Annotated in this window: 39 protein-coding genes (2 of these 39 running past the window's edge); 26 read left to right on the top strand and 13 right to left on the bottom strand. The window is 67.9% G+C overall.

Annotated elements, in window-relative coordinates; translation table 11 throughout:
* The 8 genes from RQP53_RS10810 to RQP53_RS10775 form a co-directional block, all read left to right on the top strand.
* Window positions 1–618 carry the 3' end of an autotransporter-associated beta strand repeat-containing protein gene (locus tag RQP53_RS10810; RefSeq protein WP_315650317.1) on the top strand. Its footprint begins 4,263 nt before the window's first position, so the window shows 618 of its 4,881 coding nt (coding positions 4,264–4,881); its start codon lies beyond the left edge, outside the window; it ends in the stop codon at window positions 616–618.
* A 55-nt stretch (window positions 619–673) separates the two neighbouring features.
* A complete protein-coding gene (locus tag RQP53_RS10805) occupies window positions 674–3,148 on the top strand; it encodes an ATP-binding SpoIIE family protein phosphatase (RefSeq protein ID WP_315650316.1) in 2,475 nt (824 codons plus the stop codon).
* 29 nt (window positions 3,149–3,177) lie between these two features.
* A complete protein-coding gene (locus RQP53_RS10800; RefSeq protein WP_315650315.1) occupies window positions 3,178–3,522 on the top strand; it encodes an STAS domain-containing protein in 345 nt (114 codons plus the stop codon).
* A gap of 13 nt (window positions 3,523–3,535) precedes the next feature.
* Window positions 3,536–5,155: a Na/Pi symporter gene (locus RQP53_RS10795; RefSeq protein ID WP_315650314.1), complete on the top strand. Its 1,620-nt coding sequence runs from the start codon at window positions 3,536–3,538 to the stop codon at window positions 5,153–5,155.
* Window positions 5,156–5,166: 11 nt separating this feature from the next.
* Complete coding sequence (locus tag RQP53_RS10790) at window positions 5,167–6,936, top strand: uracil-xanthine permease family protein (protein WP_315650313.1); 1,770 nt, start codon at window positions 5,167–5,169, stop codon at window positions 6,934–6,936.
* Window positions 6,937–7,336: 400 nt separating this feature from the next.
* Window positions 7,337–8,011 carry a choice-of-anchor E domain-containing protein gene (locus tag RQP53_RS10785; protein ID WP_315650312.1) on the top strand — a complete coding sequence of 225 codons (675 nt, stop codon included), beginning with the start codon at window positions 7,337–7,339 and terminating at the stop codon, window positions 8,009–8,011.
* Between the two features lie 176 nt (window positions 8,012–8,187).
* Window positions 8,188–11,844: an ATP-binding protein gene (locus RQP53_RS10780; RefSeq protein ID WP_315650311.1), complete on the top strand. Its 3,657-nt coding sequence runs from the start codon at window positions 8,188–8,190 to the stop codon at window positions 11,842–11,844.
* 249 nt (window positions 11,845–12,093) lie between these two features.
* On the top strand, window positions 12,094–12,804 hold the full coding sequence (locus RQP53_RS10775; RefSeq protein WP_315650310.1) for a choice-of-anchor E domain-containing protein: 711 nt from the start codon (window positions 12,094–12,096) through the stop codon (window positions 12,802–12,804).
* Window positions 12,805–12,994: 190 nt separating this feature from the next.
* Here RQP53_RS10775 and RQP53_RS10770 read toward each other — a convergent pair whose 3' ends face one another.
* The 6 genes from RQP53_RS10770 to RQP53_RS10745 all read right to left on the bottom strand — a co-directional run bounded on the left by RQP53_RS10770 (window position 12,995) and on the right by RQP53_RS10745 (window position 19,942).
* Window positions 12,995–14,173, bottom strand: a complete 1,179-nt coding sequence (locus RQP53_RS10770; RefSeq protein ID WP_315650309.1) for an acetyl-CoA C-acyltransferase — start codon at window positions 14,171–14,173, stop codon at window positions 12,995–12,997.
* A 29-nt stretch (window positions 14,174–14,202) separates the two neighbouring features.
* The gene (gene aceK / locus RQP53_RS10765; RefSeq protein ID WP_315650308.1) at window positions 14,203–16,008 is read right to left on the bottom strand and encodes a bifunctional isocitrate dehydrogenase kinase/phosphatase; all 1,806 of its coding nucleotides are present in this window, start codon (window positions 16,006–16,008) and stop codon (window positions 14,203–14,205) included.
* 21 nt (window positions 16,009–16,029) lie between these two features.
* A complete protein-coding gene (gene can / locus RQP53_RS10760) occupies window positions 16,030–16,710 on the bottom strand; it encodes a carbonate dehydratase (RefSeq protein ID WP_315650307.1) in 681 nt (226 codons plus the stop codon).
* Window positions 16,707–17,642: a pyridoxal-phosphate dependent enzyme gene (locus RQP53_RS10755; protein ID WP_315650306.1), complete on the bottom strand. Its 936-nt coding sequence runs from the start codon at window positions 17,640–17,642 to the stop codon at window positions 16,707–16,709. The genes can and RQP53_RS10755 overlap by 4 nt, the downstream gene beginning before the upstream one ends.
* Complete coding sequence (locus RQP53_RS10750) at window positions 17,643–18,821, bottom strand: isovaleryl-CoA dehydrogenase (RefSeq protein ID WP_315650305.1); 1,179 nt, start codon at window positions 18,819–18,821, stop codon at window positions 17,643–17,645.
* A 236-nt stretch (window positions 18,822–19,057) separates the two neighbouring features.
* Window positions 19,058–19,942, bottom strand: coding sequence for a LysR family transcriptional regulator (locus RQP53_RS10745; RefSeq protein ID WP_315650304.1), 885 nt, complete (start codon window positions 19,940–19,942; stop codon window positions 19,058–19,060).
* A 140-nt stretch (window positions 19,943–20,082) separates the two neighbouring features.
* Between RQP53_RS10745 and RQP53_RS10740 the strand changes: the two genes are divergently transcribed.
* The 8 genes from RQP53_RS10740 (at window position 20,083) to RQP53_RS10705 (ending at window position 25,865) form a co-directional block, all read left to right on the top strand.
* Complete coding sequence (locus RQP53_RS10740) at window positions 20,083–20,760, top strand: Bax inhibitor-1/YccA family protein (RefSeq protein WP_315650303.1); 678 nt, start codon at window positions 20,083–20,085, stop codon at window positions 20,758–20,760.
* Between the two features lie 11 nt (window positions 20,761–20,771).
* Window positions 20,772–21,185, top strand: a complete 414-nt coding sequence (locus tag RQP53_RS10735) for a TerB family tellurite resistance protein (protein ID WP_315650302.1) — start codon at window positions 20,772–20,774, stop codon at window positions 21,183–21,185.
* Window positions 21,178–21,360: a hypothetical protein gene (locus RQP53_RS10730; RefSeq protein WP_315650301.1), complete on the top strand. Its 183-nt coding sequence runs from the start codon at window positions 21,178–21,180 to the stop codon at window positions 21,358–21,360. Before RQP53_RS10735 ends, RQP53_RS10730 begins: the two co-directional genes overlap by 8 nt.
* A 29-nt stretch (window positions 21,361–21,389) precedes the next feature.
* The gene (locus RQP53_RS10725; protein WP_434064076.1) at window positions 21,390–22,400 is read left to right on the top strand and encodes a TerC family protein; all 1,011 of its coding nucleotides are present in this window, start codon (window positions 21,390–21,392) and stop codon (window positions 22,398–22,400) included.
* Window positions 22,397–23,011, top strand: coding sequence for an exopolysaccharide biosynthesis protein (locus RQP53_RS10720; RefSeq protein WP_315650300.1), 615 nt, complete (start codon window positions 22,397–22,399; stop codon window positions 23,009–23,011). Before RQP53_RS10725 ends, RQP53_RS10720 begins: the two co-directional genes overlap by 4 nt.
* Window positions 23,012–23,112: 101 nt before the next feature.
* Window positions 23,113–24,171 carry a sensor histidine kinase gene (locus RQP53_RS10715; RefSeq protein WP_315650299.1) on the top strand — a complete coding sequence of 353 codons (1,059 nt, stop codon included), beginning with the start codon at window positions 23,113–23,115 and terminating at the stop codon, window positions 24,169–24,171.
* A 7-nt stretch (window positions 24,172–24,178) separates the two neighbouring features.
* Window positions 24,179–25,009: a LytR/AlgR family response regulator transcription factor gene (locus RQP53_RS10710; RefSeq protein ID WP_315650298.1), complete on the top strand. Its 831-nt coding sequence runs from the start codon at window positions 24,179–24,181 to the stop codon at window positions 25,007–25,009.
* Window positions 25,010–25,145: 136 nt separating this feature from the next.
* Entirely contained in the window at window positions 25,146–25,865 is a 720-nt protein-coding gene (locus RQP53_RS10705) for a DUF4386 family protein (protein ID WP_315650297.1), read from the top strand.
* Between the two features lie 3 nt (window positions 25,866–25,868).
* Here RQP53_RS10705 and RQP53_RS10700 read toward each other — a convergent pair whose 3' ends face one another.
* Both RQP53_RS10700 and RQP53_RS10695 read right to left on the bottom strand, forming a co-directional pair.
* Window positions 25,869–26,336 (bottom strand): cyanophycin metabolism-associated DUF1854 family protein, encoded by a 468-nt coding sequence (locus tag RQP53_RS10700; protein WP_315650296.1) that lies wholly within the window; start codon window positions 26,334–26,336, stop codon window positions 25,869–25,871.
* Window positions 26,333–28,609 (bottom strand): cyanophycin metabolism-associated ABC transporter, encoded by a 2,277-nt coding sequence (locus RQP53_RS10695; RefSeq protein WP_315650295.1) that lies wholly within the window; start codon window positions 28,607–28,609, stop codon window positions 26,333–26,335. The genes RQP53_RS10700 and RQP53_RS10695 overlap by 4 nt, the downstream gene beginning before the upstream one ends.
* Before the next feature lie 200 nt (window positions 28,610–28,809).
* Here RQP53_RS10695 and RQP53_RS10690 point away from each other — a divergent pair, with 200 nt between their 5' ends.
* From RQP53_RS10690 to RQP53_RS10665, 6 genes are all read left to right on the top strand, one after another.
* The gene (locus RQP53_RS10690; RefSeq protein ID WP_315650294.1) at window positions 28,810–30,987 is read left to right on the top strand and encodes a cyanophycin synthetase; all 2,178 of its coding nucleotides are present in this window, start codon (window positions 28,810–28,812) and stop codon (window positions 30,985–30,987) included.
* Window positions 30,988–31,021: 34 nt separating this feature from the next.
* Window positions 31,022–33,601, top strand: coding sequence for a cyanophycin synthetase (gene cphA, locus RQP53_RS10685; protein WP_315650293.1), 2,580 nt, complete (start codon window positions 31,022–31,024; stop codon window positions 33,599–33,601).
* Window positions 33,602–33,681: 80 nt separating this feature from the next.
* Window positions 33,682–34,836, top strand: coding sequence for a tetratricopeptide repeat protein (locus tag RQP53_RS10680; RefSeq protein WP_315650292.1), 1,155 nt, complete (start codon window positions 33,682–33,684; stop codon window positions 34,834–34,836).
* A 207-nt stretch (window positions 34,837–35,043) separates the two neighbouring features.
* On the top strand, window positions 35,044–37,224 hold the full coding sequence (locus RQP53_RS10675; protein ID WP_315650291.1) for a prolyl oligopeptidase family serine peptidase: 2,181 nt from the start codon (window positions 35,044–35,046) through the stop codon (window positions 37,222–37,224).
* Window positions 37,225–37,304: 80 nt separating this feature from the next.
* On the top strand, window positions 37,305–39,185 hold the full coding sequence (gene pepF / locus RQP53_RS10670; RefSeq protein ID WP_315650290.1) for an oligoendopeptidase F: 1,881 nt from the start codon (window positions 37,305–37,307) through the stop codon (window positions 39,183–39,185).
* A gap of 69 nt (window positions 39,186–39,254) precedes the next feature.
* On the top strand, window positions 39,255–41,534 hold the full coding sequence (locus RQP53_RS10665; protein ID WP_315650289.1) for a helicase-related protein: 2,280 nt from the start codon (window positions 39,255–39,257) through the stop codon (window positions 41,532–41,534).
* 30 nt (window positions 41,535–41,564) lie between these two features.
* Here the strand turns inward: RQP53_RS10665 and RQP53_RS10660 are convergent, their stop codons facing one another.
* The 5 genes from RQP53_RS10660 to RQP53_RS10640 form a co-directional block, all read right to left on the bottom strand.
* Window positions 41,565–42,299, bottom strand: coding sequence for a glutathione S-transferase N-terminal domain-containing protein (locus RQP53_RS10660; protein ID WP_315650288.1), 735 nt, complete (start codon window positions 42,297–42,299; stop codon window positions 41,565–41,567).
* 125 nt (window positions 42,300–42,424) lie between these two features.
* Window positions 42,425–43,195, bottom strand: coding sequence for a general secretion pathway protein GspB (locus RQP53_RS10655; RefSeq protein ID WP_315650287.1), 771 nt, complete (start codon window positions 43,193–43,195; stop codon window positions 42,425–42,427).
* 9 nt (window positions 43,196–43,204) lie between these two features.
* Window positions 43,205–44,980 carry an ExeA family protein gene (locus tag RQP53_RS10650; protein WP_315650286.1) on the bottom strand — a complete coding sequence of 592 codons (1,776 nt, stop codon included), beginning with the start codon at window positions 44,978–44,980 and terminating at the stop codon, window positions 43,205–43,207.
* A gap of 142 nt (window positions 44,981–45,122) precedes the next feature.
* Window positions 45,123–45,713: a cohesin domain-containing protein gene (locus RQP53_RS10645; protein ID WP_315650285.1), complete on the bottom strand. Its 591-nt coding sequence runs from the start codon at window positions 45,711–45,713 to the stop codon at window positions 45,123–45,125.
* 198 nt (window positions 45,714–45,911) lie between these two features.
* Window positions 45,912–46,427, bottom strand: coding sequence for a hypothetical protein (locus RQP53_RS10640; RefSeq protein ID WP_315650284.1), 516 nt, complete (start codon window positions 46,425–46,427; stop codon window positions 45,912–45,914).
* A gap of 225 nt (window positions 46,428–46,652) precedes the next feature.
* Here RQP53_RS10640 and RQP53_RS10635 point away from each other — a divergent pair, with 225 nt between their 5' ends.
* The 4 genes from RQP53_RS10635 to RQP53_RS10620 all read left to right on the top strand — a co-directional run.
* Window positions 46,653–49,670, top strand: coding sequence for a reprolysin-like metallopeptidase (locus RQP53_RS10635; protein WP_315650283.1), 3,018 nt, complete (start codon window positions 46,653–46,655; stop codon window positions 49,668–49,670).
* Between the two features lie 138 nt (window positions 49,671–49,808).
* Window positions 49,809–53,468 (top strand): P-loop NTPase fold protein, encoded by a 3,660-nt coding sequence (locus tag RQP53_RS10630; protein WP_315650282.1) that lies wholly within the window; start codon window positions 49,809–49,811, stop codon window positions 53,466–53,468.
* A 113-nt stretch (window positions 53,469–53,581) separates the two neighbouring features.
* Entirely contained in the window at window positions 53,582–54,862 is a 1,281-nt protein-coding gene (locus RQP53_RS10625; RefSeq protein ID WP_315650281.1) for an MFS transporter, read from the top strand.
* A gap of 199 nt (window positions 54,863–55,061) precedes the next feature.
* A protein-coding gene (locus RQP53_RS10620) for an esterase/lipase family protein (protein ID WP_315650280.1) crosses the window boundary here: on the top strand, window positions 55,062–57,671 show its 5' portion. The gene runs 348 nt beyond the window's last position; 2,610 of the gene's 2,958 nt are visible here — the first part of the coding sequence; it begins with the start codon at window positions 55,062–55,064; the stop codon falls past the right edge of the window.

Raw genomic sequence — 57,671 nt, 5'->3', positions numbered from 1 at the left:
CGGCTGAGCAGCCTCAACGGCCTGGTCTTGGGCCAGACGGCCGAGCTGCATGCGAGCGGCGATGCCGTGGTCCAAGGCGATCTGCAGAACGAGGGCCACGTGCTCGCCGAGGCGGGCACGCTGAGCTTCCTGGGCGATGTCAGCGGCAGCGGCAGCTTTGCCGGCCAGCTGCTGTTCAAGGCCGGCTATCAACCGGGCCAGGGCCTGGCGTCAGTCGATTTCGGCGGCGGCCGCCTGAGCTTCGGTAAGGACTCCGTGCTGACGCTGGACCTGGACGGCAGCGGCCAGAGCAATGCCAGCGACCAGCTGCTGCACATCGGCCAGCTCGACTTCCACGGCACCCTGCGTTTGCAGTTCGGCGCGCAGTTCCAGCTGCACGCGGGGGATCGCTTCACGCTCTTGGATTTCCAGTCCTTCAGCGGCTCGCTGAGCCCGGAGCGCATCATCGTCAGCGGCCTGGATGCTGCGCAGCTCGATCTGAGCCAGCTGGCCACCAGCGGGCAGATCCAGGTCAGCGCCGTGCCCGAGGCGGCCACCAGCATCCAGCTGCTGCTGGGCTTGGGGCTGCTGGGTGGACTGGTCGGCGGCGCGCGGCGGCGCAAGCAGGCTGCGGCATGAGCGCCCCCCTCCCGCTGGCCCTTGGCGCGCCGGCCGGCCACACACGAGGCTGGCGATGAGCAGCATCTCGCCGCCCCTCCAGCAGGCCCCGCGCAGCCCGCTGCTGCTGCGCCTGCTCGGCCCGGCCAGCTGGCTGTCGGGCCGGCTGAGCTTTTCGCGCAAGTTCCTGCTGGTCGGCGGCGTGATGCTGCTGGCGCTGGCGCTGCTCAGCCTGCCGCTGTTGCGCCAGACGGCGGCGGCCGCGCAGCAGGCCGGCCAGGAACGGCGCGGTCTGCAAGCCTATGAGCAGCAAAGCAAACTGCTCGTCGAGCTGGTTCAGCTGCGCGGCGCCGCGTCGCTGCCGCCGGCCCAGGCCGAGTCGCTGCGCCAGCGCCTGCAGGCGCTGCAGCGTTGGGCGCATGAGGAGGCCCCGGCACCGTCGACGCTGCCCGATCTGGCGCTGCGCCTGCAGCAGCACTGGGCGCAGCTGCACAGCCTGCCGGCCGGCGAAGAGGCACAGCGCCGCTTTGCCGCGCACACCGCCGTCATCAACGGCCTGCTGGCGCTGCAGCGCGAGAGCGCCCGCGCGCACCGGCTCAATGTCGACCCGCAGCTCGACACCGCCTTCGACATGCTCAGCAACCGCCTGCCGCTGCTGATGGAGACGCTGGCCAAGCAGCAGGATGCGTTGAAGCTCTCCAGCGACGCGATGGCCTCCTATGCGCTGGGCGCCCAGGTGGTGCTGAGCGAATCGGCCCCGGCCCTGCGCGCCGGCATGACCCAGCTGCTCGCCCAGGCGGACGGCCAGACCGCCGCCGCGCTGCGCCAGCAGCTGGCAGCGCTCCTGCGCGGCATCGAGCTGCAGCAGGAGACGGTGGACAAAATCATCGACCGGCCCGAGGCGGTGGCCGAGCTGGGCCCGCTGGCCAGCCGCAACCAGCAGCTGGCGCGCGAGCTGATCGCCGCCAGCGCCACCGAGGCCGATGCGCAGCTGCAGACGCGGCTGGATGCCCTCCTGCGCAGCCAGTGGCAGGTGGCGGCGCTGCTGGTGATCGCGGTGGCGGCCATCGCCTATCTGTTCGCCGGCATCTACGTCTCGACGCTGCGCTCGCTGCGCCGGCTCTCGCAAGGCACCGAGGCCTTCTGCGCCGGCCAGCTGGGCACCCGCATCCGCATCGACACCGAGGACGAGCTGGTGCTGGTGGCGCGCAACTTCAACACCGTGGCAGCCGAGGTCTCGCGGCTGCTCGAGGTGATACGCGAGCAGAACGAATCGCGTCAGCGCGAGCTGGAACGCCTGGTGCAGCTGCGCACGCTGGAGCTGGCCGACAAGAACGAGCAGCTGCATCTGGCCGCCCGCCGCGTGCAGGAGGAGCTGGCCTCGGCGCGCGATATGCAGCAGGCCATCCTGCCCCAGCACTTTCCCAACACCGAGCGTTACAGCCTGCAGGCCTGCATGAACCCGGCCCGCGAGCTCGGCGGCGACTTCTACGACTGCTTCTCGCTGCCCGAGGGCCGGCTCGGCTTTCTGGTCGCCGATGTGGCCGGCAAGGGCGTCGGCGCGGCGTTTTTCATGGCGGTGTCGCGCACCGTGCTGCAGGACCTGGCGCTGGCCGATCTGTCGCCGGCCGAGGTCTTTGTGCGCGCCAATAACGTGCTGAGTGACCGCAACCCGATGGCGCTGTTCGTCACCGCCTGCTACTGCGTCTACGACCCGCGCGACGGCAGCCTGGTCTATGCCAGCGCCGGTCATCCGGCGCCGCTGGTGCGCGATGCCGACGGTCTGGTCGAAGCGCTGCATTGCCCCTGCGATATCGCGCTGGGCGTGATGCCGGGCATGGACTACAGCAACCAGCAGGCGCGGCTGGCGCCCGGCGACACCCTGCTGCTCTACACCGACGGCATCACCGAGGCCTTTGCCGCCGATGGCGAGGCCTATGGCGAGGCGCGGTTGCGCCACTGGCTGGCGGGCGCGGCCGGCGAATCGGCCGCCGCCAAGCTGGGCTCGCTGGTCGAGGACGTGGCTGACTTTGTCGGCGGCGCCGAGGCCTCCGACGATCTCACCGCCCTGGTGCTGTGCCGCAAACCACAAGGAGTGCTCAGCGTGAGCCCTGAACCGCCGATCGAACTGAAGAACAAACAGCTCTTGCTGGACTACCGCTTGGCCAGCCGGCTGGACGAGATCGCGCCGCTGGCGCTTGCCGTCGACGCGGCGCTGGCCGAGCGCAGCGACCTGGCCTTTGCCGTCAACGTCTGCCTGGAAGAGCTGATCACCAACATCATCCAGCACGGCCTGCTCGGCGCGCCGGATGGCCAGATCCATGTGCGGCTGTCGCGCTCGGAGGACTGGCTGGAAATCATCCTCAAGGACGACGCCCCGCCCTTCGATCCCTTCAGCGAGGCGCCCGCGCCCAGCCTGGACGCCGCGCTGGATGAACGCGCCATCGGCGGCCTGGGGGTACATATGGTCAAGACCATGATGGACGAGGTGCGCGCCTATTACGACGGCAGCGGCAACCTGATCGTGCTGCTGAAGACCCTGAAGCGCTGAGCCCAGCGCCTGTTGCAAGGAAAAAGATCATGAGTTTTGGACACAGCGCCACCACCGAGCAGGGCGTGCAGATTCTGGGCCTGTCGGGCCGCATCGACAGCGCCACCGCCGCTCAGTTCGAGGCCGCCGCGGCCGCGCTGTGCGGCGGCAGCGGCGATCGCGTCGTGCTCGATTTCGCGGCGCTGGACTACATCTCCAGCGCCGGCCTGCGTGTGGTGCTGCAGGCCGCCAAGCGCGCCAAGCAGAACCAGGCCCGGCTGCTGCTGTGCGGCATGTCGGCCAATGTGCGCGAGGTCTTCGAGATCAGCGGCTTTCTGAAGATCATCGACAGCGTGGCCGACCGCCCCAGCGCGCTGCAACTGCTGGCCAGCTGAAGCCGGGCCGCTCATGAGCATCTTCGTCAGCCTGTTTGCCGGGCTGGGCCTGTTCTTCATCGGCGTCCGCCTGATCAGCAACCATCTGCGCCAGCTGATGGGCCCGCGGCTGCGCCAGCTGATTGCCCGCGCCATCGCCGGGCGCGGCTCGCCGGCGCTGATGGGGCTGGCCGGCGGCGCGGTGATGCAAAGCGTGATCGGCGTGATCCATGTGCTGGTGGCCCTGGTGACCGCTGGCGCGATGGAGCGCCGCCAGGCCTTTCCCATCATCCGCTGGGCCAATATCGGCACCGCCATGCTGGTGCTGGTCGCGGCGCTGAACCTGCATGTGCTGGCGCTATGCCTGGTCGGCCTGACCGGGCTGGCCTACTACCACCAGCTCGACCAGTCGCCGCGCTTTCGCCAGGCCGTCGGCGCGTTGCTCGGCCTGGGCCTGCTGTTCCTGGGCACCGACTTCATCAAGGCCGGCGCGGCGCTGATGAAGACCGAGCCCTGGCTGCGCGATCAGATCGCGATGGCCAGCACCTGGCTGATTCCGAGCTTTGTGCTTGGCGCGCTGATCGCCTGGCTGGCGCAGTCGTCGACGACGCTGGCCGTGATCACCATGAGCATGGCCGCCAGCGGCCTGCTCGGTTACGACAGCGGCGCGATGATGGTGCTGGGCGCCGGGCTGGGCTCGGGGCTGTCGGCCTGGTCGCTGGCCGGCCGGCTGCAGGGCAGCGCGCGCCAGCTGGTGCTGTTCCAGGTGCAGCTGCGCGCCGCCGGCCTGCTGGCCATGCTGCTGCTGTATGCGCTGAACCGCTGGGCACTGGGCGACCCGGCCGGCGCACTGATGACGCAGGCCGGCTGGAGCGTCAGCACCCGGCTGGTGGCGCTCTACATGGCGGTGCAAGCGGTCAGCGATCTGGCCTCGCGGCTGCTGCAGCGCCCGCTGGAGCGACTGCTGGAACGCTGGTCGCCGCCCACCGCGCAGGAAGACATGAGCAAGCCGCGTTTCATCCACGACGAGGCCCTCGACGAACCCGAGACCGCGCTGCTGCTGGCCGAGCGCGAGCAGCAGGCGCTGCTGGCCGCCTTGCCGGCCTATCTGGACGCACTGCGCCAGCTGCCGCCGGGCCAGGCCTCGGCCGCCCTGCTCGATGCCGGCAAGCGCCAGAGTGCGCAGGCCCAGGTCTTGCGCCAGTGCGAGCAGTTCCTCACCGAGCTGGCCGACCGCCACCGCAGCCGCGGCGTGCTGGAACGCGCCATGGTGCTGCGCGATCGCAACCGGCTGCTGGCCTCGCTGCAGGAATCGCTGGTCGAGCTCGACCTCGCGGCCGCCGAGGCGCTCGATGCGCCGCAGGTGCAGCAGCTGCTGGACCAGCTGGTGGAAAGCCTGCACATGATGCTGGAGACGCTGGCCGAGGCCGCGGCACAGGCCGACCCCGAGGACCTGAGCCTTTTGCGTGCGCTGACCCACGACCGCTCCGAGCTGATGGACAGCATCCGCCGCCGCCTGCTCGGCGAAGCGATCAGCGCCTCGCTGCAGCAGGCCATGTTCACCGCCACCACGGTTTTCGAGCGCTGCACCTGGCTGCTGCGCCGCTATGTGCTGCTGCTCGATACCGGCCCGGCCGCTGAAGCCTCGTCCTGATCCCGCTCCTGATGCCGCTCCTGACCCTGCTGCAGCGCTGGCTGCCTCCCACCGTCGGCAAACGCCGGCCCTTCGAGCTGATCTACGCCGCCGATGAGTGCCCGCCACGCGGCGCGCTGGCGCTGCTGTCGCTGCAGCATGTGGCCACGGTGCTGGCGCTGATCACCCATGTGCTGGCCGCTGCGAAGCTGGCCGGGCTTTCGCTGGAGCAGACGCATTCCATCGTCGCCGTCACGCTCCTGGGCATGGCCCTGGGCACGGCGCTGCAAGCCTGGGGCGGGCGTATCGGCAGCGGCGCGCTGCTGGTCTTCCAGCCCGACCCGATGATGATCACCGTCGCCGGCACCGCCATTGCCAGTGCCGGCGTCGGTGCCCTGGTCGAGGTGACGCTGCTGACCGCCGTGGTCACACTCTGCATCGGCCCGCTGATGCGCCATCTGCGACCGCTGTTCCCGCCCACCGTGGTCGGCACGGTGATCTGCATGGGCGGCTTGGGCCTGGTCGAGCCTGCCGTGCGCAATGCGCTGGGCGTCAACGCGCAGATGCAGGTCGATCCGGTCTCGGCGCTGACCTCGGGCGCGGCGCTGGCCGCGGTGATCACCCTGTCGGTCTGGGGCGGACGCCGGCTGCGCCTGTTCGGCCTGATGGCCGGCGTCTTGATCGGCCTGCTGATCGCCGCACTCAACGGCCGCCTCGGCGGCCTGGACTGGCTGGCCGGCGCGCCCTTGCTGGCCCTGCCGCAGCCGATTGCGCCCAGCTTCACGCTGGGGCCGGAGATCATCGCCGCCATTGTGCTGATCGCCGCGCTGAACCAGCTCGACAACATCGGCTGCCTGATCGTCATGGACAAGACCAACGATGCCGATTGGCGCCGCGCCGATATGCGCATGGTCGGCCGCGGCATCCGTGCCAACGGCCTCGCCGACTTCCTGGCCGGCCTGTTCGGCAGTTTTCCGAGTGCCCCCTCCTCCGCCAATATCGCGCTGGTGCACGCCACCGGTTCGAGCTCGCGCTATATCGGTCTGGCCACCGGCGCGCTGCTGCTGCTGATCGCGCTGAGCCCGCGCCTGACCATGGCGCTGACGCTGATCCCGCAGGCGGTGCTGGGCGCGGTCGAGCTGTATGCGGCCGCCTATCTGATCGTTTCCGGCATCGAGATGATCGCCACCCGGGCGCTGGACAGCCGCGGCATCTTCATGGTCGGCCTGGCGCTGTGCGCCGGCCTCGCGACGATGCTGATGCCCGGGCTGGCCCGCGGTCTGCCGGACAGCCTGCACGTGCTCGCCGGCGACGGCTTCGTCGTTGCCGGCCTGGTCGTGGTGCTGCTGAACCTGCTGTTCAGGCTCGGCACACAGCGCCACGCACGGCTGCTGCTGGACCCGATGGCCGGACCCTTGAATCAGCAGATCACCGACTTCATCGAACGCCAGGGCCGCGCCTGGGCGGCCCGCGCCGATGTCGTGCGGCGCGCGGCCCAGGCCGCGCTGGAAGCCAGCGAGGCCATCGCCGCCGCCGGGCACGGCCGGCCCTTGAGCCTGGCCGGGCGCTTCGACGAATTCAATTTCGAACTGGAGCTGCTCTACCGCGGCGAGGCCCTGCCGCTGCAAGGCCAGAGCGATACCGTGGACCTCGATGCCCTGCTGCAGCACGACGACGAGCAGGCCCTGGATGCCGCGATGCAGCGCGTCTCGCGCACCCTGCTGCGACAGATGGCCGACAAGGTCAGCAGCAACCCGGCGGGCGATGACCTGGCCGTGCTGCGCCTGCACTTCGATCACTGAGCGGCGCCCGCCCTGTGGCACAGCCGCGCCCCAGGCGCGCACCAACGCTGGCTCTGGCACAGCGCCGCATCAGAGCGGCATCAGCTTGATCAGCAAGCCTCCTAAGCCGATAAATGACCGTCTTTTGTCGACACTTCCCCCGTGAATGCAGGGGCAAATTTTTTGCCCCTCGCGCGCCTATCAACGCTCTTTCAACGTTGCCAGGAAAGCATAGGCATATGGATTGATGGCGCTGCAGTGACTTGAAAGACAAGCCACCAACGCGCCAAGTCCGCAGCCGGCAAACCGTCCACACCAGGGTCAGCACGCGGGGCTGCAAGCCGCAGTACCGCGGGGCCGGTTTGCCCCAACGCTTTCTTCGTCCACGTCCTCAACTTCGTCCAACTGAAAGAGCAACATCATGAAACGTCTCTCAACACTCCTGGTCGCCGTCCTGGCGGCCGGTGCCGCTCAAGCGGGCACGGTCAGCTATAGCTTTAGCAACGACTACGCGCCCACCGAAATCAACCAGGGCGGCCAGCTGCATTTTTTTGACAGTTCGCTGGGCCGTTTGACCGGCATCAGCTTCAGCTTTGGCGGCGGCCTGAAGACCTCCATCGACCTGACCAACAAGTCAAACGGTGAAGAGCTGCTCAGCGCAACATCGACCTCCAAACTGTTCTTCTACAGTGACTTCAGCCCGCTCAATTTGGTTCTCAACACTGGCAACCCCTTGGTGGTGTTGTCAGCCTCGGTCAGCAAGACCGTCGCCGGGGGCGCCACCTCGACAGGCAACCAGGCGTCTGATTCACGCCACGTCAACTGGTCGCCGGCGGCGCTGAGCGCGCTCTACACCAGCTTCAGCCGGGGTGCTTCCGACACCTTTGGCATCAGCTGCAAATCGCGCAGCAGCCTGACGGCGGAAGGTGGCGGCGGCAATGTCGCCGCGGACCAGAGCACCGCCGGTTTCTGCGACGCCAGCATCAGCTACACCTACGATTCCAACAACGTGCCCGAGCCGGCCTCGCTGGCCCTGCTGGGCCTGGCCGCTACCGCCGCCGGTGTGGCCGGCCGCAAGCGCCGCACGCAGGCCTGAGCGCCGATTTCAGCCGTGGCCCGTCGGCCTGCGGATTGCCCCGCCTGGCTGCCGGGCAGATGGGTCGCGTGCTGATTCGCCGCCATCGAAAGTGCCACTTCGCGCAGCACGAACCAGATGAGCGTCCAGTGAGACGGCGCGGCCGCTGATGGCTTGGCATACTTGCGCGCCACGCCATGGACGCCGCCGCTACCTCACCTGGGTCGCCGGGATCTTCCCAAGCTCCAGCCTCCCCCGACACTGCCTCGCCGCCCGCCGGCTCTCGCAGCGTCCAGCTGTGCCTGCTCGGCCGCTTCGAGCTGCGCAACTCCGAAGGTAGCACCGCCCGAACTCTGAGCTACGACAAGGCCGGCATCCTGCTGGCCTTGCTGGCGCTGCGCTCCGGCGCCTGGGAGCGCGAGACCTTGGCCCTGCTGCTCTGGCCGGACTCCGAAACCGCACAGGCGCGCGCCAATCTGCGCCGTGCGCTGTTTGACCTGCGCGAGCTGCTCGCCCCGCTGCTGCCGGAGGCCGTGCTGGAGCAGCTGCTCAGCACCACCAAGCGCAGCATCGAGCTGCGTACGCTGGACGCGCTGGAGATCGACTGCCGGCGCTTCCATCTCGCCCAGCTGGACGGCGCGGCCGACACGCCGGACAGCCGCCTCGCCGCCTTGCGCCTGGCGCAGCGCCTCTACCGCGGCCCCTTGCTGCCGCAGCTGCCACAGGAGCAGGCGCCGGCCGTGGCCAGCTGGCTGCAACCGCTTCGCGAGGCGCTGCACAGGCAGGCGCTGCGCTGCCTGGATCGGCTGGCCGAGCTGCTCGAAATACAGGGCGATGAGGAGGCCGCGCTGGCGGTGGCCCATGACAGTCTGGCGCTGGACCCCTGGGACGAAGCCGCGCTGCGCCGCTGCATGCGCCTGCTGGGGCGGGGCCGTCGCGACGAAGCGCTGCGCCTGTTCCAGGACTACACGCGCCGCCTTGATGCCGAGCTGGGCCTGTCACCGCAGGACGAAACCCGCGCCGTGCTGAACGCGCTGTACAGCGTCGAGGCGCCAGCACCCAGGGCGGAGCAAGCCCTGCAGCGCCGCCGCGTGCTCGCCTTGGTGCTGGACTGGCGGGCCCCGCCCGACGAGACGCTCGCCGCCGAGGGCATGCTGGCCACGCTGTCCGACAGTGTCGAACAGGCTGCCGCACGGCTGCGCGCCTGCGGCGCCACGGTGCGTCCTGCCGAGGGGGCCGAACTGCTGGCCTTCTTTGGCCACCCGGTGGCGCAGGAGCACGCCATCCGGCATGCGCTGGACCTGACGCTGGAGCTGCTGGCCGAGCCGACCACCCTGCAGCTTCGCGCCGGCTTGCATGTGGCCTGGGTCCATGCCCGGCAAGACGACGCCAGCCCCGACACGCTTGGCGAGCTCAGCCGCGAGGCACGCCGGCTGAGCTGGCTGGCCCTGCCGGGCGAGGCGCAGGTCAGCCCGGCGCTGCTGGCGCTGGCCCGGCGCCACCACCGTTTCGCCGCGCCCCAGCCCGAAGGCCACGCCCGGCTGCTGGGCGCGCTAGCGCTGCAGCATCGCTGGGCCGAACCGCCGCGGCTGGCAATGGTCGGGCGCGAGACCGAGCTGGCTGCGCTGTGCCAGGCCTGGAAAGATGCTCAGAACGGCGTGCTGGCGGTCTGGCTGCAAGGCGAACCGGGGCTGGGCAAGACCCGGCTGATGCAGGCCTTGCGCGACAGGCTGCGCCGCCAGGCCGCCCCGCCTCGGCTGACCCTGCTGCACTGCCTGCCCGAGTTCAGCCAAAGCCCCTTGCAGCCGGTGCTGGCGGTGCTGCGCCAGATCCTCGGCCGCCAGAGGGGCAGCGCCCCTGAGCAGACCCTGCAGGCGCTGGCGGCGCGCTTTGAGCGGCCAACGGCCAGCCTGACGCCGCTGGCCGCACTGTTCCAGCCGGACAGCGCCAACGGCGGCATCAAGCTGCCGCGCAGCCGCGAGCTGTTTGCTCAGCTGATCGCGCTACTGGACGCCTGGGGCAAGGGCCAGCCGCAACTGCTGATGATCGAGGACCTGCATTGGGCCGATCCCAGCACCCTGGAGCTGATAGAGCGCTACCTGAACCGCGAGGCCCAGGCCACGCCGACGCTGCTGCTGCTCAGCTCACGAGAGCCCCCGCCGCTGAACCTGGCCACCAAACTGCGCCTGCTGGAACTGCAGCCGCTGTCGGACGGTGCCATGCGCCAGCTCGCTACCCAGCTGCACCTGCCCGAAGAGCCGCGGCTGCTGCAATGCGCCCAGGGCGTACCGCTGTTTGCCGAAGAGTTGGCCAACTCCTGGCAAGCACTGCCTGAGGGGGCCGTGCCCGCCACACTCTGGGATCTGCTCGCCGCCAGGCTCGACCGGCTCGCACCGGCGCCGCGCCGCGTGGCGCAGGTGGCCGCCGTGCTGGGCAGCGACTGGGACGGCGCCTTGCTGCAGGCCACGCTGGGCGCCGAGGCCAGCCAGCGCCCCTTGCTCGATCTGCAACGGCTGCAGGCGGCCGGCCTGCTGCAGAGCCGTGCCAACGGTCGCTGGCAGTTCCGCCATGCGCTGCAACGCGACGCCGCCTACCAGTCGCTCAGCGCCAGCGACAAACGCCAGCTGCACCGTCGCGCCGCCGATGCGCTGCTCGGCCCGCTGGCCAGTGCCGCCGCCGACGAACCCGCGCGGCTGGCCCACCACCTGACCGTCAGCGGCGATCCGCTGGCCGCCTTCTACTGGCTGCAGGCCGGCCGCCGCGCCGCCGCGCAGTCGGCCCACCAGGAAGCCTGCCACATGCTCGAACAGGGCCTGGCCATGCTGGACAAGCCGGGCGCCCAGCCCGAGATGCAGCGCCGTCTGCACCCGGCCCTGCTGCAGCAGCTGGCCTTCAGCCGCTTGGCGCTGGAGGGCTATGGCTCGCAGGCAGCACGCCGGCTGTTCGAGCAGGCGAAGCAGGCCGCCGAGCCCGGCGACGGCAGCATGCAATTCCAGATCCTGTGGGGGCTCTGGCTGGGTTCGCGCAGCGGCCCCGACACACCGCCGGCGCTGCAGCTGAGCGAGCAGTTGCGGGCCCTGGCCGAGCAAACGCAGGACGCCGGCGCACTGGTCCAGGCCTACTCCGCGATGGGCAATGCCCGGCTGTTCGCCGGCCAGCTGCACGCCGCGCTGCAGACGCTGCGCCATGCCGCCGAGGCCGGTGAGCGGCTGCCGGCGCAGTCGCTGGCGCTGCGCTTCGGCGAACATGGCGGCATCGCGGCCCGCGCACTGATGAGCTGGGCACTGGCCTGGCTGGGCCAGATCCCAGCCGCGCTCGACTGCGCCCAGACCGCCTTGCGCCAGGCGCGCGAACTGGCTCATCCCCACACGTTGGCCTACACCCTGGCCATTGCCGCGGTGCTGCAGCGCCAGCTGCGCGCGCCGCAGGCCTTGCGCCCGCTGGCCCAGGAGCTGGACCAGCTCGCCGAGCGCCACGGCATGCTGCTCTGGCAGGCCGCCGCCCGGGCCCATCTGGGCTGGCTGCTGGCCTGGGAGGGCAAGGGTGACGAAGGCCTGGCCCTGATCAGCGCTGCGATCGCCAAGGCGGCCATCGCGCTGCCCAGCAAAGAGGCCACCTTCCACCTGATCCTGTGCGAGGCGCTGCTGCTGCTGACCCGCCCGGCCGAGGCCCTGCATGCGCTGGATCACGCGCAGGCCTTGGCCGAAGAGCGTCAGGAGCCCTATTTGCTGGCCGCACTGTGGCGCATGCGGGCCGAGGCACTGCAGGCGCTGAACGCGCCGCTGGCCGAGCTTCAGCAAGCCCAGCAACAGGCCCGCGCGCTCGCCGAGGCCATGCGCTCATCCGGCCCGTGATCGGCCACTGAGCGGGGGGCTGCACCGCCCGCCCCCCCCGCGAATAAGGGGGTGTTGGGCGCCCTGGCGCGCGACGCCCCCAACGCTGGATCAACGATCCGGCCAAACCATCAGCCCCGTTCGCCAACACCCGGTTCTTGCCAGCGGCGCCACGGCGCCCCGCGCAAGGGGCGGCCAAGCGCTGGCGCAGCGCACGGCATGGCGCACGGCATAGGCACTTTTTCTGTCAATCGTTAGGGAGAAAGAACAATGAAACGACTGATCTCACGCTTGTCGACGCCCGCGTCGATGCTCTTGTCCACCCTGCTGGCGAGCGGTGTTTTTGCCAGCAGCGCCCAGGCGGGCGCCATCAGCTACAGCTTCAGCAACCCCTATCAGAAGACCGAAGTCAGACAGAGCGGCACGCTGAGCTTCTTTGATAGCGCGCTCGGACACCTGACCGGCGTCAGCTTCACCTTCGGCGGCGGCCTGGACACCATGATCGCCCTGACCAACAACTCCGACCATACCGAGGAGCTCACCGCCACCTCGGTGTCCCGCCTGTTCTTCTCCAGCAACTTTGCCCCGCTGGACGCGCTGATCAACACCGGTGCTCCGCTGTTGACGCTGAGCACCTCGGTCAGCAAGGAAGTCGAAGCCAACAAGACGGTCAGCGGCAATCGTGCCCTGGAGACGCGCAGCGTCAATTGGTCGCCAGCCGCCTTGAGCGGGATCTACGAGGTGTTCAGCCGCGGCCCCGGGGAGTACTTCAATATCAGCTGCCGGTCGCGCAGCGGTTTGTATGCCGAAGGTGCGGGCGGCAACGTGACGGCAACGCAGAGTTCCTCGGGCTTCTGCGCGGCCAGCATCACCTATTACTACGACAACAAGGTGCCGGAGCCGGCGACGCTGGCACTGATCCTGACGGCCGGTGCAGGTGCCGGCGCAGGCTTGGCGCGCCGCCACCGGCGTCAGGGCTGAGGTGCCTGGCCCGGCAGATTTTTGGAGGAGAAGCAGCGCAGAAGGAGGCGGCGGCGGGCGGTGCGCAGCGAGCGCACCGCTCGCCGCCAGCACTCTCCACGCCGCGTCCAAGGCGCCTTCTCCGCAGCATGAAAAAAGCCAGCGCCCCGAGGGGACGCTGGCTCAGCCCTTCGCTGGTGCGCCGGCGCGATCAGATCAGCTCGACGCCCACCGCCGTTGCTTCACCACCGCCGATGCATAGCGAGGCCACGCCACGCTTCAGGCCGCGGTGCTTCAGGGCGCCCAGCAGCGTGACGATGATGCGGGCGCCTGAAGCGCCGATCGGGTGACCCAGGGCCACCGCACCGCCGTTGACGTTGACGATCTCGTGCGGCAGCTTGAACTCGGCCATCGCGGCCATGGTGACGGCGGCAAAGGCTTCGTTGACTTCCCACAGATCGACGCTCTTGGCGTCCCAGCCGTTCTTGGCCAGCAGCTTCTGGATCGCGCCGACCGGGGCGGTGGTGAACCATTCCGGCGCGTTGGCGTGGACAGCGGTGCCAACGATGCGCGCCACCGGCGTGACGCCCAGCTTGGCGGCGGTGCTCTCGCGCATCAGCACCAGGGCGGCGGCGCCGTCGGAGATCGAGCTGGAGGTGGCGGCGGTGATGGTGCCGTCCTTCTTGAACGCGGGCTTCAGGCCGGCGATCTTGTCCAGCTTGGCCTTGAAGGGCTGCTCGTCGCGGCTGATCACGGTATCGCCATTGCGGCCGGAGATGGTGACCGGGGCCATTTCCCAGGCAAAGCTGCCGTCTTCATTGGCGTGCTTGCTGCGCTCGGTCGAGGCGATGGCAAAGGCGTCTTGCGCTTCGCGGGTGAAGGCGTACTTGGCCACGCACTGCTCGGCGAACACGCCCATGGCCTTGCCGCGCTCGTAGGCGTCTTCCAGGCCGTCCAGCGCCATGTGGTCGTACATCTGGGCGGCGCCGTACTTGATGCCCTTGCGCGCAAACATCAGGTGCGGCGCATTGGTCATCGACTCCATGCCGCCGGCGATCAGGATGTCGGCGCTTTCGGCCTTCAGCGTGTCGTGGGCGAACATGGTGGCGCGCATGCCGGCGCCGCACATCTTGGACAGGGTCACGGCGCCGACCGACTGCGGCAGGCCGGCCTTGAGCACCGCCTGGCGTGCCGGGGCCTGGCCCTGGCCGGCCATCAGGCAGTTGCCGATGAAGGCTTCCTGGATGGCGTCGCCGGGCACGCCGGCGCGTTCGACCGCGGCCTTGATCGCGACGGCCGCGAGTTCCCAGGCCTGCAGGCCGGCGAAGTCGCCCAGCAGGCCGCCGATCGGCGTGCGGGCAGCGGAAACGATGACGATGGAGTCAGACATGGGGTGCTCCTGGTTGGGTAGGGAAAGGGTTATTGAATCGGCAGTTCGCGGTGCTCGGGCTCGGCAAGCCGCGGCGGCACAGCGCCCTGCTGGGCGTAGAAGCGCTTGTGCGCCTCGTAGGGAAAGACATCGTGGACATGGCCGGCCTGTATGCGCAGCTTGTGGCCTTGCCAGAAATCGGCATCGAGCAGATCGGCGTGGTGGCGCATGAACAGCTCGCGCACGCCGGGGTGGCCGAGCAGGAAGGGGCCGAAGGTCTCGGGGAAGACATCGCGCGGGCCGACCTTGTACCAGACCTCGCCGCTCATCTCTTCCTCTTCATTGCGCGGCGTGGGCACCTTGCGGAAGTTGCAGTCGCTCAGGTATTCGATCTCGTCGTAGTCGTAGAACACGACCTTGCCGTGGCGCGTCACACCAAAGTTCTTCCACAGCATGTCGCCGGGGAAGATATTGGCCGCGACCAGGTCCTTGATCGCATTGCCGTACTCGATCACCGCGTGCTCGAGCTGCTGCGGCGTGGCTTCCTGGATGTAGATGTTCAGCGGCACCATGCGGCGCTCGATATAGACGTGCTTCAGGATCAGGTCGTCGCCCTGCTCCTCGATCAGGCTGCCGCAGAAGGTCTTCAGCTCCTTGATCAGCTCTTCCTCGAAACGGTAGCGCGGGAAGGCGACGTTGCTGTACTCCAGCGTGTCGGCCATGCGGCCAACGCGGTCGTGCTGCTTGACCAGCAGGTACTTGCTCTGGATCAGCTCGCGCGTGGTTTCCTTCTGCGGCGGGAAGTAGTCCTTGATCAGCTTGAAGACGAAGGGGTAGCTGGGCAGATCGAACACCAGCATCACCATGCCCTTGATGCCGGGCGCGATGCGGAACTTGTCGCTGGAATGGCGCAGGTGGTAGAGGAAGTCGCGGTAGAACAGGTTCTTGCCATGCTTTTGCAGGCCGATGGCGCTGTACAGCTCGGCGCGCGGCTTCCTGGGCATCATCGAGCGCAGGAACTGAACATAGGCGCTAGGCACTTCCATGTCGACCATGAAGTAGGCCCGCGCAAAGCTGAACAGCATCAGCAGATCGTCCTCGCCGAACAGCGCCGCGTCGATATAGAGATAGCCGCGCTCGTTGTGCAGGATGGGCAACGCAAACGGCGTCTCGGTGAAGCCGTTGATGATCTTGCCGACCAGGTAGGCGCCCTTGTTGCGATAGAACAGGCTGGACAGCACCTGGATCTGGAAATTGGTGCGCCAGCGGAACAGGCCCAGTTCCTTCTGCACCGCGTTGAGCACGCTGTCGGCATCGCGGCCCAGGTCTTCGAACTCGAGCTCGAGCTGGAAGTTGTTGACGATGCGCACCATGGTCTCGCGCATGGTCTCGCGGGTCGGGTAGTAGCAGCGGTAGGTCGGCTTGGCGGCCGGCTCTTCGTTTTCGATGTACTCGGTCGAGATCGCCGGGCGCACGAAGATGAAATCGTTGTGGAAGTAGCTGTGGTGCAGGATGCGGGTGCAGACCGAGTTGAAGAAGGTCTCGGCCAGCTCCGGCTGGTGATGGTTGGTCAGGAGGCCGATGTAGTGCAGCTTGACCTGCTGCCAGACCTCCATCGGCAGGCTGCTGGCCTGATAGCGTTCGTCCAGCAGCGCAATGCCTTCTTCGACCCGCAGGTCGTAGAACTCGATCCGCTCGCGCTGGGCACGCTGCTGGCCATGCCAGTCGGCACGCTCGAAGCGCCGCTTGGCCTCGGCGCTGGTGGCGCGGAACAGCCGGTAATGGCGGTTGAAGCCCCCCAGCATCGCCTGGGCGATCTCGAAGGCACGCGAGTCGGTGAGCTTCTGGGGGAACATCGAGGCTCCAGGTCGGTGGGGTCAGGCTGCCGAGCTTAAGCGGCTTGATTCGTAGCGCGCCTTGACGGCGCTCAAGGCCTTCTGGAACGCGGCAGCCAGCTGTTCCGGCGCTGCCACGGTGATGCGCAGGTCTTCCAGCAGGCCGTTGTGCAGGCCATAGACCCAGCCATGCACCACCACCTCCTGGCCACGCGCCCAGGCGTCCTGCACCACCGTGGTCTGGCAGGCATTGCGCGCCTGCTCCAGCACATTGAGTTCACACAGCGCGTTGACGCGCTGATCAGCGGCAATACTGTCCAGCCAGTCAAGATGGTGGTTGCGCACGTCCTGCACATGGCGCAGCCAGTTGTCGACCAGGCCGGTACGCGAATCCAGCAGCGCGGCACGCACGCCGCCGCATCCCGAGTGGCCGACGACAATGATGTGCTTGACCTTCAGCGCATCGACGGCGAACTGCATCACCGACAGGCAATTGAGATCCGAGTGCACGACCACATTGGCCACATTGCGGTGCACGAACAACTCGCCCGGCAACAGGTTCACCAGTTCGTTGGCCGGCACGCGGCTGTCGGCGCAGCCAATCCACAGGTATTGCGGCGTTTGCTGCTTCAGCAGCCGCGAAAAGAACCCGGGTTCGCGCGCCTCGGTGTCGGCGGCCCATTGCTTGTTGCTGTCCAGCAGCTCTTGAAGTTCGGTGCTCATGCGGGCATTGTCCAATTGCTCAGCGACGCGAGGCTGACAGCGATGCCGCCGCAGACTTCAATCAAGGGTCTTTGAAAACGCGCAAGCGCCGCTTCGTGCACCGTCAAGGCCGCCAACGCGGCCCCGCAGGCCGGCTCCACCATCACGCGATGCGCATCGGCAAAGCGCACACAGGCCGCGGTGGCCTCGGCATCGCTGACGGTCAGGCTGATCGTCGGGTGGCTGCGCGCGCGTTCAAACGCCGCTTGCGCCACACGCCGCGCCCCCAGCGAGGTGGCGATCGAAGTGATGGCCGGCAGCGTGATCAACTCACCGGCGTTCAGGCTTTGATGCAGGCTCTCCGCGCCTAACGTCTCTACCGCAACGACCGGCACCTCGGCACGGCCATTGCGGCGCAGGCCGTCGACGATGCCGGCAAACAGCCCACCGCCACCAACGGCGGTGACGACGCAGTCGAAGTCCAGGCCCGCAGCGCAGACCTCGTCGATCAGCGTCGCATGGCCCTCCCACAGCAGCGGGTGGTCAAACGGGTGAACGTAGGCGGCACCGCGCTGCTCGGCCAGCGCGCTGGCGAACTGGTGCGCCTCGTCCCAGACGGCGCCGTGGCGCAGCACGCTGGCGCCATGGGCGGCGATCTTGTCGGCCACCGCCGCGCTGCTGGTTTCGGGCAGCACGATGGTCACCGGCAGAGCGAGCGAGCGGGCCGCAAACGCGGCGGCAAAGCCGGCATTGCCGCCCGAGGCGCAGACGATCTCACGCGCGCCATCCGCGGCGGCCTGCTGCACCAGGCGCCCGACGCCACGCAGCTTGAAGCTGCCGCAAGGCTGCAGCGCGTCCATCTTCAGCCAGACCTCGGGCTGAGGAAACAGGCCCGGCGCGGCGCGCAGCAGCGGGGTGTTCAGGTGCAGCGCTGCGGCTGCCCCCGCGGCCACTTACATCGTCTCCGCAAACAGCTCGCGGCCGATCAGCATGCGGCGGATTTCCGAGGTGCCGGCGCCGATTTCATACAGCTTGGCATCGCGCCACAGGCGGCCCAGCGGGTACTCGTTGATATAGCCGTTGCCGCCAAAGATCTGCACGCCCTCGCCGGCCATCCAGGTGGCCTTCTCGGCGCACCACAGAATCACCGAGGCGCAGTCCTTGCGTACCTGGCGCACGTGGTCACTGCCCAGCATGTCGAGGTTCTTGGCCACGGTGTAGGCAAAGCTGCGACCGGCCTGCAGCACCGTGTACATATCGGCGACCTTGCCCTGGATCAGCTGGAATTCGCCGATGCTCTGGCCGAACTGCTTGCGGTCGTGGATATAGGGGATCACGTTGTCCATCACGCTTTGCATGATGCCCAGCGGGCCGCCGGTCAGCACCGCGCGCTCATAGTCCAGGCCCGACATCAGCACCTTGGCGCCGCCGTTCACCGCACCCAGCACGTTCTCGGCCGGCACCTCGACGTTCTGGAACACCAGCTCGCCGGTGTGCGAGCCCCGCATGCCCAGCTTGTCGAGCTTCTGCGCAATGCTGAAGCCCTTCATGCCCTTCTCGATCAGGAAGGCGGTGACGCCACGGGCGCCCAGCTCGGGTTCGGTCTTGGCATAGACCACCAGGGTGTCGGCATCGGGGCCGTTGGTGATCCACATCTTGTTGCCGTTGAGCACGTAGTAGCCGCCCTTGTCCTCGGCCTTGAGCTTCATCGAGATGACGTCGGAGCCAGCGCCCGGCTCGCTCATCGCCAGCGCGCCGACATGCTCGCCGCTGATCAGCTTGGGCAGGTACTTGGCGCGTTGGGCGTCGTTGCCATTGCGCTTGATCTGGTTGACGCACAGATTGCTGTGCGCGCCGTAGGACAGACCCACCGAGGCGCTGGCACGACTGATTTCTTCCATCGCGATCATGTGGGCCAGATAGCCCATGTTCGCGCCACCGTATTCCTCGCCGACGGTGATGCCCAGCACGCCCAGATCGCCCATCTTGCGCCACAGGTCCATGGGGAACTGGTCGCTGTGGTCGATCTCGGCCGCACGCGGCGCGATCTCGGCTTGGGCGAAGTCACGCACCGCATCGCGCAGCGCGTCGATGTCTTCACCGAGTTGGAAATTCAGGCCGGGCAGATTCATGGGGTGTCTCCTGATGGAATTGCTGTCGAACGCCGGACTCGGGTCTGCCCCGCGCCCGCCGCATCGTCACCGAAGCGCGATGGTATGTCGGGCTGCCGCCAGCCGTCTCGTGTAGCGCTGGCAGGGGGAATGACGCCAATTGACGTTTACGTAAACGTCAATTGTGCCATGCAGCAATCGCCTGTGGATGCGGGCATTCCAGCAAGCGCTCCGGCAGCAGCGCGGCGTACTGCGCCTCAGGTCGCCGCTTGCAAAAGTCGCTTGACCAGCGGATGGGAGACTTTCTTCTCGGTATCGATCGCGTAGAAATGCTCCTCGACGCCCTCGCAGGGGCCAACGCGTTCGAGCTTGTAGCGCACCCCAAGCTTCTCCTGCACCAACTCGGCGGCCGGGAACACCCCCATGCCGCTGGCGCCAAAGGTGGCCAGCAGGGCGGCGTCCTCGAACTCACCGACCACCTGCGGACGCAGGCCCTGCCGCTCGAACCATTGGTCCAGCCGCGCGCGCACGCCGGCGTGCACATTGGGCAGCAGGATGGGCAGCCGCCCGAGCGAGCGCGGGAAATCGCGGCGCGCCTCCTCCAGCAAGTCGGCCGAGGCAAACCAGGCCATCGGCGAACTGCCCAGCGAATGGCTGTAAAGCTTCAGATTGGGGTTCGCCGGCGCCGGCCGGTCGGCCAGCACCACATCCAGCCGGTGCAGGGCCAGATCGCCGAGCAGATCGTCAAAGCGATCCTCGTTGCACAGCAGCCGCAGATGAGGCGCCCCCAGCACCGGGTCCAGCAACTGCCGAACCACCAGCTTGGGCAGCCCGTTGGAGATGCCAACCGCCAGGCGCAGTGTCGGCGCGCTGACGGCATCGCGCACCACCGCCGGCAGCTGCTCACCGAGCTGGAAGATGGCCTCAGCCTGGCGCAGTGCCGCCTGCCCAGCCTCCGTCAGCGCCAGACCGCGCCCGGCAGGCTTGAGCAGCGCATGGCCCAGCGCACGCTCCAGCTCGCGCACCTGGGTCGACAGTGTTTGCACCGCCAGCCCCAGCTTCTCGGCCGCCCGCGTCACCCCGCCCTCCTTGGCGACGACCCAGAAATAGTAGAGGTGGCGGTAGCTGAAGCTCAGGCTCATTTCCGTTTTTCAGAAGTTATTCAGCATCATTCTCTGCTTTTTCAGAATTGGCAGGCAACCTAAGCTTCGCCTGTCTTCGCGCCCCCTGCCATCCCGGCAGCCTGGACATGTGCGCAGACACGGACCGACAGGAGCTCATCATGGATCGCATCTACCCCCTCAACGGATCGAACAGCGCCAGCACGGCGCTGGACGCCTCGGCGCAGAAGGTGCTGCGCAACAGCTTTGCCCTGCTCTCGCTGACCCTGCTGTTCAGCGCCGGCGTGGCCGCCACCAGCGTCGCGCTGGCGCTGCCGGCGCCCGGGCTGATCCTGACGCTGGTCGGCTACTTCGGCCTGCTGTTCGCGGTGCACAAGCTGCAGCGCAGCGGCTGGGGCGTGGCCGCCGTCTTCGCCCTGACCGGCTTCATGGGCTATTCGCTCGGCCCGGTGCTCAGCCGCACGCTGGCCCTGCCCGGCGGTGCCGACACGATCGCCCTGGCGCTGGCCGCCACCGGTGTGGCGCTGCTCGGCCTGTCGGCCTACGCCATCCGCTCCAAGCGTGATTTCAGCTTCATGGGCGGCATGCTGATGGTCGGCATGATCGTTGCCATCGTGGCCGGCCTGGCCGCTGCTTTCCTGCAGATCCCGGCGCTGGGCCTGGCCGTCTCGGCGATGGTGGCCCTGCTGTCGGCCGGCCTGATCCTGATGGAGGTCAGCCGCATTGTGCACGGCGGCGAGGACAACTATCTGCTGGCCACCGTCAGTCTCTATGTCTCGGTCTTCAACCTCTTCACCAGCCTGCTCAGCCTGTTCGGCATCGGCAGCAGCGACGAGTGAGGGCCTAGATGATGCGCAGCTACCCGACCAACAGCCCGCAGGCCGCCGCCCGGCTGGTGGCCCTGGCCATGCTGATCGATGGCCACGCCAGCCGCGTCGAGATGCAGGCGCTCGAATCGTTGGGCCTGCCGCAGCGGCTCGGCATCTCGGTGGCCGAACTCAGCGAGGTCACGCAAGCGCTTTGCGAGGACTTGATGGGCATCGCCGAGACGCCCTGGACACCGTCGCGGCTCGACGCCGAGAGCCTCACGCCGCTGCTGGCCGAGATCAGCGATCCGGCACTGCGCAGCACCGTGCTGCAGGCCTGTGTCGTGATCGCCGCGGCCGACAGCCAGTTGCATGAGGCCGAGTCGCTGCTGCTGTTGACGGCACTGCAGCACTGGCAGATGTCGGCCCAGGAGGACGGGGTGTTCCACCATGCCTGATTTCAGCCTCGACACCGCGGGCGCCGGCGTCACCATCGGTTTGCTCTTCAGCCTCGTGTTCGCCGGCCTGTCCTTATTCGAGCGCCGCAACGACAACCCGCGCGACGCCGGCCTGCTGGCCTCGCTGGGTCTGGCCGGTGGGCTGGGCAGCCTTTGCCTTTACCTGAGCTTGTGATCAAGCGCTTCTGCATCTAGGAAAACATCGTGAGTCCACTGCTCGAACTCTTGAACGTCCCCTGGCTGGGCCATGCCCTGTGGCAGTGGCTCACCTTTGCCGGCGTCGTCTTCACCCTGCTGCTGCTCGATCTGGGCGTGCTGCACAAGGGCGAACGCGAGATCGGCGTGCGCGAGAGCCTGCTGCTCTCGGCCGGCTATATCAGCGCCGGGCTGCTGTTCGGCGCCTGGCTGTGGTGGCAGCTCGGCGAAGCCAGCGGCGTGGCCTATCTGACCGGCTTTGTGATCGAAAAGTCGCTGTCGATGGACAACGTCTTCGTCATCGCGCTGATCTTCGGCTACTTCGCCGTGCCGCGCGCCCTGCAGCACCGCGTGCTGTTCTGGGGCATCCTCGGCGTGATCGTTCTGCGCGGCCTGATGATTGGCCTGGGCGCTGCCTTGGTGGCCGAATTCCACTGGGTGCTCTACCTCTTCGGCGCCTTCCTGCTCGTCACCGGCGTGAAGATGCTGTGGGCCAGCGATCACGATCCCGATCTCAGCAACAACGGCGCGCTGAAACTGCTGCGCAAGCTGATGCGGGTCACGCCGACACTGCAAGGCAATGCCTTCTTCGTGCGTGCCCCGCATCCGGGCACCGGCAAGACCGTGCTGTGGGCCACACCGCTGTTCCTCTGCCTGTGCCTGGTCGAGCTGGCCGATCTGGTCTTCGCGGTTGACTCGGTGCCGGCCATCTTCGCGATCAGCACCGACCCCTACATCGTCTTCACCAGCAATATCTTCGCCATCCTGGGCCTGCGTGCGCTGTACTTCGCGCTGGCCGCGATGATCCATCGCTTCGCCTACCTGAAATATGCGCTGGCCGCGGTGCTGGTCTTCATCGGTGCCAAGATCTTCATCACCGAGCTGGTCGGCAAGATCCCGCCGGCCGTGAGCCTGGGCGTCACGCTGTCGCTGATTGCCGGCGGCGTGCTGGTCTCGCTGTGGAAGACGCGCGACGCTGCGCAAGCCAAGGCCCCCGAACTGCAGCCGCTCAAGCCATGACGCATCAGACGGCCGGCGATCGCCCCTTGCACGAGGTTTTGCGCGATGCCGCCAGCTCGCTGCGCCAGGAGCACATCAGCGTCCAGGAGCTGGCCGCCGTGCATGGCCACGCGGCCGAAGGGGCATTGCTGATCCTGCTCGCCGTGCCTTGCGTGCTGCCGGTGGCCGGCGTGGGCACCGTGCTGGGGATGGGCCTGCTGGCGCTGGCCTGGTCGATGTGGCGCGGCTCGGGCACCGCGCAGCTGCACCCACGTGTCGCCGCACTGCGCCTGCCACGCCTGTGGGCGCAACGGGTGCTGCGCCTGCTGGCCGTGATCTACGAGCAGGCCGCGCGCCTGGCACGACCCGGCAGACGTGCCCAGTTCAGTGTGTTGGGCCAACGGCTGATGGCCGCCACCGTCCTGCTGATGGCCGTCTTGATCGTTCTGCCACTGCCGCTGGGCAATGTGCTGCCCGGCCTGGCGATCTGCTGCTTCGGCCTCAGCCTGGTGCTGCGCGAAGCCTGGCTGGCCTTGGCCGGCGTCGGCATGACGATGCTCTCGCTGGGCTACTGCGCGGCACTGGTCTGGCTGGCGCAGCAACTGGGCGAATGGCTGCCGATCGGCCTTTGATCCGCCGTTCATGGGCGCCGCGCTGTCGCTCGACGCACGGCTGACGCGGCTGATTCGCAAGCCATTGGCACGGCGCGCCCAGGGGCTGCGACACTGGGACCATGCCCAGCCGCCTCAACTGTCTCCGGCCCCTGCTCACCGGCCCAGCCGCGCGGCGACTACGCACCACGCTGATGGTCGCGCTGCCGGCCTATCTGCTCTTTCTGCCGCTCTGGTTCGAACGCCCGCTGGCCCTGGCCCTGCGCGTGCTGCTGCCGGCACTGGCCGGTCTGCTGGCCTTTGAGCTCACCGAGCGCTGGCCGCGCCAGCCGCCGCGCTGGCTGGCCCGCTGGGTGCTGCAGGTTGTCGCAGTCGCGCTGAGCATCCCGATCACCGTGATGCTGTTCTACACGCTGGCCTTTCCGGCCGAGTCTGGCCCCTTCTGGCGCCATCCCCAGCGCATGGAGGCGGTGTTTGCCTTTTGCTTCCTGGGCACGCTGCTTGGCCCCTGGACGGCGATGACGGCACTGCTGCGCCGCCGCGACGCCGCCGTGCGCCTGGCCGAGCGCCAGCGCGGCGAGTTGGAACGCCAGGTGCTGGGCGCGCAGCTGCAGCTCTTGCAGGCCCAGGTCCAGCCGCATTTTCTGTTCAACACGCTGGCCAATGTGCAGGCCCTGGTCGAAGATGGATCGCCGCAGGCCGCGCCGGTGTTGGCGCAACTGATCGCCTATTTGCGGGCCGCCGTGCCGCGCTTGCACGAAACGCAGACCCGGCTGGGTCAGGAGCTGGACATGGTGCGCGCTTATCTGGCGCTGATGCAGCTGCGCATGCCTGACCGGCTGCGCTTTGAGCTCGACGTAGCCGCTGGCTGCGAACCCCTGCTCTGCCCGCCGCTGACGCTGATGACCCTGGTCGAGAATGCCATCCGCCACGGCATAGACCCCAGCCTGGACGGCGGCTTGATCGCGTTGCGCGTGCGCATACGCGAGGGCCGCTGCCAGGCCAGCGTTCGCGACAGCGGCGTCGGCCCGCGCCCGGGTAGCATGGGCTTGGGCACCGGCCTGTCGCGGCTGCGCGAACGGCTGCAAGTGCTGTTCGGCGATGACATCGCGATGCAAACCCATGTCATCCAGCCGCATGGCTTCATGGTTGAACTGGACTGGCCGGCACGCACCAAATGAGCACGCAATGACACCGACCGCCCTGATTGCCGACGATGAGCCGCTGCTGCGCGAGCGCCTGAAGCGCCAGCTGGCCAGCTGCTGGCCCGAGTTGCAGATCTGCGCGATGGCCCGCCATGGTCTGGAAGCGCTGGAGATGTTCGAGCAGCAATGCCCGGCGCTGTGCTTTCTGGATGTGCACATGCCGGGCCTGAGCGGCATCGAGCTGGCTCAGCGCATCGGCAGGCGCGCCCACATCGTCTTCGTCACCGCCTTTGACCAATACGCACTGCAGGCCTTTGAGCAGGGCGCGCTGGACTATCTTGTCAAACCGGTCGAGGTCGAGCGGTTGAGCACCACTGTGGCACGCCTGCGCGATCGGCTGGCCCAACTGACCCCGGCGCCGGCCTTGGACGAGGCGCTGTTGGCCCGGCTGCTGCTGCAGCTGCAAGCGCAGCAAGGCGGCGCCTTGGCCCCGCCGCCGGCTCCAGCTGTGGCGATTGCCCCCACCGCCGCCACCCCGCTGCGCTGGATCAAGGCCTCGGTCGGCGCGATCACCCGATTGATCCCGGTGCAAGAAATTGACTATTTGCGCTCTGACGAGCGCTACACGGTGATTGCCTGGCGCGGTGATGGCCATGGGCCTGCCGAGGCCGTGGTGCGCACGCCGCTGAAGGACTTGCTGGCCCAGCTCGACCCGGCGCAGTTCCAGCAGATCCACCGTTCCGTGGCCGTCAATCTCGATGCCGTGCGCCAGGCCGTGCGCGGTGCCAACGACACCGCCAGCCTGCATCTGAAGCACCGGCCCGAGCTCTTGCCGGTCAGTCGCAGCTATCTGCATCTGTTCCGCGCCGACTGACGCCGCACCGAGAGAAATTGGTGTCGCGCTGACCGCCGCTGGCGCGTTGCCGGCCGCGGCTCATGTGCAAGGCGCTGGTGCCGGTGAGGCGGCGTCGGCACAGTCGCTCTCCATCGCAACCCCGAGGAGAACGACGATGACCAGTACCACCCTGCCCCCCGGCAGCCTGCCCACGCCGAGCACAGCCCCAGCACCCGGCGCTGAGCTGCTGACCTCCGGACGCTGGCTCGGCGTGCTGATGCTGCTGAGCTTTGCGCTGGGCATCTTGTCAAACTTTGCCTTGCAGCCACTGGCCTGGAGCCAGGGCGGCATGCTGGCCAGCGCAGCTGCTCACGGCACGGCGCTGGGCGGCGCGGTGCTGATGGACCTGATGCTGGCGCTGATCGGCTTGACGATCAGTCTGCTGCTGCGGCAGCGCTATGGCAGCACCCAGCCGCTGCTGACGATGTTCTGCCTGGCCTTCTCGGTGGCCGAGCTGACGCTATGCCTGGTCGAAGGCAGTTCGCTGGTGGCGATGCGGACGCTCAGCGCCAGCTATCTGGCCCATCCCGCCGACGCCAGCGCCTACGCGCCGGTGGCCGCCTTGCTGAAGGCCCTGCGCAACGGCTTTCACTACTCGGGCAAGGCCTTTGGCGGCCTGGGCCTGCTGCTTTTCTTTGTGCAGCTCAGCCGCGCCCGTGCACTGCCGCTGTGGTTCGCCGGTCTGCTGCTCTCGGCGACCGCGCTACAGATCCTGACGGTAGCCTTGGGCTTCATTGGCCTGGACGCGCCGCTGCTGATGCTGGCGCCACTGGGGCTGCTCTACCCCTTCAGCGCCCTGTGGCTGCTCTGGCGCGGCCTGCCGCGCCGAGCCTGACAATCACAGGAATCGTTCCAGCAGCTTCTTCGAATGCCGGTCCAGCGCAAAGCGGTCTGGCACCTGGAAGACGATGCCATGGCTGCTGGTGATCAGCAGCCGGCCCTCGCCCAGCCGGCGAATCTCTTCTTCGGTCTTGAGGATGAAATCGGTGGCGCCACGGTCGGTCTGCACCGTCCATTGGCTGGGCGTCGAGAAGGTCGAGACCTTGACAATGCGCTGCACCGTGGGCATGAAATCGCGGGCGGCAAATTCCTCGTCGAGCAACTCGCGCTGCGCCGCCGGCAGCGCCGAGAGGCGATCGATCCAGGCCAGCTCGTGGCCATCCAGGCCGACCAGGGACACGCCCTCGTCCGGCGCCGAGATCGGATGCGCGCGCACCGGCGTCACGCCGACATGTTCGACACCCTCGGCATCGGTCAGCACCAGGCGGCCAAAGGCATTGCGGGAAAGGTTCAAGGGCGTGCTCATTGGGCCACCGTGTGCGCGTTGGGGTTGGGCAGCGAGATCGGTTCGGCCTCATCGGCGTCCATGCGCCGGGCCTGGGCTTCGTAGAGCCGCCAATAGGCGCCCTGCTGGGCCATCAGCTCGTCGTGCGGGCCGACCTCGACGACCTGGCCGCGATCCATCACCACCAGGCGATCGGCCTTGCGCAGCGTCGACAGGCGGTGGGCGATGGCAATCGTCGTGCGGCCCTTGACCAGGTTGTCCAGCGCCTTCTGGATCTCCTTCTCGGTCTCGGTATCGACCGAAGAAGTGGCCTCATCGAGGATCAGGATGCGCGGATTGATCAGCAGTGCGCGGGCAATCGAGATGCGCTGGCGCTCACCGCCGGACAGGCCCTGACCGCGCTCGCCGACCAGCGAGTCATAGCCCTGCGGCAGCCGCAAGATGAATTCGTGGGCATGGGCGGCACGGGCGGCGGCGACGATCTCCTCGCGCGTCGCCTGCGGCTTGCCATAGGCGATGTTCTCGGCAATCGTGCCAAAGAACAGGAAGGGCTCCTGCAGCACCAGGCCGATGTGGCGGCGGTAGTCGGCCACGCCGATGCGGCGCAGATCGATGCCGTCGACGCGGATGCCGCCCTCGGTGACGTCGTAGAAGCGGCAGATCAGATTGACCAGGGTGCTCTTGCCCGAGCCCGAGTGGCCGACCAGGCCAATCATCTCGCCCGGCTTGATCTCCAGCGACAGGCCACGAATCACCGCCCGATTGCCGTAGCGGAAGCCGATCTCGTCGATCTGCAGGCCGCCTTCGACCTTGTCCAGCGCCACCGGCTGGGTCGGCTCGGGCACGTTCGATTGGTGGTCGAGGATGTCGAAGATGCGCTTGGCGCCGGCCGCCGCTTTTTGCGTGACCGAGACGATGCGGCTCATCGAGTCCATGCGGCCGTAGAAGCGGCCGATGTAGGCGAGGAAGGAGGTCAGCACGCCGACGGTGATGTCGCCATCCGCCACCAGATAGATACCGAAGGCCCAGACGACCAGCAGGCCCATTTCGGTCAGCAGCGAGACGGTGGGCGTGAACAGGCTCCAGGTTTTGTTCAACCGATCATTGACCTTCAGATTGTTCTGGTTGGCGTCCTTGAAACGCTTGGCCTCACGGCGCTCCTGGGCAAAAGCCTTGACGACCCGGATGCCGGGAATGGTGTCGGCCAGCACGCTGGTGACCTCGCCCCAGACGCGGTCGATCTTCTCGAAGCCGGTGCGCAGCCGGTCGCGCACCAGATGGATCATCCAGGCGATGAAGGGCAGCGGCACCAAGGTGGCCAAGGCCAGCCAGTGATTGATCGAGAACAGGATGATGGCGGTCATCGCCAGCATCAGCACATCGGTGATGAAGTCCAGCGCGTGCAGCGACAGAAAGACGCTGATGCGATCGGTTTCGGAGCCGATGCGGGACATCAGATCGCCGGTGCGCTTGTTGCTGAAGTACTCCAGCGACAGGCTGAGCAAATGCTCGAACGTGCTGGTGCGCAGATCGGCTGCAATGCGTTCGGATACCAGCGCCAGGATATAGGTCTTGGCCCAGCCCAGCAGCCAGGACACCAGGCCGGCACCCAAGAGCCCGCTCAGATAGAAGGCGACCAGCCAGGGGTCAATCTTGTGGCCCTGCTGAAAGGGGATCAGCACCTCGTCCATCAGCGGCCGGTACAGATAGGGGCCAACCAGCGTCGCCCCGGTGGCGCCCAACATCAACAGGAAACCGAGCAGTAGCTGACCCTGGTAGGGCCGGGCAAAGCGCCACAGGCGCAGGAGCACCCAGGTCGAGGGCGGCGTGTGCAGCTCGCGCTCGCAGGTCGGGCATTCCTCGCTCTCCGGCGGCAGCGGCGCCTTGCAGCTGGGGCAGAAGCTCAGATCTTCGGCATCGCTCTTGGCCGGTTCGTCGCGGCGCTCGAAAGCCTCCTGCCAACGCTGCGCCTGCAGATTGATCTGCAGGCTGAAGCGCCACAGCGCCAGACGCTGATTCGCATCGACCAGCTCCAGGCTGCCGACGCCGGCGTGGTCGGAGATCTTCATCGACAGGCCCGGGTGCAACGGCCATTCGGTCCACTGCCGGGTCGCCGGTTCCCAGGCCAGCAGGCGCTGATTGGAAAGCACCAGCAGGCCACGTGCGAAGCGCAGCTGGGCGTCCAGGTCAACCTCCAGCGTGGCCAGCACGTTCTCATCTCGCATGAGACGCGCCTGCAAAGAAGCCAATTCCGGATGCTGGTCGGGCGCGCCTGCGGGATGGTGATGCTGCATTGTGTTTTTGGCTACGCGCCCCAAGACGGGGCCTTCTGGCGAGGTTTACGGGTTCAAGCCGAGGATTTTCGCTCAGAAGCGGTCGATGCAGACAAACCGCTCCGCCCGCGGACCGACACAGCGGCTCCGCAAACTGGGAGCACAATTGCGGCTTGCTTCCATTCCCGCCCTCGCTATCAGGCCCTGAAGGCCCCTCACCCATGAGCAGACACGACGACATCAAGCTTTTGCGCGTCAACTATTTGCGTGGTCCCAATATGTGGACCTATCGCCCGGTGCTGGAGGTCTGGCTCGATCTGGGCGGCCTGGAAGATCACCCCTCCCACCTGCTGCCCGGTTTCAATGAGCGGCTGACGACGGCGCTGCCGGCGCTGATCGAGCACCACTGCGGCGTGGGCGAGCGCGGCGGCTTCCTGCAGCGCCTGCAGGAAGGCACCTGGATGGGCCATGTGCTTGAGCATGTGGTGATCGAGCTCTTGAACCTGGCCGGCATGCCGACCGGCTTTGGCCAGACCCGCTCGACCTCGGGCCGCGGCGTCTACCGCATGGTCTTCCGCGCCCGCGACGAGCAGGTCGCCCGCTGCGCGCTGGCCGAGGGCCATGCGCTGCTGATGGCGGCCATCAATGCCGACGCCTTCGATGTTGACGCCGCCGTCACCCGCATCCGCGACAAGGTCGACGACTGCTATCTCGGCCCCTCGACCGCGGCCATCGTTGCCGCGGCGACCGACCGCCGCATTCCGCATATCCGCCTGAACGAAGGCAATCTGGTCCAGCTCGGCCATGGTGCGCGTCAACGTCGCATCTGGACGGCCGAGACCGACATGACCAGCGCGATCGCCGAAGGCATCGCCCGCGACAAGGATCTGACCAAGAGCCTGCTCAAGGCCGTTGGCGTACCGGTGCCCGAAGGCGTGGCCGTGAAGTCCCCGGCCGAGGCCTGGGAGGCCGCCGAGGATCTGGGCCTGCCGGTGGTCGTCAAGCCCTCCGACGGCAACCACGGCCGCGGCGTCACGCTGGACCTGAAGAAGCGTGAGGACGTCGAGGCGGCCTTCCATGTCGCCGACAAGGAAGGCTCGGAGGTGCTGGTCGAACGCTACATCCCCGGCAACGAGCACCGGCTGCTGGTCGTCGGTGGCCAGGTGGTGGCTGCCGCCCGTGGCGACGAGGCCTGGATCGTCGGCGACGGCAAGCACACGGTACGCGAGTTGGTCGATCAGCAGATCAACACCGACCCGCGCCGTGGCCTGACCGAAGACTTCCCGCTGAACCGCATCACGCTGGGCGAAGACCCAGTCGTGCTGCTGGACCTGCAACGCCAGGGCGTCACGCCCGACAGCGTGCCCGAGGCCGGCCAGCGCATCCTGATCCAGCGCAACGGCAATGTGGCGATCGACTGCACCGCCCAGGTCCACCCGGACGTGGCCCGTGCCGTCTCGCTGGCTGCGCGCACCATCGGCCTGGACATCGCCGGCGTCGACCTGGTCGCCACCGACATCGCCAAGCCGCTGGCTGAAACCGGCGGTGCCATCGTCGAGGTCAATGCCGGCCCGGGCCTGTTGATGCACCTGAAGCCGGCCGAGGGCATGCCCCAGCCGGTCGGCCAGGCCATCATCGACCATCTGTTTGCCGAAGACGAAAGCGGCCGCATTCCCATCGTCGGCATCGCTGCCTCGCAAGGCGGCAACCACATCAGCCGCCTGGTCGCCTGGCTCTTGCACCTGAACGGCCGCCATGTCGGCCTCGCCTGCAGCGATGGGCTCTTCCTCGGCCCGCGCCGGGTCGACCGCATCAATGGTGGCCGCTGGGATGCCGCGCACCGCTTGCTGATGAACCGTGGCGTCGACGCCGTGGTGGTCGAAAACAGCGCCGCCTCGGTGCTGGATCACGGCCTGGCCTATGACCGCTGCCAGGTCGGCGTGGTCACCGATATGGGCGGCCTGGGCCAGCTCGACGAGCACGACATCCGCACCGAGGACCAGCTCTTCAAGGTGCTGCGCACGCAGATCGATGTCGTGCTGTCCGATGGCGCGGCCGTGCTCAATGCGGCCGAGCCGCGCCTGGTCGAGATGGCCGAGCTGAGCGACGGCGAGGTGCTGTTCTATGCGCTGGACGGCAGCAATGCCGCGCTGGCCGCACACCGCGCCAAGGGCGGCCGAGCGGTCTTCCTGCAAGGCGGCGCCGCTGTGCTGGCCCAGGGTGCCTCGGAAACCTCAGGCGCCAATCTGGACACCCTGCTGGCCCGCTTTGCCCGCGCCGGCCTGCCCACCGATGCCGGCACGCTGCTGGCTGCCGTGGCGACCGCCTGGGCACTGAATATTTCCCCTGAACTGATTTCGGCCGGTCTGGACACCTTCGTGCCCGAACTCGCGCAGTAAGCAAAAACGAAACGCTTCGAAAGACGACGCAAACATGGAAGTCTCTCGCATCCGCGCCCTGCGCGGTCCGAATATGTGGAGCCGCCACACGGCCATCGAAGCCGTGGTGAGCTGCAGCGAAGCCGAACGCTCGGTCGCCGAACTGGCCGGCTTTGAAGCCCGGCTGCGCGCCCTCTTCCCCAGCATCGGTGCGCTGCGCCCGGCCAGTGCCCAGCGGGTCGAGATCTCGCTGGCCCATGTGCTGGAACAGGCCGCGCTGGCGCTGCAGGCCCAGGCCGGCTGCCCGGTGACCTTCAGCCACACCCACATCACCAGCGAAGCCGGCACCTACCAGGTGGTCGTCGAGTACAGCGAGGAAGATGTCGGCCGCATGGCCATGGACGATGCGCTGCAGCTGGTGCAGGCGGCCATGGACGGCGGCAGCTTCGATATCGACGCCTCGCTGAAGCGCCTGCGCGAGACCGATGAAGACGTGCGCCTGGGTCCCTCGACCGGCTCCATCGTCGACGCCGCCGTCAAGCGCGGCGTGCCGTTTCGCCGCCTGACCCAGGGCAGCCTGGTGCAGTTCGGCTGGGGCGCCAAGCAGCGCCGCATCTGGGCGGCCGAGGTCGATGCGACCAGCGCCGTCAGCGAATCGATCGCCCAGGACAAGGACCTGTGCAAGCGCCTGCTGCAATCGGCCGGTGTGCCGGTGCCCTATGGCCGGCCGGTGGAATCGGTTGACGATGCCTGGGCGGCGGCACTGGAGATCGGCCTGCCGGTCGTCGTCAAGCCGCAGGACGGCAACCAGGGCAAGGGCGTCACCGTCAATGTGGTGACGCGCGAGCATCTGGAAATCGCCTACAAGGCGGCCGACGAGATCGGCCAGGTGATGGTCGAGAAATTCCTGCCCGGCTCCGACTACCGCCTGCTGGTGGTGGGAGACAAGCTGGTCGCCGCCGCGCGCCGCGACCCGCCGCATGTGATCGGCGACGGCGTGCACACCGTCAAGCAACTGGTCGACAAGGTCAACGCCGACCCCAAGCGCGGCGACGGCCACGCCACCTCGCTGACCAAGATCCGCTTCGACGACATCGCCGTCGCGCGCCTCACCCAGCAAGACCTGACCCCCGACTCGGTGCCCGAGAAGGGCCGCCGCGTCATCCTGCGCAACAACGCCAATCTGTCCACCGGCGGCACCGCCACCGATGTGACCGATGACGTCCATCCCGATGTGGCCGCCCGCGCCATCGCCGCCGCGCAAGTCGTCGGCCTGCATGTCTGTGGCGTCGATGTGGTCGCCGAAAGCGTGCTGCGTCCGCTCGAAGAAATCAGCGGCGGCATCGTCGAAGTGAACGCCGCGCCGGGCCTGCGCATGCATCTGTCGCCGTCCTACGGCAAGGGCCGCAATGTCGGCGAGGCCATCATCAATCACCTCTATGGCCATGGCCAGAAGAGCGAGGACGGCCGCATCCCGGTGGTCGCCGTCACCGGCACCAACGGCAAGACGACGACGACGCGGCTGATCGCCCATATGTTCGCCACCTGCGGCCTGCGCGTCGGCATGACCAATACCGATGGCGTCTATGTCGACGGCCATCAGATCGACAGCGGCGACTGCTCGGGCCCGAAGAGCGCCCGCAATGTGCTGATGCACCCGGATGTCGAGGCTGCCGTGTTCGAGACCGCCCGCGGCGGCGTGCTGCGCGAAGGCCTGGGCTTTGACCGCTGCCAGGTCGCCGTGGTGACGAACCTTGGCGACGGCGATCACCTGGGCATGAACTTCCTCAACACCGTCGAGGAACTGGCCCTGGTCAAGCGCGTCATCGTGCAGAACGTCGCGCCCTCGGGCTATGCGGTGCTCAATGCGGCCGATGCTGTGGTGGCCAATATGGCCGGTGTCTGCCCCGGCCAGATCATCTTCTTCGCCCAGGACCGCCACCATCCGCTGATGGCCACCCACCGCGCGCAGGGCAAGCGCTGCGTCTATGTGGACGGCGATCAGCTGGTCGCCGCCCAGGGCTCCTGGCGCGAAAGCATCCCGCTGCGCGACATCCCCTTCACCCGCGGTGGCCTGATCGGCTTCCAGGTCGAGAATGCGATGGCCTCGGTGGCAGCCGCCTGGGGTGTGGGCCTGGACTGGGACACCATCCGCCGCGGGCTTTCGAGCTTCAGCAATGACGCCGACAACGTGCCCGGCCGCTTCAATGTGATGGACTACCGCGGCGCCACCGTCATTGCCGACTACGGCCACAACGGCGATGCGATGCGTGCGCTGGTGGCCGCCGTCGAGGCGCTGCCGGCCAAGAAGCGCTCGGTGGTGATCTCCGGCGCCGGCGACCGCCGCGACGAAGACATCCGCATCCAGACACAGATCCTCGGCCAGGCCTTCGACGAGGTCATCCTGTTCCAGGACGCCTGCCAGCGCGGCCGCGAGGACGGCGAGGTGCTGCAGCTGCTGCGCCAGGGTCTTGAAGGCGCCAGCCGCACGACCCATATTGAGGAAATCCGCGGCGAGTTCGTCGCCATCGACCGCGCGCTGGAGCGGCTGCAAGCGGGAGATCTCTGCCTGGTGCTGGTCGATCAGGTCGAAGAAGCGCTGGCCCATCTCAGCAAGCGCATCGCCGAGGGCTGACGAGAGGGCTGGGCCGGGCCATGCGTTCCGGCACCCGTCATCGGCGACTGATAGTCTGTGGACTACTGGAGGGACCCACCATGACCACAACGCTCAAACACCTGCTCGCCGCCGCCATTTTGGGCCTGGCGGCACTGGGCGCCCAGGCCGGCGCCAAGGAAGACATCCAGGCCGATATGAAGGCCGGGCGCTGGAGCCAGGCCGATCAGCGCCTGGACGAGGTGCTGGCCAAGCATCCGGAGAACGCGCTGGCCCACTACTGGCGCGCCCAGGCCAAGTTCCATCTCGGCCAGGTCGACGAGGCCCAGGCCGAGGTGCGCCGCGCCCGCGAGCTTGATCCAAGTGAAAACTTCGCCCGCGACAAGACGGTGCTGCGCCACATCATGGAGGCGCCGAGCAGCCAGAGTCAGGGCAAAGGCGTCAGCACCGGGCTGAGCAGCGCACCGGCGATCAGCCCAGCCCCAGCCGAGCCTGCCGTGCCCGCTGCACCGGCGCGCCCGGCGCCCCGTGAGCCCGAACCCAAGAAATCCGGCGGCGGCTTCTGGATGTTCGCGCTGCTGATCGGCCTGGGCCTGCTGACCTGGCGCCTGACCCGTTCGCGCGCCAACGGCGACCAGCGTGCCGCTCGCGAGCAATGGCAGGGTGAGCTGCAGCAGGCCAGCAAGGATCTGGGCGACGCTATCGCCGCCAGCGATGCCAACCCGCAGCTGAGCCAGGAAGCCAAGCTGGCCAACTACGACCGCGCCAAGCGCGCCCAGGGCGAGATCAGCGCCCATCTGTCCAGCCTGAACTCGCGCAAGGATTTCGCCGAGACCGCCGCCCTGGTGCTGCGCTCCCGCGATATCGCCGCCGAGATCCGCGGCGAGGAAAAGCCCAGCGAACGTGCCGCACGGATGGAGATGCAGCGCCAGGCCATGCAGCCGGTCTATGTGCAGCAGCCGGGCTACGGCCCGGGCTATGGCGGCCCGCAACCGTCGGGCGGCCTGGGCGTGCTGGGCACGGTGGCCGCCGTTGGCGCCGGCGTGGCCATTGGCAGCATGATGAGCGGCTCGGCAGAGGCCCATGGCCATCGCCGCCATGAGGAAGACGATGGCAGCAACCGCGGCGGCTACATCCCCTTTGATGACGACAACCGCGGTGGCGGCCTGGACCTCGGCGGCAGCGATGGCGGCGCGGCCTGGGACAGCGGTGGCGGTGGCGATTTCGACGCCGGCGGTGGTGGCAGCTTCGACTGAGCCGCTTGCATCGTCGATCTCATCAACCCGGGCCGCGACCCGGGTTTTTTGTATGTGTTGAGCGCCGCCCGGACCCATGGCCGGCGCTCTGCTCTGCCTGCAATTCCGGAATTCGGTCCCAGAACAGCGCCGCCCTGTCAATCCCTGCGTGACCTCTGGCGGCTGCGTCTACAGGGTCTATGCTTCTTGATATATCAAGGAGACAGCATGACTTCTACACCCCGCCGCCACCGTCCTGCCGCGCCCCGGCGCCCATCGCTGAGCGCCCTGCTGCTCGGCCTGGCCCTGCTGGGCGGCGCCCAGCAGGCGCTTGCCCAGCCCTACCCGGCGGCCGCTCGTCAGCCGGTCGTCAACAGCTACCACGGCATCCAGGTCAGCGACGACTACCAGTGGCTGGAAGACGCCAGCCAGCCGGCCGTCAAGACCTGGTTGGCGGCGCAGAACCAGCTCAGCCGCGCGGCGCTGGACGCCGTGCCCGGCCGCGAACGGGTGCAGCAGAGAATCACCGAGCTGGTGACCGCTCGCTCAAGCAGCTATTACGCGCTACGCCGCCAGGGCGGCCAGCTGTTCGCGATCAAGTCGCAGCCGCCCAAGCAGCAGGCGCTGCTGGTCACGCTGCCCTCGCCGGACCGCCCGGGCGATGAGCGTGTCGTGCTCGACCCGAACCTGCTCGCCGCCGATGGGTCCATCTCGATCGACTTCTATGTGCCCTCGCCGGACGGCAAGCTGGTGGCCGTGTCGCTGTCCGAGAAAGGCAGCGAGGATGGCTCGGTGCATGTCTTCGAGGTCGCCAGCGGCAAGCAGATTGACGTCGTCGTGCCGCGCGTCCAGTACCCCACCGGCGGCGGTTCCGTCGCCTGGGCGGCCGACAGCAAGGGCTTCTTCTACACCCGCTATCCGGCGCCGGGCGAACGCGGCGACGCCGATCTGCATTTCTACCAGCAGGTCTGGTTCCACCAGCTCGGCCAGCCGCTGAGCAAGGACCGCTATGCCGTCGGCCGCGAGTTCCCGCGCATTGCCGAGACCCAGCTCGCCAGCGGCCCTGGCGGCGAGGTGCTGGCCACGGTGCAGAACGGCGACGGCGGCGAGGTCGCGCTCTACCTGCTGCGCGCCGGCAAGGGGGCACAGAAATGGACCCGCCTGGCCGCTTTTGCCGACGAGGCCAAGCAGGGCTGGTTCGGCAGCGACGGGCATCTCTACCTGCTGTCGCGCAAGCAGGCGCCCAAGGGTCAGGTCTTGCGCGTGGCGCTGAAGAACCCGCAACTGGCCCGCGCGCAGCTGGTGCTGCCCGAGGGTGAGGGCACGATCCAGCATGTCGCCATCAGCGGCCAGCGCCTGCTGGCCAGCGCCCTGCTCGGCGGCCCCTCGCAGCTGACCGAGGTCGACCTGAAGACGCTGAAGGCCCAGACCATCGCGCTGCCGCCGGTCAGCAGCGTGGACGATATCGTGGCCATGGCCGATGGCGAGCTGCTCGCCTCGGTGCAGAGCTACACCGAGCCACCGGCCTGGTACCGTGCCGCCGCCGGCCAGCCGCTGGCCAAGACCGCCCTGGCGCTCAAGAGCGTGGCCGACTACAGCGACACCGAGGTGCTGCGCGAATTCGCCGTCTCCAAGGACGGCACCCGCGTGCCGCTGAACATCATCCGCCGCAAGGGCACGCAGCTGAACGGCCAGAACCCGACCATCCTCTATGGCTACGGCGGCTACAGCGTCAGCCAGACACCGGGCTTCTCGACCACCCGCCGCGTCTGGCTCGATCATGGCGGCGTCTATGTGATCGCCAATCTGCGCGGCGGCGGCGAGTATGGCGAGACCTGGCACAGCGCCGGCAATCTGACCCGCAAGCAGAATGTGTTCGACGACTTCATCGCCGCCGCCGAGCACCTGATCGCCCGCGGCTACGCCACGCCTGAGAAGCTGGCCATCCAAGGCGGCAGCAATGGCGGCCTGCTGATGGGCGCGGCGCTGACCCAGCGCCCCGAGCTGTTCCGCGCCGTGCATGCGGCGGTTGGCATCTACGACATGCTGCGCATCGAGCTGGACCCCAACGGCGCCTTCAACGTGACCGAGTTCGGCACCGTCAAGGACCGCGCCCAGTTCGACGCCCTCTATGCCTACTCGCCGTTTCACAAGGTCAAGGACGGCACCGCCTATCCCGCCGTGCTGATGACCACCGGCGATAACGACGGCCGCGTCAACCCGGCCCAGTCGCGCAAGATGATCGCCCGTCTGCAGGCGGCCAATCCGAACGGCCGCCCCATCCTCCTGCGCACCAGCGCCGCCAGCGGCCACGGCATCGGCTCCTCGCTGAGCGAAACGATCAAGGAACGCACCGACACCTTCAGCTTCCTGTTCCAGCAACTGGGCGTCGATCTGAACGCACGCTGATCGGCGACACTGCGCGCCTGCCTTTCAAGGCCTCGCCGCCTGCCTGCCCGGCGGCGAGGCATTCTTTTCTTGGAATCCTGATGAAGAAGACCACAATCGCCCTGTGCATTGCGCTTCAGTGCCTGGCTGCCGGCGCTGCTGGTAACGGCATGGACAAGGCCAGCAACGAAAAAGCCAGCACCGACCGCGCCTCGGTCTGGGACCTGAGCCCGCTCTACGCCAGCCCCGAGGCTTGGGAAGCCGAACGCCAGGCCATCCTCGCCGCACTGCCTGGCGTGCGCCAGCTGCAGGGCACACTGGGCCAGAGCGCGGCCAGCCTGCGCGCCGGGCTGGACCAGCTCTCCAGCCTGCGCCGCCGCCTCGGCCGCCTGAACACCTATGCCAGCCTGCTGGCCGATGAGAACACGCAGGTCACCGCCAACCAGGCACGCCGCCAACTGGGCGACACCGCCGCCAACCAGTTCGGCGAGGCCAGCGCCTTCGTCAACGCCGAGATCGCCGCCATCGGCCGCGACAAGATCAACGCCTTCCTGGCCCAGGAGCCGGGCCTGGCCCCGCATCGCTTTGCGCTGATGAACACGCTGCGCCTGGCCGAGCATGTGCTGAGCCTGAAGGAAGAAGCATTGCTGGCCGCGGCCTCCGAGCCGCTGCAGCAGCCCTCGGCCATCTACGGCCTGCTGGCCAATGCCGACCTGCCCTGGCCCACGATCAAGATCCGCGGCAAGACGGTGGTGCTCGATCAGGAGCAGTACGTCGCCTACCGCGCCGACCCTGACCCCAAGATCCGCAAGCAGGTCTTCCAGGCCTTCTGGCCGGCCTTCAAGGCCTATGAGCGCAGCTTTGGCGCCATCTACAGCGCCAGCCTCAAGGGCACCGTGTTCAGTGCCCGCGCGCGCAAGTTCGGCAGCAGCGTCGAGATGGCGCAAAGTGGCGACAACATCCCGGCCGCCGTCTACAAGACCTTGCTCCAGGAAGCCAATGCCGGCCTGCCGACGCTGCACCGCTACTTCCAGCTGCGCAGCAAGGTGCTGGGCCAGAAGCAGGCCGGTTATCAGGACGTCTATGTGCCGCTGGCCAAGCCCTCGCGCAGCTACACCGTCGCCGAGGCCGAGGCGTTGACGCTGGAGGCCTTGAAGCCGCTGGGCAGCGACTACACGAGCAAGCTGCAGGCCGCTTTCGGTGCCGGCTGGATGCATGCCGTGCCGCAGCGCGGCAAGCGTTCGGGCGCCTATATGAACCCGGCCGCCTACGATGTGCACCCCTATCTGCTGATGAGCTTCAGCGGCGAGTACAACAGCGTGTCCACGCTGGCTCACGAATGGGGCCATGCGATGCACTCGGTCTACTCGAATGCCAACCAGCCCTATGAGACGGCCGACTACGCCACCTTCATCGCCGAGGTCCCGTCGACCGCCAACGAGCTGCTGCTGGCCGACTACATGGTCGCCAACGCCAAGAGCCGCAGCGAGAAGATCTTTGCGCTGAGCCAGGAGCTGGAAAACCTGCGCGGCACCTTCTTCCGCCAGGCCATGTTTGCCGAGTTCGAACTGGCCACGCACGAAGCCACCGAAAAGGGCGAGGCGCTGACCGGCGAAGGCCTGAGCAAGATCTACCTGGACCTGCTCAAGCGCTACCACGGCCATGATCAGGGCGTCGTCAAGATCGACGATGTCTACGGCATCGAGTGGGCCTATATCCCGCACTTCTACAACGACTTCTACGTCTACCAGTACGCCACCTGCATCAGCGCCGCGGCCTTCTTCGCCGAGGGCATCGGCAAGGGCGACACCGCGCTGCGCGAGCGCTACTTCACGCTGCTGAAGTCGGGCAGCGCCGGCGAGGCCTATGAGCTGATGAAGACGGCCGGCGTCGACCTCGCCACGCCCGCGCCCTACCGCGCCGTCGTGCGCCGCATGGAGCAGGTGATGAGCCAGCTGGAAGCGCTGCTGGCGCAGAAGTAAGGCCAGTAAGGCCAGCAAGGCCCTGGGCCGGGCGAGAGTGGCCGACACAGATGTGTTCCACTCTCGCCTGTGCCACATCTTGACTCCCCCGCAGTACCGGCCGCGGCAACGCCTGCCGCCGCGCCCCTCTCCCTGCCCCAGCCTCGCCACCTGAAGCGTCTGCCCGCCGGGCTGACGACCGAGCAGTGGCTGCGCATCCGTCAGGCGGCCTACCAGCTGCCCCAGGTGCTGAGCCCGGCCGATCTGGACGGCCCTGATCATGGCCATGACCATGAAAAGCAGCTCGACGCGCTGGGTCTGATCCTGATCCAGAAAGCCGTCTCCGGCGCCCGGCCCAGCCGCTGGATCGCACCGCGGCTGATCGCCGTCGCGCTGGAACATCTGGACGCCGTCGGCTCGGCCCCGACGGTGCGCGCGCTGATGCAAAAGCGCAGCAGCCAGCTCGACGCGCTGGGCCTGGCGCGCGAGGGGCTGGACTGGAGCCGGCTGTGCAGCCAGACGATGCATCTGTCGCGCGAAGGCTGGCAGCTGCCGGTGGCCTTTCGCGTGCCGCTGGACGCGCAGGCCGAGGCCGCCATCTGGGACTTCTACCGCGATGGCGATCTGGCCGCCCTGAGCCGCGTGCTCGGCCCGCAGCCGGACTATCCACATCACGACGAGCTGCTGGCCCATCTGGACGCGCTGCTGGAACGCAGCGCCAGCGGCCATGAGGAACACATCGCCTCGCTGCTGCCGCGGCTGCAGGCCGAGTGCGGCGTGCCGCAGACACTGGCGCAGTTCAAGGCCGCCACCACCCGCGCGCAAGACCGCTGGGAACATGCCGTCGCCGAGCTGAACACACTGGCGCGGCTGAACAGCCAGCTGGCCTTCCAGGGCTACCCCGACACCTTCGAGCCGGCCCGCCGGCTGCAGCGCCGCGTCACGCTGTTTGTCGGTGCGCCCAATAGTGGCAAGACCCATGCCGCGTTCGAGCGCCTGTCGGCCAGCGCCAGCGGGGCCTATCTGGCGCCGCTGCGCCTCTTGGCGCTGGAGGGGCGCGATCGCCTGGTCGGCCGCGGCGTGCCCTGCTCGCTGCTGACCGGCGAAGAGAATGTGCCGGCCGAAGACGCCCGTGTCGTCTCCAGCACCATCGAGATGGTCAACACCAGCAAGGTGGTCGAAGTGGCGGTGATCGACGAGGCACAGATGCTGTTCGACACCTACCGCGGCTGGGCCTGGACCCAGGCCATCGTCGCAGTGCCGGCCGAGGAACTGATCATCATCTGCTCGGCCTATGCAGTGCCGGCCATCGAGAACCTGCTGGGTCTGTGCGGCGAGCGCTGCACGGTGCGCCATTTCGAGCGCAAGCAGGAGGTGCAGCTGCTGCCTGCGCCGGTGCCGATTGCGGCGCTGAAGAAGGGCGATGCGGTCGTCGCCTTCAGCCGCCGCGAGGTGTTGATGCTGCGCGATCAGATCGCCTCGGCCGGCCATCCGGTCTCGGTGATCTACGGCGCGCTGCCGCCCGAGGTGCGGCGCCGCGAGGCCGAGCGGTTTGCCAATGGCGCCAGCCACATCCTCGTGGCCACCGATGCCATCGGCATGGGCTTGAACCTGCCGATACGCCGCGTGCTGTTCAGCACGATGACGAAATTCGACGGCCAGGCCGACCGCACGCTCAGCGTCTCGGAAACCCACCAGATCGCCGGCCGCGCCGGCCGCTACGGCATGCACGACGAGGGCTTTTGCGGCGTGCTGCGCGAGGCCGAGCCGACGGCGGCGCGCACCTTGAAGGAGCTGCTGCCCAAGAGCCCACGCGCGCCGCGTGACTTCAAGGCCGCGGTGGCGCCGAACTGGTGGCATGTGGACACCATTGCCCAGCAGCTGGGCCTGAAGCGCCTGCATGCGGTGCTGGGCGTGTTCATGGACCGGCTGCGCCTGGACGACGCGCATTTCGCCGTTGCCGAGCTGGAGCAGATGCTGGAGCTGGCCGAGCAGCTTGACCATGCCGCGCCCACGCTGACGCTGAAGCAGCGCTTCATCTACGCGCAGGCACCGGTGGACAGCCGCACGCCGGCCCAGGTGCAGGAGTACCTCGACTGGGCCAGCCGCCATGCACTGATCGGCCAGGTCGGCGCGCCCTGGTTCCTCGACGATGTCGACGAGCACAGCCGCCTCGACCGCATGGAGCAGGCGCTGCGCTCCTGCACGCTATGGCTGTGGCTGGACCTGCGCTTCCCTGGCGTCTACGGCCATCTGGACGCCGTGGTCGATCTGCGCAGCCGGCTCAACGATGGCATCGAACGCCATCTGAAGGGCAAGAAGCCGCTGTGGCAGACCCGCGGCGGGCGTGGCGGCGGACGAGCTCGCTAAGGCAGCTCGCCGCATCCGTCGGCGTGGGCCTCAACCCCGCGCGGGAATCTGCAAGCCGCGCTGCACCGCCGGCCGGGCCAGGAAGGCGGCCAGCACGCGCTGCACCTGCGGGAACTCGTTCCAGCCAACCAACTCGCCGGCCCCGTAGAAGCCGATCAGATTGTTCACCCAGGGCAGCACGGCAATGTCGGCGATCGTGTAGTCCTCGCCCATCAGCCAGTCCCGACCGCTCAGGCGCTGCTCCAGCACACCGAGCAGGCGGCGCGATTCGGCCACATAGCGATCGCGCGGGCGCTTGTCCTCGTAGTCCTTGCCGGCGAATTTGTGGAAGAAGCCGAGCTGGCCGAACATCGGGCCGATGCCGCCCATCTGGAACATCAGCCATTGCAAGGTCTCGTAACGCGCCGCCGGATCGGCCGGCAACAGCTGCCCGGCCTTCTCGGCCAGATAGATCAGGATGGCGCCGGACTCGAACAGCGCCAGCGGTCGCCCGCCGGGGCCTTGCGGGTCGATGATGGCCGGAATCTTGTTGTTCGGGTTCAAGGACAGGAACGCGGGGCTGAGCTGATCGTTGCTGTCGAAGCGAACCAGCTGCGCCTCATAGGGCAGGCCCAGTTCCTCTAGCGCGATCGAAACCTTGACGCCGTTGGGCGTGGGCAGCGAATAGAGCTGCAAACGCTCGGGATGGGCGGCCGGCCACTTGGCGGTGATGGGGAAGTCTTCAGGAAAGCGGGCAGTGTTGGGGGCGGTGTTGTTCGTCGTCATGGCCACTCAATGAAAAGGTCAGCGCGTCGATTGTGAGCCGGGCCTCAAGGCCCTGCCGTGACGGCGCCAATCCCACAGCAGGCTCTGGGGACTTGGCCGTCGTGCGCTGCCAACGCCGGTGCGTTTCAGTAATTCAGCACAAAGCGCTGACCACGCCAGGACAGCACCGCGCTCTTCAGCCGGATCTGCTCCAGCCGCAGGCCCTCGGCAATCTGCTCGCCCTCATGCAGCACCTGGCGGTTGACGATCAGCATGCGATCGGCCGGCGTCTCTGAATACATCGCGCCGCTGGTTTGCAGCGGCGGCAGCTGCTGGCGGGTCGCCTCGGGCAACTCGGCCCAGGTGGGCAGCTTTTCGGTCGCCGCGACCGCAGCGTTTGCCTGTGGCAGCGGCCGGGGCTCGGGCAGACGAGGCTGCCGCGGCGGGGTCAGGTCTTGCGTGGGCCGCGGTGCTTGTTGGGTCGCTTGAAGCGGCATTGACGGTGGTACTCGCGGCGCCACCGCTGCTGCGACAGTGGGCGCGATCTGAGGCACAGCCTGCACAGGCGCGGCAAGCACGGCCGATGCGGCCGCCACGGGCGCGGAGACGGGGCTGGCCGCGGCGAGCGGCAAGGCAGGCGCCGGGACGGCCGACACCTGGGCTGGCGGCATGGCTGACGGAACAGGCGCTGCGGCAGGCGTTGGTGTGGACGGCGACCGCGCCAGCCACAGCCAGGCCAGACCGCCGGCCGTCAGCATGCCGGCCAGTGCCGCCGTCAGCGGCAGCAACCAGGGTCGAGGCGCCGTAGGCCTGGCCGCAGGGGCGATCCCCAGCGCCGAGACGGGCGCTTGCGCAGCGCCATCGCCACGGCCACGTTCGGCTTCGGCACGGCGCAGGGCGTCAAGAATGTAGGACATGGCTGGGACTCAGTGCGCGGTCGTTGCCGGCGTTACGGGCGTTACGGGCGTTGCGGTCGTTGCTGCCGGTGGGGCCGATGCCGCGGACGCTGCCGGCAGCAGGGGCAACCGAGGCTCCGCCACACCGGCCGCGCGGTTCAGCTGCATCAGCGTGATCGGCCCGGCCAGGCCGTCAGCCCTCAGGCCCAGGCTGCGCTGGAAGCTGGCCACACGCAGCGCCAGCTGCGTCGGCGCGCGGCCGTCCAGCTGCGCAAAGCGCTCCTGCAGCCAGGCCTGCGTCGGCGCATTGAGCTGGCGCGCCTGGTAGCCCGGCGGCGCCCGCCACAGCGTCGCGAACTCGCCGCGCCAGCGTTGCGCCAGCGCCGTCAGGCTCAAGGTCTCGGCCGGCTGGCCCAGCGTTTGAACGCGCGCCTGCTGGCCATCCAGGCCCAGCAAGAGCGCCGGCTGACGGCGACCCTCGGCGTCGATCAGCGTCAGCCAGGCCGGTCGGTCGAGCAGGCGCAGCAGGGCCAGGCCGCCTTCGGTCTTCAGGCAGAACAGCTGCTGGCCACGCAGCGCCTCGCAAGGCGCGTCGCCCTCGACCGGCGCCAGCTGCCACTGCTGAGCCAGCATGCGCCAGGCGCTGGCCTCGTCCGGCGTCGCCGCTGCAATCGCGGCCTCCAGGCGCTGCGCCTCGGTGGGCGCTGCCGGCTTGGCCGGCTTGGGCTTCTCGGCGGGCACTGCCGCCACTGAAACGGCTGGCGCCGAAGCTGCCGGAATTGCCGAAGCCGCAGAAGCCGCAGCTAGCGCCGGGCGCAGCGCAGCGCGCATCGCGCCCGAAGGCAACAAGGGGGCGAGCCAGGCCCCCGCCGCTGCTGCACTCAGCAGCAGCGCGCTCCCGCCCAGCCACCAGGCCCAGCGGCGTGCAGCCTTGGCGGGTACGGCTGGCGTGGCTTGGGCGGTTTTCACCGACTGCACCTCGATGGGCTCGCCAAACACCTCGGCCGCCGCCTGCTTCAAGGTGCGGACATCAACCCGATTCAAGCCCTGCGCGTAGGCGCCCAGCAGCGCACGATCGCACAGCAGGTTGACACGCCGCGGCACGCCGCGCGACAGCCGGTGTACCAGGCGCAGCGCCGCCGCGTCGAACAGCGCCGGGCCGGCGTGGCCGGCCACAGCCAGGCGGTGGCGCACATAGTCGGCCGTCTCCTCGGCCGACATGGCCTGCAGATGAAAGCGCGCAATCACCCGCTGCGCCAGCGGCTCGAGCTGCGGCCGGGCCAGCATCTCGCGCAGCTCGGGCTGGCCGATCAGGATGATCTGCAGCAGCTTGCGCTCGCTGGTCTCCAGATTGGTCAGCAGGCGCAGTTGCTCCAGCACCTCAGCCGAGAGCTGCTGCGCCTCGTCGATGATCAGCACATTGTTCTGACCCTGGGCATGGCTGCGCAGCAGGAAGGCGTTCAGCGCATCGATCAGCGGCTTGACGCTCGGCGAGCCCGGCGGCAGCGGCTCATGCGCAATGCCGAATTCCTCGCAGACGCTGATCAGGAGCTCGGTCGCGCTGAGCCGCGGATTGAAGATATAGGCCACCCGGCAGTGCGCCGGCATCTCGGCCAGAAAGCGCCGGCACACCGTCGTCTTGCCAGCGCCGATTTCGCCGCTGAGCAGCACGAAGCCGCCACCGCCGCCGAGGCCATAGCGCAGATGGGCCAGCGCATCGCGATGGCGCTCGCTCATGAACAGATAGCGCGGGTCCGGCGCGATGGCGAAGGGCTCCTGCTGCAGGCCGAAGAATTTCGCGTACATGGGCAAGAGGCGGCGGACGGTTCGATTCAGTGCTGGCAGCGCGTGCCGGGGCCGCCATCGTAACGGCTCGGCCCAGCCCTGAAACGAGCAAGCCCTCGCCGCGGCTCAGCGCCGCGCGAGGGCTTGGCTTCGTGATCGCGGGTCAGGCCTGCGCGTCAGCGTTGCGGCGACGCTTGGCGGTCGCCACCAGGCCCGCCAGCCCCAGGCCCAGCAGCAGCGCGCTGGCCGGCTCGGGCACAACCTGTACGTTCAGACTCTGCACGTTGACATTGATCGCATTGGCGTTCGAATCGGCCAGCAAGACATCGCTGAACTGCAGCGTGCTGTTGCCACGGGCGATCACATTGAAGCTCAGACGGGCCAGCTGGCCATTGCCATTGACACCGGGCACGGCGCCGACCAGGGTGTTGAACACGAAGGAGACGCTGCCGCTGCCGTTGTCGACGATACCGACATCGCCAAAGGTGCTGCCGCCGCTACTCAGAAAGCTGCCCTGGCTGACGCTGGCAGCCTGAAAGATCGTCGGATCGAAGTTCAGCGAGAACTGGTAGCCGTAGAGGTCGGCCACGCCGGAGATCAGCACATCGACATCCAGCACCGAGCCCAGTTGCGCGGGGTCAGGTGTTGCGCTCAGCGACAGCACCGGGTCAGCCGCAAGGGCTTGGCCGGACAGCAAGCCCAGGGCCAGCCCCATGGCAAGCGACGTTTTCTTCCAGGCGAACTGGCGCTTCATCACATGTATCTCCTCTGCCCTGCGGGCGTAGCGGCCGGGCAAGCCGGGGCGCTTTTAAATGTCGTGGCGATGGATCCGGGCCTGCGCCGGGCGGGCCGTGCAACACCCATCGGTTTGGGGCGGAGTTTTTCCGGGCCACCGGGTGCGGACAAGAGGGGAATCCCTTGGCACGGCCAGCCCGTTGGGCAGCGCTCGGCTTCAATGTTCAATGGCCCTGCCGTCGGGCGCAAAGCCCAGCCGCTGCTGCTGCGCCTCGATGGCGGCAAGCAGCGGCAGCAGCGCCGCTGGCGCCTCGCCGCGGCAGAAGATTTCGGTGGCTGGCGCCCCTGCCCATTCGATGCGCAGCAACAGCCAGCGGCCGTCTTGCTGATCAGGCTCTTCTTGATATCGGCTTGCCAGCCCGGCCAGCCCCAGCTGCCTGAGCCGCTCAATCAAAGCGTCGAACTCTGAGCGCGACAGCAATGCGTCGCTGTGCCGATCCTGCCCACCAAATCGCGCCTTGCCCAGCCGGCTGATTCGCGCTGTGCCATCGCGGGACAGTTGCAGCCGACTGCCCTCGGCGCAACCATTGCAGTCGCGCTCCAGGCTGAGGCTGTGCGCCTGAGGCTCAGGCACCCGCCCAGCGTTTGCCATCACAGCGAAGACACTGAGCATGGCCGCAGCCAGCAGCCCGCGCCGCGCCGCCCTCGCTGTCTTGTCACCGTTCACTGCCATGGGGAATCACCCTCTGTTGCCGCGCTGACCTTGCCCATATCCTGCACCCCCTGATCGTGCCATCGTGACTTTTTCACGCTTGCGGACGCAAATGCTTGCGCCGTGGCGGGTTGGCGATGGCCGCAAGCGGTGCCGTGCAGTCCGGCGGGCCGCCGACGAAGCCCTGCAGTCTGCCATTGCAGCCGCACGAATTCCTGTCTGTCACGCAAGAACAAAGGACGCCTCATGACTCAGCAACGTTCGACCCGCCGCCAGGCCCAGGGACGCAACGCCGCCCTCCAGCGCCCCGGGCGCAGCATCGCCAACGGCGTGTTCGTACTTTGCATGGCCCTGGCCGCCGGCGTACCGCTGGCGCAGGCCGCCGACCGGCTGAGCCCGATCCAGACCCAGACCAATGGCAGCTACTGGCACGACCTGCGCCTGACCCCGGCCAAGCAATCGGCCAAGGGCGCCGTTGCCGTGTTGCAGCCGCGCCAGTTCCGCGCCGTGACGCTGGACCGCAGCGGCTTTGCCGCCCTGACCGCCACCGCCCCGCTGGAACGCAGCAGCGCCGCTGCGCTGTCCCCACTGGAAGTCTCGCTGCCCCATCCCGATGGGGGCTTCCAGCGCTTCGCCCTGGTTGAATCGCCGGTGATGGAGCCCGAGCTGGCGGCCAAGCACCCCGAGATCAAGACCTATGCCGGCAAGGGTATCGACGACCCGCACGCCAGTCTGCGCCTGGACTTGACCCCGCTGGGTCTGCATGCCTCGGTACGTTCGCCCGGCGGTGCCTGGTACATCGATCCCTACTACCACCTGGACGACAGCGTCTACGCCGTCTATCGCAGCCGCGAACTGCCCAACCCGCATGGCACGGGCCTGAACGAGGCGATGGAGAATGCCCCGCATCTCGCACTGACGCGCGGTTTCTACCAGGCAGGCGATACGGTCGAGCTCAGCGGCTTCGGTTTCGCGCCTGGCGCCACCGTCACGGTGACGGTGCACAACCCCGAGCAAGACAGCAGCCCGCGGCAGACGCAGAGCGTGGTCGCCGCCGCTGATGGCTCCTTTCACACCAGCCTGATCGCCGACCCCAGCCGCAATCTGGGCGCCTATGAAATCACCGCCAGCGACGGTACGACCACCAGCAGCACCGCCTACCATGTGCTGGCCGATGGTCTGGCGCCCACGGCCAGCTCGGGCACGCAGCTGCGCACCTACCGGCTTGCCCTGCTGACCGACCCGTCCTATGCCACTTACTTCGGCGGCTCGGCCAACGTCACTGCCGCCAAGGTCTCATTGATCAACCGCGTCACCCAGGTCTACGAGAGCGAGACCTCGATCCGGCTGATGCTGATCAACAACAACGATGCGCTGAACCTCGACACCGCAGCGCAGATGACCGGCACCAACGGCCCCTGTGGCGGCGCTGCCTGCTTCACGGCCAGCCAGGCGGCCAGCTGCGGTAGCGGCACGCTGACGCGTAACCGCCAGGTCGTTGGCCTGCTGGCCGGCGCCAGCAACTTCGACATCGGCCACATCGCGCTGGGCCTGAACGGCGGCGGCATCGCCAGCCTGGGCGTTGTCGGCGGCAGCAGCAAGGCGCAGGGTTGCACCGGCGTGCCGACCCCGGTGGGCGACTTCTATGCGGTCGACTATGTGGCTCATGAGATGGGCCACCAGTTCGCCGGCAACCACACCTTCAACGGCACGATCAGCAACTGCTCGGCTGGCAACCGCAACCCGGGCACCTCGGTGGAGCCGGGCAGCGGCTCCTCCATCATGGCCTATGCCGGCATCTGCGGCACCGACAATCTGCAGCCTCATAGCGACGCCTACTGGTCGCAACGCAGCTTCGATGAGATCACCACCTACACCTCCAGCGCCGAGAGCAATCTGAACGAAGTGCAGATGGGCGTGCTCAGCGGCTTCACCGCCAACGGCATGCAGTTCCAGCTGCGCTACAACGGCAACACCTCGGCGCCCATCGTGCGTGGCAGCAACTTCACCACCGGTGGCGTCAAGGCGGCGATCGAAGGCATTCCCGGCTGGCCCAGCGGCGGCACGGTGAACATCACCACGCTGAGCGACAACGCCTTCACCATCACCTTCGGCGGCAGCTTGGCCGCCACCAATGTGCCTTCGCTGGAACTGGTCGGCTGCACCTCGCCCTGCACCGGCAAGGTCGGCGAAATCACTGCTGGCGGTCGCACGACCAAGGGCGGCATCTCGGTGACGCCGACCGGCAATACCGCCCCGGTCGTCACCGTGCCTGCCGGCTACACGGTTCCCGTGCGCACCCCCTTCGCGCTGACGGGCAGCGCCGCCGACGCCGAGGACGGCACCCTCACGTATATGTGGGAGCAGAACGACCGCGGCGCCGCCAACGGCACCGGCCTGATCAGCAACAGCAAGGTCGACGGCCCGCTGTTCCGCCAGTTCGGCACCCGTGCCGTCGTCAGCGGTACCGATACCCTGCTCTATGGCTCGCCGGGCGAGAACATCGCGACCAGCAATCCGACCCGCGTCTTCCCCGACATGGGCCAGATCCTCGCCAACAACACCAATGCCGAGACCGGCGCCTGCCCGCCGGCCTCGGCCACGCCGACGGCGACCGAGATCGAGTGCTTCTCCGAGTTCCTGCCGACCGCGGCCTATGTCGGCTTCGCCGGCACCAACGCCAGCCCGGCCTCGCTGAACTTCAAGCTGACCGCGCGTGACGGCCATGGCGGTGTCGGCAGCGCCAGCACCAAGCTGACACTGGCGCCCAATGCCGGTCCCTTCCTGGTGACCTCGCCGAACAGCGCCGTCACGCTGAACGCCGGCAGTTTGCAGACGATCGGCTGGAGTGTGGCCAACACCAACGCAGCACCGGTGAACACCGCGGATGTGAAGATCACCCTGTCGGTGGATGGTGGCAACACCTGGCCCTACACGCTGGCCGCCAGCACGCCGAACACCGGCACGGCCTCGGTGACGCTGCCGCTGCTGGCCACCAGCAAGGCGCGCGTCAAGGTTGAGGCCATCGGCAACATCTTCTTCGATGTGTCGAACGCCGACTTCACGATCCGCCTGCTCGGCGATCTGAACAAGGACGGCGTGGTCGACTGCGCCGACCTCGCCATCGTCCGGGCCTCGCTGGGCAAGAAGGCCGGCCAGCCCGGCTTTGATGCCCGCGCCGACTTCAACAACGACGGCGTCGTCGACATCCGCGACCTCAGCGCCGTGTCGCAGAAACTGCCGGCCGGCACGGTCTGCAAATAAGCCGCTGAGCGCGCGTCGGTGTGCGCACCGACCCGCGCTGGCAGCCGCGCACAAAGGGCGCCTGGCGACAGCCGGCGCTCTTTGTTCTTGTGCCGCTGATTTCCTCAGTACGATGCAGCCCGAAGCAGGAGACAGCCCATGCAGGCACCAGTGGAACTCGATGCATTTCTGGCCTACCGGGAGGGGGAAGAGCGGGTCGGCCCGATCAATGATTGGCTGCGCGCACAGGGCATCAGCACTCACTACTTTCGCGCTGATGTCCAGCCGGGCGAATCGATTGACGAGACAGCGGCGCTGGCCGGGGCGCGCTGCATGGTGGCGTTCTTGGGGACCATGGGATGGGGGCCGACCCACAGGCGGCTGGTACAGGAGGCCCTGGCGCGCGGGTTGCGGGTGATACCGGTCTTGATCGGTGCCCCGTCACTGGAAGACAGGCAGGCGTTTGGCGGACTGTTCACCGAGAAGCTGTACATCGAGCTGCAGCGAATGAATCCCGTCGTGCTCCAACGCCTGGCCCAGGCGATCCGCAACAGCGAGGCACCGGCCCGCCATGACAAGGCCGATCCTGCGACCTCCACGCTACTAAGGCTGCTCATTCAGGGCGATCGCTTACAGCGAATGCAAGTCCTGCGCCGTGCAAGAGAGGGCCGCATCAGGGATCTCGGCGCCCTGGCTGAAGCCGCTCGCGCCGAGCTGAGCACAGCTCAGTCACCCGCGAGCAGCAATGCGGGGAATGCAGAAGCACGCTCATGGCTGTTCAGCCTACTGATCAGCATAGACGCCAATCACCCGGCCAGTCGCGATCTCGCCATTCGCCACATGGATGCGAATTTCGAGCCCGACCACTACGTGCGGTACTGGTTGCTCGTTGCGCTCTATGCCGAAGACGTTCGCTACCTGAGCGCGGCACTCAAGCTTGCGAAACACCCGCGTGACGCCGATGTCCTGGCCTTGGCCGAGGGCATAGGGACCGCGTCCGACGTTGAACTTGCCCGACGCTGGAAAGAGCGCCTGCTGTCCGCAGACTCAGAGAGCGCCTGGCCGATCATGCGCGCCTTGCGCATCCTGCCCATCACGGCGCTTGCTGAAGCCTTGGTGGAGCGACTGACTCTCGCTGGCTTCGAGCGCCTAGAAGCCCACGACGAGCTCTATGCACTTGCCCATCCCGCGATGGCATCTGCCGCTTGTGCCTGGATCGACAACGAGACTGCAAGGCCGGTGGTCGTCAGCATGGTGATTCACACCTGCGCGGCCGCCGGTGAGCACGCATGCGGCGATCTGGTGGAGGTCCTGCGCCCGCTGAATCGAGAGTTGACCGAACGGCTGCTGCGTGAAACGGCTCAAGGTCGGGCAGTCAATCCCATACGGCAGAAGGCGCTCGATGACCAACCATCGCTTCGAAGCATCGCGGAGCAGTTGCTTGCCCTGCTGCGCCTGAGCGGCAAAACCGACGCCCACCGCATCCCCCTCGCCGGTTTCTCCTCCGACACCGTTGGCCAGCAACAGGACCAGCTCGATATCGCTGCCGAAGTGCGCACGCTGACCGCCATCATGATGGCCCGCGAGGTCAGCCCGCCGCTGGCCATCGGTTTGTTCGGCGACTGGGGCTCGGGCAAGAGCTTCTTCATGCGCGCGATGCGTGAGCAGGCCGAGGCCCTCGCCACACGGGCCCGAGCCCTGGCCGAGGCCGGCAGCGACTCGAAGTTCTGCGCCCATCTGGTGCAGATCGAGTTCAATGCCTGGCATTACGCCGACACCAATCTCTGGGCCAGCCTGGTGACAGCCATCCTGGAACAGCTGGCCGCCCATGTCTCGCCCAAGCCGACGGCCAAGGAGCAGGAAGCCGATCTGATGGCCCAGCTCAGCAGCGCCCGCGCGCTGACCGAGGCCGCGCAGGCCGAGGTCAAACAGGCCGAGACGCAGCGCCAGGCCGACGAAAAGCAGCTCGAGGATCTGCGCCAGCAGCGGCTGAGCAAGGAAATGACGCTGGCGCAGCTGAACCTCAGCGATCTGGCCACGCTGCTGAACAGCGATGGACAGCTGAAGAGCGAATTGCAGACGGCGCTGCAGCCGCTGACGGCCAGCGGCCTGCCTGCCAGCGTCGACGAATTTCGGCAGCAGCTCAGCGAGGCCCGCTCGCTGCAAGGCCGCGCCGGCGCGCTGCTGCACAACATCGCCAGCCAGCCCGGGCTGCCGCTCTATGCCGGCCTGCTGCTCTTTGTGCTGCTGGGCCTGCCGCTGCTGCGCGAACATGTCGCGGCCGATCTCCCCGCGCTGCAGGGCCTGCTGGCCAAGGGCGCCACACTGTTCGCGCAGCTGGCGGCAGCGTTGTCCGCGTTAACACTCAGCTTGCGCATCGGCATGAAAAAACTGCACACCCAGCTCGACAAGCTCGATGCCGCCAAGCAGAAGGTCGATGCGCTGCTGGAAGCCAAGCGCAAGAAGCAAAGCAAAGAAGAGCTGAAGCTCGGCGCCGAGATCGAAGCGCTGAAGGCCCAGGAGGCCGCCGCCAGCAGCCGGCTCGATGCCGCGGCGGCGCGTGAGCAGGCCCTGCAGGAGCGCCTGCGCGAACTCAAGGAAGCCAACAGCCTGGCGCGCTTTCTTGCTGACCGCAGCGGCTCCGACGATTACCGCAAGCACCTGGGCCTGGTGTCGACCGTGCGGCGCGACTTCGAGGCCTTGAGCGCGAAGCTGCGCGACGCTTCCGCGGCAACGCGCAGCAGCAGCGACGACGGCTTGAAGCCGGTCGACCGCATCGTGCTCTACATCGACGACCTCGACCGCTGCCCGGCCGACAAGGTTGTCGATGTGCTGCAGGCCGTCCATCTGCTGCTGGCCTATCCGCTCTTCGTCGTCGTCGTCGGCGTCGATTCGCGCTGGCTGCTGCATTCGCTGTCCAGCCAGTTCCGCCAGTTCGATGAGGAATTGCACGGCGGACAGGGCAGCGCCAACCCGAGCGCCACGCCGCAGCACTATCTGGAAAAGATTTTCCAGATCCCCTTTGCGCTGCGCCCGATGAACGAGGCCGGCTTTGGCCGGCTGATGCAGTCGCTGCTGCAGAGCGAACCGATCGCAGCGCCTGCGAGCGATGCGGCTGATCCAGCCGATGCAGCCACCCCGAGCGTGCCAGCATCGGCCCCGCAAGAGCAGCGCGGCACCGAGGATTCGGGCACGCCCCCGGCCTCTGACGCGGAGCGGGTGCGCAGCAAGGCCTTGGCCATCGCGCAGGACCTGGGGCCGAACCAGGGCATTGACATGAGCAGTTCCCGATCCGCGCAGCAGCGACGCGACACGGCGACGACCGACGCGCCCTCTGCCCAGCCTGAGATCGACGAGGCTGCGCTGCGCATCACCGCCTGGGAGGCGGCGTTTGCCGAAAGGCTGTTTGCCTTCATCCCCTCGCCACGGGCGGCCAAGCGGCTCAGCAATGTCTATCGCATCCTCAAAGCCCATGTGAGCAGCAGCGAGTTGAAAGACTTCGAAGGCACGGCCGATTTCCCGGGCGATTTCCAGCTGCCCATGCTGCTGCTGGCGCTGCAAATTGCCGATGCCCAGCACTGCGGCCCCTGGTTCGCGGCGCTGCTGCAGCAAGCCCGCAATGCCGCGCAGAACGAGACGATGGCGCTGCTGCCCGATAACGCAGCGCTTCGCGCTCAACTCGAGCCACTGCTGGCGGCGGCGAGTGTGCCCGCCTCGGCGGCGTTGCTGCAGCGCTGGCTGCCGCTGGTGGCGCGTTTCTCCTTCGACCTCGGCCGTGCCCCGGTTGCGCAGGCGCCCGAAACTGCCATCGCCGCCTAAGGAAGGTCAGCATGGGCAAGCCGCCGGGGAGCGGCTACATTGGGTTTCGCTGGGCCATAGGACAGCCATTGCGCTGCCTTGAGCTGACCTCGCTTTGCTTTGAAAAAGACTCCATGACTGAATCCTCAAGTGCCCGCCGCCTGGCCTGGCTGATCTTCGTGCTCGTCGCCGTCGCCATGTTCGGCAACTACTATGTTTACGACTCGATCGGCCCGGTGACCGATCTGCTACAGCAGCAGCGCGGCTTCAGCGATACCCAGGTCGGCATGCTGAATGCCATCTACAACCTGCCCAATATCGTGCTGATCCTGGTCGGGGGGGTGCTGGTCGATCGCTTTGGCGCGGCACGAATGACGCTGTGGACGGCGGCGATCTGTCTGGCTGGCGCCGTGCTGACGGCCGTGAGCCCGGACTTCACCGGCATGGCCGCGGGGCGGCTGCTGTTCGGCATAGGCGCCGAGACCTTTGGCATCGCGACGCTTGCCGCGGTGGCCGACTACTTCAGCGGCCGTGACCTGGCTTTTGCGATGGGCCTGTCCATCGCGATTGGCCGGCTCGGGTCCTACGCGGCAGACATGTCGCCGACGTGGTTCGACAGCGCCTACGCGCAGGGCTGGCAGCCGCCGTTGCTGATCGCCAGCGCAATCGCCGCCAGCGCCTTCCTGGCCTCGCTGGCCTACTGGGTGCTGGATCGTCGTGCCGGCCGGCAGATCAAGGCGGCTGCCCCGGCCCGGCAGGCCGAACCCTTCGTGTTGCGTGATCTGCTGCATTTCGGCCGCGCCTACTGGTACCTGCTGGCACTGTGCGTGTTGTGGTATTCGGTGATCATGGCCTTCCGCAGCACCTTTTCGATCAAGTATTTCCAGCACGTCCACGGCATGGATCTGGCGGCCGCCGGCGCGGTGAACAGCTATGTGTTCCTGGCCGCGATGTTCGCCACGCCAGCCTTCGGCTGGCTGTGCGACCGCATTGGCCGCTATGCCCCACTGCTGGCCCTGGGCGCCCTGCTGCTGCCGCTGGCCTTGGCAGTGATGGCGTTGTCACATGGCAGCCTGTGGCTGTCCACCGCGCTGATCGGCATCAGCTTCTCCTTGGTACCGGCGGTGATGTGGCCGCTGACCAGCCGGCTGGTTGCCCCGAACCGTTTCGGCACTGCGATCGGACTGATGTGGGTGGTGCAGAACGCCGGTATCGGTGCGGCCAATCTGCTCGCCGGCTGGTTGAACGACCGGGCCGGTGCCAGTGCGCAAAACCCGGCCGGCTACCAGGACATGATGCTGTTCTTCGGCATCACCAGCGTGCTGGGCTGCGGCTTCGCAATCGCCTTGTGGCTGCGCGCCGGTCGACGCGCGCATGAGTTGGGCCATCAGGCGGGCGCCGCGACGAGCACTTGAGCCAGGACAAGTCACGCGCCTGACTTGTTACCGCGATTGACCGCCACGGCTTTCGCCGGTTAAATGCGCCGCACAAGACAGAGTTTCGAACAAGCTTCACTGAGGCAGGGGATCGTCGTGGGAACGGGCGCAGCCGCATTGGCGGCAGTGCCCGGCCCATGGAACCGTTGGTTTCCGATCATGCTGGGGAGGCGATCACATGTCTGCTTTGAAACGCCAGGGCTTGGCCCTGCCTGCGCTGCGCATTGCCGCGCTATTGCTTGCCGGCGCCACCGCGGCCTGGCCCAGCTGGGCCGAGGCACCGGCCTTCATCGTCACCGCTGGTGCGCAGGCCAGAACGACGGCCAAGGCGCTGGCGGCCGGTTCGCAGCGCACGCCGCTGGCCGGCCCGGCCGGCTGCCCCGATCAGGGCGGCCTGCTGAACTCGATCACCGTGCCGGTCGGTCAGCCCTTGGAACTGTCGGTACAGCTGGGTTCGCCGGCGCCCAAGGGCGGCGCCACCTTCCAGCTGCGCTCCAACGACCCGTCCGTGGTTGCCGCCGGTGATCCCAAACAGGCCTTTCTGCCCAAGGTCTTCGTGCCCGAGGGCGAACTGCTCAGCAACACCTTCTCCATCTACGGCATCAAGGTCGGCGCCACGCGGCTGGCCCTGATCGGCCTGACCCCAGGCTATGGCTCGACCTCCTTCCCGCTGGGCGCCTGGGACCTGAACCGCGGCGGCGACGACAAGTTCGTCGACGCCAACAACCCGCTGAATCACTGCCGTGCCGCCGATGGCAGCAATGATTTGTCGACCGACCCGAACCGGCTGGCCCAGTGCGGCATCACCGCGAAAGGCATCGCCGCCGATGGCCTGAGCAAGCTGCTCTTGCGCAGCGTCTCCGGCCTGCCGGGCACGATGTGCTACCAGATTACCTCCACGTCCAGCTTCGACCAGGGCAAGGTCACCCAGGCGGTGCTCGGCACCCAGGCCTCGGGCGCGCTGCAGTACGGCTTCAGCTATCTGCAGGCGCCGGAAAGTTTTGGCGATACGGCTGACTCCCGCGAGGTCGAGCTGGAGTTCCGCTTCACGCCCAATATCGGCAATGGCAACACCACCAGCTTCAAGGCCAAGACCCGCATCGTCCGTCCGCCGGTGGTGCTGATCCATGGCGTCTGGAGCAGCGGCAGCGCCTGGGGCAGCGACTACAAGAAGGAAAACGCCTACCGGACCACGGTGCTGGGCGACTATGCGCCGACCAATGGCGCCAGTTTCACGACCAACTACCCGCGCGTGCAGGACTTTGTCAGCCGCGGCCTGAAGGCGGCGCGCGACAAGGGCTTTGCCGTCACCCAGGCCGATGTGATGGGCCACAGCATGGGCGGATTGCTGACCCGGCTCTACGTGGGCGGCGACAAGTTCAAGCGCCCCGACAACTTCGGCCAGGGCGATATCCGACGGCTGATCTCCGTCGACACGCCGCACAGCGGCAGCACCTTCGGCAATCTGGTCGCCGCGCTGCATCAGGCGAATGCGGCCGACGCGGATCGGGCGGTGCAGGCCATCACGAATTTCGCGCCCGCTGGCGGCGCCGTCTGCGACCTGGCCGAGAACAGCCCGGCGTTGGCTGCGCTCAACGGCGGCACCAGCCTCAAGGTCCAGGCGATCACCGGCACCGGCGGCCCGGCCGGCAGCCCGGCCGCACCGGCGCGCTTCTTCGGCGGCGTGCTGGGCATGAAGAGCATCGAGGGCGAGCTGACCCGCAAGGTCTGCCTGAAGCGCGACTGGAAGTTCAGCTGCGTGCAGGAGGCCTATGTGTTCCCGCAGGCCACCGTGGACGCCTTCCGCTTCCGCCAGGCCAATGACATGATCGTCTCGCTGATCAGCCAGCAGGGCGGCAGTTGCAGCGGCGCCGGCCTGGCAGGTTTCAACTTCCCCACCGCCAAGCATTCAGGTCCCAGCCTCATCGACGGCGTGATCAATCTGTCGGCTGCAGCGCAGCGGGCCTACCAGCTGCTCGACGGCCCGGCCAGCGGCTTTGCCGATGGCTTCCCTGGTGTGGCCTCCACGGGCCTGGGCGTGGCCTGCACCGTGCCCGGGCGTGGCGCTGCGCTGGATGCCCAGGATTACAGCGCCCAGTGTGCGCCCGGCGGCCCCTTGAAGCCGGCGGCAGCGCGCTTCGGGCGCAGCAGCATGCTGGCCGTGGGCGGCGCGCGCGCGCGCCAGGACGCCGGCAGCGGCGTCGACACCCGCGTGCAACTGCTGGTGGGCAGCGGCGTGCAGACCGTGCAGCCCGGCCAGACGCTGGCCCTGCGCGTGAACGTTGATGCCAGCCTGCCCTTCACCGACGGCACCATCAGCATCCCCGGCTTTGTCACCCTGCCCGGCGAGCAGTTCGACGCCGGCGGCTTCCAGGCCCACTTCCTCGTACCGCAGGACTATGCCGGCCCGCTGCTGCTGACCCCCAGCATCATCGACAGCAACGGCGGCAGCATCGATGGCCCGCCGGTGCTGCTGGCCGTGCGGCCGGCCAGCGCGCCGCTGCGCCTGAGCTTCGCGCAGAAGAACCAGCGCCTGACGCCGCTGGCCATCGGCACGGTGGAGGCGCTGGCCCTGAGCGGCAGCTATCCCGGCGACATCGTCCGCGATCTCAGCTCCTCGGCCTCGGGCACCAGCTACAGCTCGTCCAACCCGGCCGTCGTCAGCGTCGACAGCGAAGGCCTGCGCCGCGTCAACGGCACCGGCATTGCCGTGATCACCGCCAGCAACAGCGGCCAGCGCGACCATGCGGTGTTCGTCGTCGAGGACAGCGCCGCACCGCTACCGGCC

The sequence above is a fragment of the Roseateles aquae genome, assembly GCF_032337115.1.
Taxonomy (GTDB): domain Bacteria; phylum Pseudomonadota; class Gammaproteobacteria; order Burkholderiales; family Burkholderiaceae_C; genus Roseateles_C; species Roseateles_C aquae.
Note: the sequence above shows the minus strand (reverse complement) of the source record. Positions and strands in the feature narration are given on the sequence as shown.

What these genes read in the sequence shown, in the direction of transcription:
- RQP53_RS10805 (WP_315650316.1), top strand. Translation starts at nt 674, where the DNA reads ATGAGCAGCATCTCGCCGCCCCTCCAGCAGGCCCCGCGCAGCCCGCTG.
- RQP53_RS10800 (WP_315650315.1), top strand. Translation starts at nt 3,178, where the DNA reads ATGAGTTTTGGACACAGCGCCACCACCGAGCAGGGCGTGCAGATTCTG.
- RQP53_RS10795 (WP_315650314.1), top strand. Translation starts at nt 3,536, where the DNA reads ATGAGCATCTTCGTCAGCCTGTTTGCCGGGCTGGGCCTGTTCTTCATC.
- RQP53_RS10790 (WP_315650313.1), top strand. Translation starts at nt 5,167, where the DNA reads ATGCCGCTCCTGACCCTGCTGCAGCGCTGGCTGCCTCCCACCGTCGGC.
- RQP53_RS10785 (WP_315650312.1), top strand. Translation starts at nt 7,337, where the DNA reads ATGAAACGTCTCTCAACACTCCTGGTCGCCGTCCTGGCGGCCGGTGCC.
- RQP53_RS10780 (WP_315650311.1), top strand. Translation starts at nt 8,188, where the DNA reads ATGGACGCCGCCGCTACCTCACCTGGGTCGCCGGGATCTTCCCAAGCT.
- RQP53_RS10775 (WP_315650310.1), top strand. Translation starts at nt 12,094, where the DNA reads ATGAAACGACTGATCTCACGCTTGTCGACGCCCGCGTCGATGCTCTTG.
- RQP53_RS10770 (WP_315650309.1), bottom strand. Translation starts at nt 14,173, where the DNA reads ATGTCTGACTCCATCGTCATCGTTTCCGCTGCCCGCACGCCGATCGGC.
- aceK (WP_315650308.1), bottom strand. Translation starts at nt 16,008, where the DNA reads ATGTTCCCCCAGAAGCTCACCGACTCGCGTGCCTTCGAGATCGCCCAG.
- can (WP_315650307.1), bottom strand. Translation starts at nt 16,710, where the DNA reads ATGAGCACCGAACTTCAAGAGCTGCTGGACAGCAACAAGCAATGGGCC.
- RQP53_RS10750 (WP_315650305.1), bottom strand. Translation starts at nt 18,821, where the DNA reads ATGAATCTGCCCGGCCTGAATTTCCAACTCGGTGAAGACATCGACGCG.
- RQP53_RS10745 (WP_315650304.1), bottom strand. Translation starts at nt 19,942, where the DNA reads ATGAGCCTGAGCTTCAGCTACCGCCACCTCTACTATTTCTGGGTCGTC.
- RQP53_RS10740 (WP_315650303.1), top strand. Translation starts at nt 20,083, where the DNA reads ATGGATCGCATCTACCCCCTCAACGGATCGAACAGCGCCAGCACGGCG.
- RQP53_RS10735 (WP_315650302.1), top strand. Translation starts at nt 20,772, where the DNA reads ATGCGCAGCTACCCGACCAACAGCCCGCAGGCCGCCGCCCGGCTGGTG.
- RQP53_RS10730 (WP_315650301.1), top strand. Translation starts at nt 21,178, where the DNA reads ATGCCTGATTTCAGCCTCGACACCGCGGGCGCCGGCGTCACCATCGGT.
- RQP53_RS10720 (WP_315650300.1), top strand. Translation starts at nt 22,397, where the DNA reads ATGACGCATCAGACGGCCGGCGATCGCCCCTTGCACGAGGTTTTGCGC.
- RQP53_RS10715 (WP_315650299.1), top strand. Translation starts at nt 23,113, where the DNA reads ATGCCCAGCCGCCTCAACTGTCTCCGGCCCCTGCTCACCGGCCCAGCC.
- RQP53_RS10710 (WP_315650298.1), top strand. Translation starts at nt 24,179, where the DNA reads ATGACACCGACCGCCCTGATTGCCGACGATGAGCCGCTGCTGCGCGAG.
- RQP53_RS10705 (WP_315650297.1), top strand. Translation starts at nt 25,146, where the DNA reads ATGACCAGTACCACCCTGCCCCCCGGCAGCCTGCCCACGCCGAGCACA.
- RQP53_RS10700 (WP_315650296.1), bottom strand. Translation starts at nt 26,336, where the DNA reads ATGAGCACGCCCTTGAACCTTTCCCGCAATGCCTTTGGCCGCCTGGTG.
- RQP53_RS10695 (WP_315650295.1), bottom strand. Translation starts at nt 28,609, where the DNA reads ATGCAGCATCACCATCCCGCAGGCGCGCCCGACCAGCATCCGGAATTG.
- RQP53_RS10690 (WP_315650294.1), top strand. Translation starts at nt 28,810, where the DNA reads ATGAGCAGACACGACGACATCAAGCTTTTGCGCGTCAACTATTTGCGT.
- cphA (WP_315650293.1), top strand. Translation starts at nt 31,022, where the DNA reads ATGGAAGTCTCTCGCATCCGCGCCCTGCGCGGTCCGAATATGTGGAGC.
- RQP53_RS10680 (WP_315650292.1), top strand. Translation starts at nt 33,682, where the DNA reads ATGACCACAACGCTCAAACACCTGCTCGCCGCCGCCATTTTGGGCCTG.
- RQP53_RS10675 (WP_315650291.1), top strand. Translation starts at nt 35,044, where the DNA reads ATGACTTCTACACCCCGCCGCCACCGTCCTGCCGCGCCCCGGCGCCCA.
- pepF (WP_315650290.1), top strand. Translation starts at nt 37,305, where the DNA reads ATGAAGAAGACCACAATCGCCCTGTGCATTGCGCTTCAGTGCCTGGCT.
- RQP53_RS10660 (WP_315650288.1), bottom strand. Translation starts at nt 42,299, where the DNA reads ATGACGACGAACAACACCGCCCCCAACACTGCCCGCTTTCCTGAAGAC.
- RQP53_RS10655 (WP_315650287.1), bottom strand. Translation starts at nt 43,195, where the DNA reads ATGTCCTACATTCTTGACGCCCTGCGCCGTGCCGAAGCCGAACGTGGC.
- RQP53_RS10650 (WP_315650286.1), bottom strand. Translation starts at nt 44,980, where the DNA reads ATGTACGCGAAATTCTTCGGCCTGCAGCAGGAGCCCTTCGCCATCGCG.
- RQP53_RS10645 (WP_315650285.1), bottom strand. Translation starts at nt 45,713, where the DNA reads ATGAAGCGCCAGTTCGCCTGGAAGAAAACGTCGCTTGCCATGGGGCTG.
- RQP53_RS10640 (WP_315650284.1), bottom strand. Translation starts at nt 46,427, where the DNA reads ATGGCAGTGAACGGTGACAAGACAGCGAGGGCGGCGCGGCGCGGGCTG.
- RQP53_RS10635 (WP_315650283.1), top strand. Translation starts at nt 46,653, where the DNA reads ATGACTCAGCAACGTTCGACCCGCCGCCAGGCCCAGGGACGCAACGCC.
- RQP53_RS10630 (WP_315650282.1), top strand. Translation starts at nt 49,809, where the DNA reads ATGCAGGCACCAGTGGAACTCGATGCATTTCTGGCCTACCGGGAGGGG.
- RQP53_RS10625 (WP_315650281.1), top strand. Translation starts at nt 53,582, where the DNA reads ATGACTGAATCCTCAAGTGCCCGCCGCCTGGCCTGGCTGATCTTCGTG.